General features: G+C 62.9%; 65 protein-coding genes and 1 pseudogene (2 of these 66 cut by a window edge). 30 read left to right on the forward strand and 36 right to left on the reverse strand.

The features are described from left to right. Positions 1–979: the 3' portion of an MFS transporter gene (locus tag KU884_RS06135; protein ID WP_167781816.1), read on the forward strand. It extends 260 nt beyond the left edge of the window; 979 of the gene's 1,239 nt are visible here — the last part of the coding sequence; its start codon lies off the left edge, out of view; it ends in the stop codon at positions 977–979. A gap of 10 nt (positions 980–989) precedes the next feature. On the opposite strand, the gene KU884_RS06140 is transcribed toward KU884_RS06135, so the two are convergent. Then, positions 990–1,184 carry a hypothetical protein gene (locus tag KU884_RS06140; protein ID WP_217351427.1) on the reverse strand — a complete coding sequence of 65 codons (195 nt, stop codon included), beginning with the start codon at positions 1,182–1,184 and terminating at the stop codon, positions 990–992. Positions 1,185–1,212: 28 nt separating this feature from the next. Then, positions 1,213–1,731, reverse strand: coding sequence for a tyrosine-type recombinase/integrase (locus tag KU884_RS06145; protein WP_371807958.1), 519 nt, complete (start codon positions 1,729–1,731; stop codon positions 1,213–1,215). Between the two features lie 312 nt (positions 1,732–2,043). Here KU884_RS06145 and KU884_RS06150 point away from each other — a divergent pair, with 312 nt between their 5' ends. Continuing rightward, entirely contained in the window at positions 2,044–2,229 is a 186-nt protein-coding gene (locus tag KU884_RS06150; RefSeq protein WP_167781818.1) for a hypothetical protein, read from the forward strand. A 495-nt stretch (positions 2,230–2,724) separates the two neighbouring features. Here the strand turns inward: KU884_RS06150 and brnA are convergent, their stop codons facing one another. From brnA to KU884_RS06175, 6 genes are all read right to left on the reverse strand, one after another. Further along, complete coding sequence (gene brnA, locus KU884_RS18930) at positions 2,725–2,976, reverse strand: type II toxin-antitoxin system BrnA family antitoxin (protein WP_167781819.1); 252 nt, start codon at positions 2,974–2,976, stop codon at positions 2,725–2,727. After that, a complete protein-coding gene (locus tag KU884_RS06155; RefSeq protein WP_167781821.1) occupies positions 2,966–3,223 on the reverse strand; it encodes a BrnT family toxin in 258 nt (85 codons plus the stop codon). The genes brnA and KU884_RS06155 overlap by 11 nt, the downstream gene beginning before the upstream one ends. A gap of 273 nt (positions 3,224–3,496) precedes the next feature. Continuing rightward, the gene (locus tag KU884_RS06160) at positions 3,497–4,408 is read right to left on the reverse strand and encodes a lyase (RefSeq protein WP_167781822.1); all 912 of its coding nucleotides are present in this window, start codon (positions 4,406–4,408) and stop codon (positions 3,497–3,499) included. 209 nt (positions 4,409–4,617) lie between these two features. Then, positions 4,618–5,712: an alpha/beta fold hydrolase gene (locus KU884_RS06165; protein ID WP_167781824.1), complete on the reverse strand. Its 1,095-nt coding sequence runs from the start codon at positions 5,710–5,712 to the stop codon at positions 4,618–4,620. A 342-nt stretch (positions 5,713–6,054) separates the two neighbouring features. Beyond that, positions 6,055–6,351: a type II toxin-antitoxin system RelE/ParE family toxin gene (locus KU884_RS06170; protein WP_167781825.1), complete on the reverse strand. Its 297-nt coding sequence runs from the start codon at positions 6,349–6,351 to the stop codon at positions 6,055–6,057. After that, complete coding sequence (locus KU884_RS06175; protein WP_167781827.1) at positions 6,339–6,524, reverse strand: hypothetical protein; 186 nt, start codon at positions 6,522–6,524, stop codon at positions 6,339–6,341. Before KU884_RS06175 ends, KU884_RS06170 begins: the two co-directional genes overlap by 13 nt. A 202-nt stretch (positions 6,525–6,726) precedes the next feature. Here KU884_RS06175 and KU884_RS06180 point away from each other — a divergent pair, with 202 nt between their 5' ends. Beyond that, complete coding sequence (locus KU884_RS06180) at positions 6,727–7,404, forward strand: MFS transporter (RefSeq protein ID WP_167781829.1); 678 nt, start codon at positions 6,727–6,729, stop codon at positions 7,402–7,404. Between the two features lie 43 nt (positions 7,405–7,447). On the opposite strand, the gene lgt is transcribed toward KU884_RS06180, so the two are convergent. After that, positions 7,448–8,239, reverse strand: a complete 792-nt coding sequence (gene lgt / locus KU884_RS06185) for a prolipoprotein diacylglyceryl transferase (protein ID WP_167781830.1) — start codon at positions 8,237–8,239, stop codon at positions 7,448–7,450. Between the two features lie 771 nt (positions 8,240–9,010). Here lgt and KU884_RS06190 point away from each other — a divergent pair. The 5 genes from KU884_RS06190 (at position 9,011) to KU884_RS06210 (ending at position 14,718) form a co-directional block, all read left to right on the forward strand. After that, positions 9,011–9,634, forward strand: a complete 624-nt coding sequence (locus tag KU884_RS06190) for an isoprenylcysteine carboxylmethyltransferase family protein (RefSeq protein WP_167781832.1) — start codon at positions 9,011–9,013, stop codon at positions 9,632–9,634. A gap of 183 nt (positions 9,635–9,817) precedes the next feature. Then, positions 9,818–10,774, forward strand: a complete 957-nt coding sequence (locus KU884_RS06195) for an HlyD family secretion protein (protein WP_167781833.1) — start codon at positions 9,818–9,820, stop codon at positions 10,772–10,774. A 10-nt stretch (positions 10,775–10,784) separates the two neighbouring features. Continuing rightward, a complete protein-coding gene (locus KU884_RS06200; RefSeq protein WP_167781834.1) occupies positions 10,785–12,521 on the forward strand; it encodes an ATP-binding cassette domain-containing protein in 1,737 nt (578 codons plus the stop codon). Next, positions 12,518–13,612: an ABC transporter permease gene (locus tag KU884_RS06205; protein ID WP_167781836.1), complete on the forward strand. Its 1,095-nt coding sequence runs from the start codon at positions 12,518–12,520 to the stop codon at positions 13,610–13,612. Before KU884_RS06200 ends, KU884_RS06205 begins: the two co-directional genes overlap by 4 nt. Further along, positions 13,612–14,718 carry an ABC transporter permease gene (locus tag KU884_RS06210; RefSeq protein ID WP_167781838.1) on the forward strand — a complete coding sequence of 369 codons (1,107 nt, stop codon included), beginning with the start codon at positions 13,612–13,614 and terminating at the stop codon, positions 14,716–14,718. Before KU884_RS06205 ends, KU884_RS06210 begins: the two co-directional genes overlap by 1 nt. A gap of 168 nt (positions 14,719–14,886) precedes the next feature. Here the strand turns inward: KU884_RS06210 and KU884_RS06215 are convergent, their stop codons facing one another. The 5 genes from KU884_RS06215 to KU884_RS06235 all read right to left on the reverse strand — a co-directional run bounded on the left by KU884_RS06215 (position 14,887) and on the right by KU884_RS06235 (position 19,408). After that, a complete protein-coding gene (locus tag KU884_RS06215; protein ID WP_167781839.1) occupies positions 14,887–17,403 on the reverse strand; it encodes a heavy metal translocating P-type ATPase in 2,517 nt (838 codons plus the stop codon). Positions 17,404–17,541: 138 nt separating this feature from the next. Beyond that, positions 17,542–17,742 carry a DUF2933 domain-containing protein gene (locus KU884_RS06220; protein ID WP_167781840.1) on the reverse strand — a complete coding sequence of 67 codons (201 nt, stop codon included), beginning with the start codon at positions 17,740–17,742 and terminating at the stop codon, positions 17,542–17,544. Positions 17,743–17,899: 157 nt separating this feature from the next. Then, on the reverse strand, positions 17,900–18,568 hold the full coding sequence (locus KU884_RS19100) for a Spy/CpxP family protein refolding chaperone (protein ID WP_167781842.1): 669 nt from the start codon (positions 18,566–18,568) through the stop codon (positions 17,900–17,902). A 119-nt stretch (positions 18,569–18,687) separates the two neighbouring features. Next, a complete protein-coding gene (locus KU884_RS06230; RefSeq protein WP_167781844.1) occupies positions 18,688–18,921 on the reverse strand; it encodes a hypothetical protein in 234 nt (77 codons plus the stop codon). Positions 18,922–18,988: 67 nt separating this feature from the next. Further along, positions 18,989–19,408, reverse strand: coding sequence for a hypothetical protein (locus tag KU884_RS06235; protein WP_167781846.1), 420 nt, complete (start codon positions 19,406–19,408; stop codon positions 18,989–18,991). Between the two features lie 604 nt (positions 19,409–20,012). On the opposite strand from KU884_RS06235, the gene KU884_RS06240 reads away from it, so the two are divergent. The 5 genes from KU884_RS06240 to KU884_RS06260 all read left to right on the forward strand — a co-directional run bounded on the left by KU884_RS06240 (position 20,013) and on the right by KU884_RS06260 (position 24,979). Next, complete coding sequence (locus KU884_RS06240; RefSeq protein WP_167781847.1) at positions 20,013–21,443, forward strand: multicopper oxidase family protein; 1,431 nt, start codon at positions 20,013–20,015, stop codon at positions 21,441–21,443. A 24-nt stretch (positions 21,444–21,467) separates the two neighbouring features. Further along, positions 21,468–21,908, forward strand: a complete 441-nt coding sequence (locus tag KU884_RS06245; protein ID WP_167781849.1) for a DUF411 domain-containing protein — start codon at positions 21,468–21,470, stop codon at positions 21,906–21,908. A gap of 159 nt (positions 21,909–22,067) precedes the next feature. Further along, the gene (locus tag KU884_RS19245) at positions 22,068–22,397 is read left to right on the forward strand and encodes a DUF2946 family protein (protein WP_167781850.1); all 330 of its coding nucleotides are present in this window, start codon (positions 22,068–22,070) and stop codon (positions 22,395–22,397) included. A gap of 69 nt (positions 22,398–22,466) precedes the next feature. Beyond that, a complete protein-coding gene (locus tag KU884_RS06255; RefSeq protein ID WP_167781852.1) occupies positions 22,467–23,750 on the forward strand; it encodes a multicopper oxidase family protein in 1,284 nt (427 codons plus the stop codon). Positions 23,751–23,761: 11 nt separating this feature from the next. After that, positions 23,762–24,979 (forward strand): hypothetical protein, encoded by a 1,218-nt coding sequence (locus KU884_RS06260; protein WP_167781853.1) that lies wholly within the window; start codon positions 23,762–23,764, stop codon positions 24,977–24,979. A gap of 53 nt (positions 24,980–25,032) precedes the next feature. Here the strand turns inward: KU884_RS06260 and KU884_RS06265 are convergent, their stop codons facing one another. Then, a complete protein-coding gene (locus KU884_RS06265; protein ID WP_174813717.1) occupies positions 25,033–25,329 on the reverse strand; it encodes a hypothetical protein in 297 nt (98 codons plus the stop codon). Between KU884_RS06265 and KU884_RS06270 the strand changes: the two genes are divergently transcribed. Genes KU884_RS06270 through KU884_RS06285 form a run of 4 tightly spaced genes read left to right on the forward strand, consistent with a single transcriptional unit; the run spans position 25,330 to position 27,403 of the window. Beyond that, positions 25,330–25,515 carry a hypothetical protein gene (locus KU884_RS06270; RefSeq protein ID WP_167780695.1) on the forward strand — a complete coding sequence of 62 codons (186 nt, stop codon included), beginning with the start codon at positions 25,330–25,332 and terminating at the stop codon, positions 25,513–25,515. 53 nt (positions 25,516–25,568) lie between these two features. Then, positions 25,569–26,174 (forward strand): DUF2231 domain-containing protein, encoded by a 606-nt coding sequence (locus KU884_RS06275; protein ID WP_167781855.1) that lies wholly within the window; start codon positions 25,569–25,571, stop codon positions 26,172–26,174. 45 nt (positions 26,175–26,219) lie between these two features. Continuing rightward, positions 26,220–27,200 (forward strand): cation diffusion facilitator family transporter, encoded by a 981-nt coding sequence (locus KU884_RS06280; RefSeq protein ID WP_167781856.1) that lies wholly within the window; start codon positions 26,220–26,222, stop codon positions 27,198–27,200. Continuing rightward, positions 27,197–27,403 carry a hypothetical protein gene (locus tag KU884_RS06285; protein ID WP_217351428.1) on the forward strand — a complete coding sequence of 69 codons (207 nt, stop codon included), beginning with the start codon at positions 27,197–27,199 and terminating at the stop codon, positions 27,401–27,403. Before KU884_RS06280 ends, KU884_RS06285 begins: the two co-directional genes overlap by 4 nt. 36 nt (positions 27,404–27,439) lie before the next feature. On the opposite strand, the gene KU884_RS06290 is transcribed toward KU884_RS06285, so the two are convergent. The 4 genes from KU884_RS06290 to KU884_RS06305 form a co-directional block, all read right to left on the reverse strand. Beyond that, positions 27,440–28,738 carry a circularly permuted type 2 ATP-grasp protein gene (locus KU884_RS06290; RefSeq protein ID WP_167781858.1) on the reverse strand — a complete coding sequence of 433 codons (1,299 nt, stop codon included), beginning with the start codon at positions 28,736–28,738 and terminating at the stop codon, positions 27,440–27,442. 193 nt (positions 28,739–28,931) lie between these two features. Then, positions 28,932–29,261 carry a hypothetical protein gene (locus KU884_RS06295; RefSeq protein ID WP_167781860.1) on the reverse strand — a complete coding sequence of 110 codons (330 nt, stop codon included), beginning with the start codon at positions 29,259–29,261 and terminating at the stop codon, positions 28,932–28,934. Between the two features lie 102 nt (positions 29,262–29,363). Then, positions 29,364–29,939 carry a ubiquinol-cytochrome c reductase iron-sulfur subunit gene (petA, locus tag KU884_RS06300; protein WP_167781861.1) on the reverse strand — a complete coding sequence of 192 codons (576 nt, stop codon included), beginning with the start codon at positions 29,937–29,939 and terminating at the stop codon, positions 29,364–29,366. Between the two features lie 167 nt (positions 29,940–30,106). Next, complete coding sequence (locus KU884_RS06305) at positions 30,107–30,499, reverse strand: hypothetical protein (protein ID WP_167781863.1); 393 nt, start codon at positions 30,497–30,499, stop codon at positions 30,107–30,109. A gap of 191 nt (positions 30,500–30,690) precedes the next feature. Between KU884_RS06305 and KU884_RS06310 the strand changes: the two genes are divergently transcribed. Then, a complete protein-coding gene (locus tag KU884_RS06310) occupies positions 30,691–31,155 on the forward strand; it encodes a hypothetical protein (RefSeq protein WP_254432195.1) in 465 nt (154 codons plus the stop codon). Between the two features lie 249 nt (positions 31,156–31,404). Beyond that, positions 31,405–31,530, forward strand: coding sequence for a hypothetical protein (locus KU884_RS19105; RefSeq protein ID WP_256368084.1), 126 nt, complete (start codon positions 31,405–31,407; stop codon positions 31,528–31,530). A gap of 557 nt (positions 31,531–32,087) precedes the next feature. Here the strand turns inward: KU884_RS19105 and KU884_RS06315 are convergent. Then, complete coding sequence (locus KU884_RS06315; protein WP_217351429.1) at positions 32,088–32,309, reverse strand: YgjV family protein; 222 nt, start codon at positions 32,307–32,309, stop codon at positions 32,088–32,090. Between the two features lie 95 nt (positions 32,310–32,404). Between KU884_RS06315 and KU884_RS06320 the strand changes: the two genes are divergently transcribed. Next, on the forward strand, positions 32,405–32,767 hold the full coding sequence (locus KU884_RS06320; protein ID WP_167781864.1) for a hypothetical protein: 363 nt from the start codon (positions 32,405–32,407) through the stop codon (positions 32,765–32,767). 21 nt (positions 32,768–32,788) lie between these two features. Here KU884_RS06320 and KU884_RS06325 read toward each other — a convergent pair whose 3' ends face one another. From KU884_RS06325 to KU884_RS06375, 11 genes and pseudogenes are all read right to left on the reverse strand, one after another. After that, positions 32,789–33,121: a helix-turn-helix domain-containing protein gene (locus tag KU884_RS06325; RefSeq protein WP_371807959.1), complete on the reverse strand. Its 333-nt coding sequence runs from the start codon at positions 33,119–33,121 to the stop codon at positions 32,789–32,791. Then, positions 33,120–33,437, reverse strand: a pseudogene (locus tag KU884_RS19250) (cyclic nucleotide-binding domain-containing protein); the annotation flags it as partial. The pseudogene KU884_RS19250 and the gene KU884_RS06325, both read right to left, overlap by 2 nt. Positions 33,438–33,699: 262 nt before the next feature. Continuing rightward, entirely contained in the window at positions 33,700–34,728 is a 1,029-nt protein-coding gene (locus KU884_RS06335) for an agmatinase family protein (RefSeq protein ID WP_167781868.1), read from the reverse strand. A gap of 44 nt (positions 34,729–34,772) precedes the next feature. Beyond that, positions 34,773–36,116: an aspartate aminotransferase family protein gene (locus KU884_RS06340; protein ID WP_217351430.1), complete on the reverse strand. Its 1,344-nt coding sequence runs from the start codon at positions 36,114–36,116 to the stop codon at positions 34,773–34,775. A 66-nt stretch (positions 36,117–36,182) separates the two neighbouring features. Beyond that, positions 36,183–37,145, reverse strand: coding sequence for an agmatinase (gene speB / locus KU884_RS06345; protein ID WP_167781870.1), 963 nt, complete (start codon positions 37,143–37,145; stop codon positions 36,183–36,185). Between the two features lie 11 nt (positions 37,146–37,156). After that, positions 37,157–38,419: a M20 family metallo-hydrolase gene (locus tag KU884_RS06350; RefSeq protein ID WP_217351431.1), complete on the reverse strand. Its 1,263-nt coding sequence runs from the start codon at positions 38,417–38,419 to the stop codon at positions 37,157–37,159. A gap of 25 nt (positions 38,420–38,444) precedes the next feature. Then, complete coding sequence (locus tag KU884_RS06355) at positions 38,445–39,155, reverse strand: DUF1989 domain-containing protein (RefSeq protein WP_167781873.1); 711 nt, start codon at positions 39,153–39,155, stop codon at positions 38,445–38,447. A 22-nt stretch (positions 39,156–39,177) separates the two neighbouring features. Beyond that, positions 39,178–39,987, reverse strand: coding sequence for an amino acid ABC transporter ATP-binding protein (locus KU884_RS06360; RefSeq protein ID WP_305793269.1), 810 nt, complete (start codon positions 39,985–39,987; stop codon positions 39,178–39,180). Then, entirely contained in the window at positions 39,974–40,654 is a 681-nt protein-coding gene (locus KU884_RS06365; RefSeq protein ID WP_167781875.1) for an amino acid ABC transporter permease, read from the reverse strand. The genes KU884_RS06360 and KU884_RS06365 overlap by 14 nt, the downstream gene beginning before the upstream one ends. A 9-nt stretch (positions 40,655–40,663) precedes the next feature. Continuing rightward, positions 40,664–41,320: an amino acid ABC transporter permease gene (locus KU884_RS06370; protein WP_167781876.1), complete on the reverse strand. Its 657-nt coding sequence runs from the start codon at positions 41,318–41,320 to the stop codon at positions 40,664–40,666. Between the two features lie 64 nt (positions 41,321–41,384). Beyond that, positions 41,385–42,233 carry a transporter substrate-binding domain-containing protein gene (locus tag KU884_RS06375; protein ID WP_167781878.1) on the reverse strand — a complete coding sequence of 283 codons (849 nt, stop codon included), beginning with the start codon at positions 42,231–42,233 and terminating at the stop codon, positions 41,385–41,387. A gap of 147 nt (positions 42,234–42,380) precedes the next feature. Here KU884_RS06375 and KU884_RS06380 point away from each other — a divergent pair, with 147 nt between their 5' ends. The 5 genes from KU884_RS06380 (at position 42,381) to KU884_RS06400 (ending at position 44,733) form a co-directional block, all read left to right on the forward strand. Continuing rightward, complete coding sequence (locus KU884_RS06380; RefSeq protein WP_167781880.1) at positions 42,381–43,307, forward strand: LysR family transcriptional regulator; 927 nt, start codon at positions 42,381–42,383, stop codon at positions 43,305–43,307. Positions 43,308–43,534: 227 nt separating this feature from the next. Further along, positions 43,535–43,813, forward strand: a complete 279-nt coding sequence (locus KU884_RS06385) for a type II toxin-antitoxin system RelE/ParE family toxin (RefSeq protein WP_167781881.1) — start codon at positions 43,535–43,537, stop codon at positions 43,811–43,813. Then, positions 43,813–44,106, forward strand: a complete 294-nt coding sequence (locus tag KU884_RS06390) for a HigA family addiction module antitoxin (RefSeq protein ID WP_167781882.1) — start codon at positions 43,813–43,815, stop codon at positions 44,104–44,106. The genes KU884_RS06385 and KU884_RS06390 overlap by 1 nt, the downstream gene beginning before the upstream one ends. 151 nt (positions 44,107–44,257) lie before the next feature. Further along, positions 44,258–44,446, forward strand: coding sequence for a hypothetical protein (locus tag KU884_RS06395; RefSeq protein ID WP_167781883.1), 189 nt, complete (start codon positions 44,258–44,260; stop codon positions 44,444–44,446). Further along, the gene (locus KU884_RS06400; RefSeq protein WP_167781884.1) at positions 44,431–44,733 is read left to right on the forward strand and encodes a type II toxin-antitoxin system RelE/ParE family toxin; all 303 of its coding nucleotides are present in this window, start codon (positions 44,431–44,433) and stop codon (positions 44,731–44,733) included. Before KU884_RS06395 ends, KU884_RS06400 begins: the two co-directional genes overlap by 16 nt. Before the next feature lie 153 nt (positions 44,734–44,886). Here the strand turns inward: KU884_RS06400 and KU884_RS06405 are convergent, their stop codons facing one another. Next, positions 44,887–45,522 carry a tyrosine-type recombinase/integrase gene (locus KU884_RS06405; protein ID WP_167781885.1) on the reverse strand — a complete coding sequence of 212 codons (636 nt, stop codon included), beginning with the start codon at positions 45,520–45,522 and terminating at the stop codon, positions 44,887–44,889. Positions 45,523–45,679: 157 nt separating this feature from the next. On the opposite strand from KU884_RS06405, the gene KU884_RS06410 reads away from it, so the two are divergent. Both KU884_RS06410 and KU884_RS06415 read left to right on the forward strand, forming a co-directional pair. Further along, complete coding sequence (locus KU884_RS06410) at positions 45,680–46,132, forward strand: helix-turn-helix domain-containing protein (protein WP_167781886.1); 453 nt, start codon at positions 45,680–45,682, stop codon at positions 46,130–46,132. Between the two features lies 1 nt (position 46,133). Next, entirely contained in the window at positions 46,134–46,841 is a 708-nt protein-coding gene (locus KU884_RS06415; RefSeq protein WP_254432196.1) for a PIN domain-containing protein, read from the forward strand. 9 nt (positions 46,842–46,850) lie between these two features. Here KU884_RS06415 and KU884_RS06420 read toward each other — a convergent pair whose 3' ends face one another. The 3 genes from KU884_RS06420 to KU884_RS06430 all read right to left on the reverse strand — a co-directional run bounded on the left by KU884_RS06420 (position 46,851) and on the right by KU884_RS06430 (position 49,535). Further along, entirely contained in the window at positions 46,851–47,957 is a 1,107-nt protein-coding gene (locus KU884_RS06420) for a linear amide C-N hydrolase (RefSeq protein ID WP_371807950.1), read from the reverse strand. 230 nt (positions 47,958–48,187) lie between these two features. Beyond that, entirely contained in the window at positions 48,188–48,748 is a 561-nt protein-coding gene (locus tag KU884_RS06425; RefSeq protein WP_254432197.1) for a histidine phosphatase family protein, read from the reverse strand. A gap of 55 nt (positions 48,749–48,803) precedes the next feature. Further along, positions 48,804–49,535, reverse strand: coding sequence for an SDR family NAD(P)-dependent oxidoreductase (locus tag KU884_RS06430; protein ID WP_167781889.1), 732 nt, complete (start codon positions 49,533–49,535; stop codon positions 48,804–48,806). Between the two features lie 156 nt (positions 49,536–49,691). On the opposite strand from KU884_RS06430, the gene KU884_RS06435 reads away from it, so the two are divergent. After that, entirely contained in the window at positions 49,692–49,922 is a 231-nt protein-coding gene (locus tag KU884_RS06435; RefSeq protein ID WP_167781890.1) for a hypothetical protein, read from the forward strand. A 178-nt stretch (positions 49,923–50,100) separates the two neighbouring features. Beyond that, complete coding sequence (locus KU884_RS06440) at positions 50,101–50,331, forward strand: hypothetical protein (RefSeq protein ID WP_167781891.1); 231 nt, start codon at positions 50,101–50,103, stop codon at positions 50,329–50,331. 307 nt (positions 50,332–50,638) lie between these two features. Here KU884_RS06440 and KU884_RS06445 read toward each other — a convergent pair whose 3' ends face one another. Further along, on the reverse strand, positions 50,639–52,285 hold the full coding sequence (locus KU884_RS06445; protein ID WP_167781892.1) for a PAS domain-containing methyl-accepting chemotaxis protein: 1,647 nt from the start codon (positions 52,283–52,285) through the stop codon (positions 50,639–50,641). A gap of 261 nt (positions 52,286–52,546) precedes the next feature. Between KU884_RS06445 and KU884_RS06450 the strand changes: the two genes are divergently transcribed. Further along, on the forward strand, positions 52,547–54,277 hold the beginning of the coding sequence (locus KU884_RS06450) for an EAL domain-containing protein (protein WP_167781893.1). The gene runs 1,980 nt beyond the window's last position; the window shows 1,731 of its 3,711 coding nt (coding positions 1–1,731); its start codon is at positions 52,547–52,549; its stop codon lies beyond the right edge, outside the window.

Below are 54,277 nucleotides of genomic sequence, written 5' to 3' on the forward strand. Positions count from 1 at the left end.
GGCCGAGTTCGCGGTGTTGTTGCTCGCCGCGGGCATGCTGGTTGCCGGCTATTTCCCCGGCCTCTTGCTGACGACCTTCCTAATGGGGTTGCAAAGCACATTCTTCAGCCCGGCGAAGTTCGGCATACTGCCTGAGATTGTGCGTTATGAGCAGCTCTCACGTGCCAATGGGCACATGCAGCTGTGGACATTCCTGGCGATCATCCTCGGCACGGCGTTGGCCGGGTTCGTGATGGAATGGGCTGGCGAGACGTTGTGGATACCCGCAGTCGTGGTCGTGGTCCTGTCGGTCATCGGGCTGGTGACCAGCTTCTTCGTCACGTTTACCCGCGCAGCGGAGAATCCGCCGTCTTTCCAGCTCAATGCGTTCGCGACGCTCGTGCAGTCGATCGCCGAGATCCGGCCGCAGCGGGTCCTGTTCCTGGTGATTCTCGGTATCGCATGGTTCTGGGCGCTGGGCACGCTGTACCAGCTCAATGTCCCACTGTTCGCTGAGCTTCACCTGGGTCTGGGCGAGCTGGCCACCGGCATCATCCTGACGTCCCTGGCTTTGGGCATTGGCGGTGGCAGCATCCTTGCTGGCTACCTTGCACGCGGCAGCATCGCCATGCATCACGCTGCGCCCGGCATGATCGCCGCAGCCGTGCTGAGCGCGATGCTCTCCTTCACCACTGACAGTTACCTTGCGACATTGGTGCTCACGGCCCTGCTCGGCATCGCCTCTGGCTTCTTCATCGTGCCCATCACCGCATACCTTCAGGGCCATAGTCCTGCGGAGCGGCGCGGGCGCTTCATTGCTGCAAGCAACTTCCTCTCGTTCGCCGCGATGCTGCTAGCGCCGGTGCTTTTCTGGGTGTTTACCGGCCCCGCGGGCGCCACGCCCGCGCATGTCTTCGTCATCGGCGGTGGGGCCTCGCTGGTGGTCGGGCTGATGGCCCTCCGTCTTTACCACCGCCACCGCGCCGAGGCGGAAGCCTGATGGACGCCAGTCACCGGCCAGAGGCATAGCGCACGAAGGCCTCGAAGCGCTTGCCCATGAACTCCCGGAACACCCGCACCTGCGCCGGCTCGTCGCGCCCCTTCAGCGTGATGGCGTAGAGCATGCCTTCGGAGACGTGCCACTCCGGGAGCACGGGCTCGATGGCCTCTGCAGCGAGGTGCACGGCAGCGATTAGGTCGGGCACCGGCCCGATGCCGGTCGCTCAAAAGGGGTCACTCGACCTGCCCGGATGGCTGACCGGTTTGGGTCGACCGCGCCCTTCCATGGACGCGGCCCGGGGAAGAAGGCCCATCTAGACTTCGGTTTGTTCCGACATCTCGAGAGCGTCGGCAGACCAGAGTCGCCTTCGCTCGGCGTAGAGAGTGGATGCCGTACTCGGCCGGGTCTAACCCGAGCTCAGCCACCCAGGACTTTAGGATTCTCGCGTACTGCTGGCTGGAGATGTGCGGGGAGGCGTGCACCCGATTCGGGAACAGGTAGTCTCCGGGTTGCAGGTGGGCCTTGCTCACCCACTTTTCCGCGGCCTGTCGCGTCTGCGGCGTAAGCTCGAACTGAACAGGCCGGTCGGTCTTCTTCTGGATGGCGGCGGCTCGTTTGACGGCCTGAGTGCGGTGAATGACATCGCGGACCTGGAGGCTGACAAGGTCACAGCCTCGGAGTTTGCTGTCGATCGCCAGGTTGAACAGGGCGAGCTGGCGCGTGTTGTGCTCGATCTGGAGGCGGATGCGAATGCCCCATAACCCCCGGGAGTTTCAGAGGTGGCTTCGGCCCGATCAGGTGCCATTTGTTCCACGGGCGATGGCCGGTGGTGTGGTGCGGGTTCGGGGTGGCGATGGCCATGGCTCGGTATCTCCGGTTCAGGTGGGGAGATTAAGCATTGACCACGATGATCTCGGCCGCTTGACCGACCAGGCGTCGTATCGGCATACCGGGCATCAGAACCAACTCTCGCCGGTGGTACCGCTCTGTAGCGACAACCAGCTTTTGCCGCCCTAACCCGCGGGACTAAACTGGAAAGGTCGATACTTTCCAAGGAGAGACTTGTGGCAACTCCGAAAGAGCAGATGGTTAAGATCATTGAAGCCCAGCCAGAGGGCAGCTCCTACGATGAGATCCTCCGCGAGCTGGCCTTCGCCAGGATGATCGACCGTGGTCTTGCCGATTCAGACGCTGGCCGCACGGTCAGCAATCAGGAGATGCAGGAGCGTATCCGTTCGTGGCAGAGCTGAACTGGACGGGGGAGGCACAGCGCTGGCTACAGGCCATCCACGACTACCTTGCCACGGATGCCCCCGGCGGCTGGCCGTGTAGTACAGGGCATCAATCGCAAAGCTCAGATGTTGAGCGACTTCCCGGAGATGGGGCACCGCTACGAATCGCTGTCAGACATCATCTACGTTGACAGATAGCGCAGGCGGCAAGATCCGCATTCTCCCTTGCGGTCCCTACCGCATCGCGCACTTGATCACGCGAAACGAGACCGTCGACATCCCCGGTGTGTTTCACCGCGCCATGGATATCGACCGATACCTCACGTGGCACTGGCCTTGAAACCGGTCCCATCATGGCCCGATACGACCCTAATCGGCCCTTGGCGCCATGGACCACACGTACCTGAATCGGGTCGATTCCCATAACCTTGCGCCACCGCCGGCGGAAGCGGCCATTGCCGTCGGACTGTCGATGACTGCTGTACTAGACCTGCGCCACCGAGCAATTCGTGCTTAACGCGTCGGAGGAAACCGGTTGTTTGAAGCCGCTTGCTCTAACCGCTCCGAGAGCCAGATCTTGATGATTGACTGTCGCGTGACCCCCAGGCGGCGAGCTTCCTTATCGAGCTGCTCAAGCATCCAATCCGGGAAATCGACATTTACGCGCTTCTGTGCCTGGCGAGGCCGACGTGCCCGGGAGAGGTCGAGCTCATTCGAGACGTCCTCCCCAGCATCAAACTTACGGTCAAATTGCTTAGCCTTCATAGAGCGCTACCTCCTCAACCCGGGCTCGCCGGACCGAGATAACACGGATGTTTGATCCACGGTATGTTATGACCGCTGACCAGTGTCTGCCCTCCAGCATACCGATGACGAGATAGCGAGGTTCATCCTCGGTCCTGGCCGGCACTTCCAAGAGATCCGGGTCACGCCACAGTTCCTGCGCTTCGGCGAAGTCGATGCCGTGCTTCGTCTTGTTCGCCTGGCTCTTGGCATCATCAAATTCAAACATGGTATAGAAAATATACCATTCGATCACTGCCGTGGTAAGAGATTATGCGCCTTGGATGCGGGGCTGTGTTTGTACTCATCATCGTCATAGCAGATATCGGTGAGCAGCGTGCATCCGTCTGCTCAGGGTCGAAGAGCGTCCTTTCGGTGGCCAGAAGATTTCCGGTTAAAGGATATATACATCGGCGAACTGGCGAAGCCTGTTCACTGTGAAGGCAGGCCCTGGATCAGCCCCTCGAAACCTGCAACGAAACAGCCGGCGTTCGTGTTCGTACTAGTCGCTCAACTGTGCGCGCCCGATGGTGTTCATGTCCGTGCCGAACCAGATGGCGTTGCTCTCCCGGTCGTACACCATATGCCGCACGTTGCTTCCGCCACTTGGCACCTCGAAGGCATCGGTCCAGGTCTCGCTGCGGGTATCGAATGCGACAAACCGGTTAGGCATGACCCCGGTCTCCACGATCCAGAAGCGGTCGTCGCTGTCCATGGCGACCGCGTAGGGACGGGAATCATCTGCCGATGGTGCACGCCACTCCTCCACCTCACCGGTGTCCGGATCGTAGTGGCCAATGTATCCAGTGGCGTAATCGCCATACCACACCAGCCCGTCGGATGAGACGGCCAGGCGGCGTGCGCGGGTGTCCTCGCGGGGCAGCTCGATCTCGATCAGTTCACCGGCCTCGACAGTCGCCAGCCGATTCGTGCCGAACAGCACGGCCCATGGCTGCTCGTCGTGCACCACGATGCCATAGGGGCGGGCCCGATCCGTGGCCACTTCGTGCATGGTGAACGTCTCGTTTTCCGTGTCGAACAGGCCGATGCGGTTGGCGTGCTGCTCGGTGAACCAGATGTTGCCCTCACTGGTGAAGGCCATGGTGTGGACGTCCCGGTCGCCGTCGCCCGGTGGCACGAACCGCTCAATATCGCCGCTGTCCGGATCGACCAACCCGATGTGTGCCGCCCGGTTGCCGGCATACCATGCGCCACGCTGGTCACTGATGACTGTGTGCGGCCCGGCGCCCTCTTCGAGGGGGTACTCATGGAACGCCCCTGTGGAGGCCGTCAGACGCCCGACGTAGTGGGTATCCTGGCCCACGAACCAGACGGTGTCGTCGCCGCCCACCCAGGGATCCCGTGAGCGAGTACCGTCGTACGGCACATCCCACTCCTCGATGTCCAGTTGCACACCGCGAGTCTCCTTTATTCATCCAGGCCCACACCGGGGCGGCCGCTCAGGCTTAGTGCCACTTGCAAGGATAGGCGAAAGAAACCATCCCGAATTGCGGGGCATGCAGCAGATCGATTCGATCGAGGAGGGAGAAGGCCGACAAGGTAAAGCACGAACGAAATACCTCGGGGCCGGCACCCGGTGCGCCGGGTGCCGGCGAGGCGCCATCAGTCACGCAGTTCGTTAAAGAAAGACGTCATCTCTTCATTGATCAGGTCGATATCGTCCTGGTCCACGCCGCCTCCACCGAGGTGACCATGGTCACTGTCGATCTCGACCAGGCGGGCGTTGGGCATCTGCTCCGCGGCCAGACGGGAGTCGTCCGGCGGATGGAGGATGTCCTTGGTGCCCGGCATGATCAGGGCGTGGACTTCCATGGAGGCCAACGCTTCCTCATAGCCCACTTCGCGCCCCGGTGCCTCCGAGATGTCGTGCCGGTCCTCCGCACGCGTCTGGTAGATGTAATTGTTGGCATCCCAGACCTCCATGAGCGCGTCCTCCTGCTCATGCAGCCACTCGACAGCATCCATGTTGTCGTCAGCGAACTCTTCATCCATCCAGTGCCAATGCCGCACCCATACCATCAGACTGCCGATCGCCGAGCGGAAGCCATCCGGTTGTTCGTCATAGTCACCACCCTGCCAGGCATCGTCCTGCATGATCGCCTGCCGCTGGGTTTCCCAGATGGCCGTCACCCATCCTGTGGTACGGGCCATGGTGATCAGGGGGACGATCGACTCCATCATGTCCGGATAGCTCGCTGCCCACTCATAGGCCTGCATGCCGCCCATGGAGAGGCCAACCACTGAAAAGAGCTCGTCGAGTTCGAATTCCTCCTCAATCAATTCGTGCTGTGCATTGACCATGTCCCGAATGGAGAACTGTGGAAACTCCATGCCCGGCTGGCTCTCGCTGTTGCTGGGCGATATCGCGTGTCCGTTCCCGAGGGTATTGGCGGCAATGATGAAGTACTCATCAGGATCGAGTGCCAGGCCTTCTCCGATCAGGAAGTCGTGCCGTGTGTGGTCCGCCATTAATGACGGCAGGACGAGAATTGCATTGTCCCGGGCGTCGTTGAGTTCCCCGTGGGTCACATAGGTGAGAAAGGCGTCCTCGATAACCTCGCCGGACTCGAGCTCGAAGTCACCGAGATCGAAACGCTCCGTCTCATCTGCCTGGATGCCGGTGGACCCAAGCACCAGGCATAAGCCTGCACTGGGCAGCCAAGCCCAGCGCCACGAATGCCGATACCGTTTCGTCATCGGTCTTCTCCTCCATTTCTATACTTGTGCGGATGAGCGTAGAACGCCCTCTAGTATGGCTAGTTACGGCTCTGACTCATGTCAAGCGGGTGCGCGGGAGCAGGACTTGAGGCGGACGCGCCGGTCCAGTCGGCCCTCCTCAAACATGCGGGCACGTCGCGAACCAGTGCCGTCACCCGGCATTGGAAGTGTTCTGGAAGCGTCACTCCGTATGACCTGTCGGCAATCGGCCAAGAGCGGACCTTGGAACTGCGGTGACTGAAAGCCCGCTATTGGCATGAATGTGGTTGAGAGTCCGTTCAGGGTCGATTTCCAGCCGTCGATCGGGTTCACGGGTACTCGTCACGTGAGGTAGCGGTCAATATCCATGGCCCCATGGAATACACCGAGGATGTCGATGCTCTCGTTTCCCCTGACCAAGTAGGCGATGCGGTAGTGTCCGTACTGAAGGATGCGAATCTCCCGACTAGGTAGGGATTCGTAGCGGTGCCCGATCTCCGGGAAATCGGTCAGGATCTGCGCTTTCCGGTAGATACCCTGAACAACGCGAGTAGCGGCGCTGGGATCATCTTGGGCGATGTAGTCATGAATGTCCTGGAGCCAACGCTGCGCTTCCCTCGTCCAATTCAGCTCTGCCACGACCGGATGCGCTCCTGCATCTCCAGATTGCTGATCGTGCGTCCAGTGTCTGAATCGGCAAGCCCGCGGTCGATCATCCTCGCGAACGCGAGCTCCCGAAGGATCTCATCGTAGGAGCTGTCCTCTGGCTGGGCTTCAATGACCTTAACCATCTGTTCTTTCGGCGTCGCCACGAGTCTCTTCCTCGCCAAGTATCCACCGCTTCAGTGTACCCCCGAGTCTTGGGGTCACCAAAGAGACGAGTCGTCGCCGTTATGCAGAGTTGCCGGCACTGGTCAGTCTCAGCACGTTGTATCCAGGTCCGGCATCTGCTCGATCAAGGCGGGAGAGCACATTCTGCTCGCGCTCAACATGGCGGTGGCCGCCGGGGGCGCCATGGCCCTGGTCAACACCGTTGTCTATGTGCGCGACGTGCTCGAATTCGGCGACATACATGTTGCTGTTGCCATGGTGGCTTTCGGGGCGGGCAGCATGCTGATTGCCCTGGTGTTACCGGCGGTGCTGTGGCACATCAGAGAGCGCTCGGCCATGCTCAGTGGCGCGTTGCTCCTTGGCACGGCCCTAGCGCTCGGGGTGCTGGGCCCTGGTTACTGTACACTGTTGTTTCTCTGGTTCCTGCTTGGTGCCGGTTCGTCTCTTATCCTCACGCCTTCGGGGCGTTTACTGAGACGCTCCGCCCGCGAGGAAGACCGGCCAACCGTATTTGCGGCGCAGTTCTCGCTATCACACGCCTGCTGGTTATTCACGTATCCGCTGGCAGGGTGGCTTGGCCTCCACTGGGGCGTCGAACCGCTGTTCGCCGGGTTCGCGGCGCTGTCTTTCGTAGTGGCAGCGGTCGCCTGGCGCCTCTGGCCGGTTCACGACGCTGTGGAACTGGAGCATGTGCATACCGACCTGCCGGCCGGCCACCACCACCTCACGGGCGCCATACCCGTGGGAGATGGTTTCAAACACTGCCATCCTTATACCGTCGATACGCACCACGGTCGCTGGCCCAGACCGGGAGGCCTTGTTCGGGCGATGCATCGCCCTTTCTCTGGCCATGATCAGTAACAAGACGAGCAAGCGCTCCAGGACGTTGTAATCGGAACCCGGATCATCCCTGTCTCGCTGTTTGCCGGTATGCGAGTACGATCAGGAAGACCCCCACGAGCACCATCGGGGTGGACAGCACCTGCCCCATGGTCACCCAGTCGAAGGCGAGATATCCGAGCTGTTCGTCGGGCAGGCGCACGAACTCGACGATGAAGCGGAAGCTTCCGTAGAGCACCAGGAACAGCCCGGAGGCGGCCATGGTGGGGCGCGGTTTGCGGGTGAACAGCCACAGGGCAATGAACAGCACCACGCCTTCGAGCAGGAACTGGTAGAGCTGGCTGGGGTGGCGCGGCTCGGGGCCCATGGGTGGGTAGACCATGGCCCAGGGAACGTCGCTGACCCGGCCCCAGAGTTCGCCGTTGATGAAGTTGCCGATGCGCCCGGCGCCGAGGCCGATGGGCACCAGCGGTGCGGCGAAGTCGGTCAGCCGCAGAAATCCGCAGCCGGTGCGCTTGGCGTACAGCCACAGACCGGCGAGGACGCCGAGCAGGCCGCCGTGGAAGCTCATGCCGCCTTCCCAGACGCGGATGATGGCCAGCGGGTCGGTGGTGAGCAGGGCGGACTCGTAGAACAGCACGTAGCCGATGCGCCCGCCGAGGATGGCGCCGATGGCACCGAAGACGAGGACGTCTTCCATCTGTAGCGGGCGGATGGGGCTGTCATCGCGTTGGGCGCGCCAGCGCCCGAGCAGCCAGGCGGCGGCGAAGCCGATCAGGTACATGAGGCCGTACCAGTGGATGGCAACGGGGCCGAGCTGGATGGCGACCGGGTCGATGTCGGGATAGGTCAGCATGAATGCATCCTTTTCCTTGTCTGGTCCATTGATCCGGGTGGTTGGGCTCCAACCGAGGAACAGCACCCGATGGACCTACATGCAGTGACGATTGGCCCGGTCACACGGGTGCCGGGACCATCGCTGGTATCAGTTCTTGGAGCAGGAGGTCGGTCTCAGAGTCGCAGTCGCTGGGTTACGCGGTAGAGCGCAATAGGGGTAGACGGTGCGGACAGGCGCGGCTGTACGTTGGTTGGCTTGGCACGGCGTGAAGGCGCGGTTCGGGGATTCGGTGAAAGAATCGCGCCGTCACTGGATTGGGGTGCGCCGTCGTCGCGTGCTCGCGAGGAGGGTGAGGCGAATTCCTCTCGCGTGTCGCTGTGTCGGCAAAGCGGATCATCTGGCTGGTGACTGATGGCGCCTTCCAGGCTCGTGCCCGAGGAATCACTCTGCGATAAAGCCGAAGCCAGCCCCGCCGGCAAGAGCAATAGAACGAGCAGCACCAACATCCACAGCGGCTGCCGTGGCGGGAACGTGCTCCCGGGATGCACCCCTGATGCTGTGAACGGTTGTGGCATGTGCTATTCCGACGGCCATCGGCGGGTTTCACGTTCTTCACACAGTAGCAGTTCGTGGGCCCATGCGTTTGACCCATATCAAGCTGCGAGCGTGGAGGAGCGTGCATCATTGAAAGTTACGTGGTCGCGGAAGTCTGCCGGTGGAAACAACCGGGAGGCAGCCCAAGGGGCTCTTCAGTACTGCCAGTGACGACGAAGCAGGGAGACGGTGCGAATGCACATGGGCATGTGGGGCCTGGCCATTATCGTTATTGTCATCGTCTCTTGGCTGATGTACCGCTACCTGGCGCCGGACAGTTGGAAGGAGTGGACACGTGCGGGTGCCCTGCAGGCCTTTATCATCGCGTTCTACGCGGAGATGTACGGGTTTCCCCTCACGATTTACTTTCTGGCCCGCTTCTTTGGTCTGGATGTCGCGTGGACCGACGGCGGCAATCTCTGGGAACAACTCTTTGGCACGCCAGCCGCGCACATCGTGGCCATGATCATCGGTTACACCCTGGTGTTCATTGGCGCAACGATGGTTGTTGAAGGCTGGCGACGGATCCATCGCGCACGTCGCGAGCAAGCACTCATGACCGACGGCATCTATGCGCGTGTGCGCCACCCCCAGTACACCGGGTTGTTTCTGATCGTCTTCGGAGAAGGCGTTGTGCACTGGCCGACCATCGTCTCCGTGATCGCGTTCCTGGTGATTGTCGTGGCGTACACGCTTCTGGCACGCAAGGAAGAGCAAACAATGCTGAATCAGTTCGGTGATGAATACCGGGCGTATCAGCAGCGTGTTCCCATGTTCATTCCGCGATCCGTCCGCGGGGTACAGCAGGAGGAGCCGTAAATGACTGCGGAAGTCGTGACCATCATGAGCGGAATGGCCCTCCTGGTCGTGTTCGCTCTCGTGGGGTGGAATGTGAGTCGCCGAGGGGGGCGTCCGCGGAAAAGAAAATCCGGGGAAAGCCGCCCCGGTGGGGACTGAGAAGCCGTAACGAACCGTCCGGGGACGGACATTGCGAGGTGGTGAATGCGCTCAGCCTGGGTTTGGACCGCGATTGTTCTGCTCGTGATCGCCGGCGGTTCGTACGGGTTGTATCTCTATCTCAAGCCGGCTCCGCTACCGGAGCAGGTGCTGTATGGCAACGGGCGCATCGAAGCCACCGAGGTCCGCGTTGCCGCCGAGGTCTCCGGGACGGTGTTGGAAAGCCATCTGGTCGAGGGTAAGACAGTTGCCAGAGGTGACCCGCTGCTCCGGCTCGACGATGCGGATCTACGGCTTGAGAAGGCCCGTGTGGAGTCCGAGATCGAGGCCCTGAACCTGGAGCGCGACCGCGCCCGGCGAAACCTGGAACTCTGGGAGCATCATCAGGAGACGGCGGAGCGGCAACTGACGCGACTGCGGCGCATGCTGGAGGACGACGCCGTGAGTCAAAGCGAGGTGGACCAGGCTGAGGATGGGTTCCGTGAGGCGCGGGCGCGTGTTGCCGAGGCCGACATCGCCGCGATCACTCAAAGGATCACGGCGACCGAGCACGAGCGCGAGCTGCGCGCCAACCGTCTTGCTCGAGCCCGAATAGCGGCGCCGATCAACGGCACGGTGCTGACCCGGTCGGTGGAAACCGGTGAGTTCCTGCAGCCAGGGCAACCGGTGGCCACTTTGGTGGATCTGACGCGTGTCGAACTCAGGGTCTTCATTCCGGGACGCGACCTCGGGCGCATCGATCTTGGCGGCCCGGTGCGTGTGCGCGTAGATGCCTTTCCCGAGCGCGTTTTCGAGGGTCGGATCGCACGTATCGACCAGACCGCGCAGTTCACGCCGCGGGATATCCACATGCCGGATGAACGCGTGCGCATGGTCTACGGCGTGACCATCGATCTCGATAATCCAGACGGGACGCTGAAACCGGGCATGCCGGCGGACGCCTGGATTCTCTGGCAGGACGGGGCGCAATGGCCGGATCGGCTTTTCGTTCCGGGGAGCTAGGGGCGGCGCGATGGCGGAAGAGGAGGCAGTCATCGTGGCCGAGGGTCTGGGGCGGCGATACCGCCGCTCCCGCGCTGTCGAGAATGTTGACCTGACCGTGCGCACCGGTGAAATCGTCGGTCTGGTCGGGCCGGACGGTGCCGGCAAGACCACGTTGCTGCAACTCCTCAGCGCAATCCTCGATCCCACCGAGGGCCATGCCCGCGTCCTGGGGTTCGACACGCTCCGTGAAGCAGCGCAGGTGACGTCGCGTATCGGCTACATGGCGCAGGGGTTCACGCTCTATGACCGCCTGAGCGTCGCGGAGAATCTGGCGTTCGCGGCGAGTGTACGTGACGTCCCGGCTGACGTATTCGCGGACCGGCGGCAGCGGTTACTGGCCATGGCCGGGCTCGCGCCGTTCACGGATCGACGTGAGGGTGCGCTGTCGGGTGGTATGCGCAAGAAGCTCGCCCTGTGCGCCAATCTCATCCACGAGCCTGCGTTGCTGCTACTCGATGAACCGGGGCTGGGTGTCGATCCCATGTCTCGGCGGGAGCTGTGGCGCATGCTCGAGGATCGCCGGGAGCAGGGGGTCACGGTTGTCTTTGCCACGTCGTACATGGACGAGGCGGAGCAATGCGATCGTGTGCTGTTTCTCGATGAAGGCCGTGTTCTTGCGGAAGGGGCACCATCGGATCTGCGTGCGTTGGCGCAGGGCAACGTTTACCGCGTCACTACGGAGAAACCCGCGACCGTCGAGGCTGGGCTGCGGAATGTGCCGGGCGTTCTGGGTGTGGACTGGTGGGCCGACCAGGTGCGCGTGGTCATGGAGGCGTCGGCCGCGGATGCGTCCGGGCTGGACGCCCATCTCCAGGGCACGGGCCGGGCAGAGGCGGCAAGGCCGAGCATGGATGACGTGTTCGTCTTTCTCCGTGGTGTCGCGCCGGGTGATGCCGGGCTCCAGGGCACTGCGGAGGTGAGCGCCCCCGCCGTGGCGGTATCGGAGGCCATCATCGCCCGCGAGGTGACACGGCGTTTCGGTGGTTTCGTGGCCGTGGATCGTGTCTCCCTGGAGGTCGTGGGTGGGGAGATTTTCGGTTTGCTCGGGGCCAACGGGGCCGGCAAGACCACGCTCATACGCATGCTCTGCGGCTTGCTCGCACCCACGGCCGGCATGGCGCGTGTTGCCGACGCGGACGTCCTGTCGGCAGCGCACGTGCTCCGGGGGCGCATTGGGTACATGTCCCAGCGTTTCTCGCTGTATCTGGACCTCACCGTGGCCCAGAACCTCGCCTTCTTCGCCAGCGCTTACGGGTTGTCGCGCCGCTCTGCGCGGCGAATAATCCCATGGGCGCTGGCGATCTGCGATATCGAGGCGTTCGAACAGGAACTGGTGGGACGCCTCTCAGGGGCCGTCCGACAGCGGGTGGCGCTTGCTTGCAGCATTCTGCACCAACCGTCGGTGCTGTTCCTCGACGAACCGACATCCGGAGTGGATCCCCTGGCGCGCTCGCGTTTCTGGCGCTTGATCCGGTTGCTTGCGGACGGCGGAATGACGGTGCTGGTGACCACCCATCACCTGGGCGAAGCTGCGTACTGCCACCGGCTGGGCCTGATGCACGAGGGACGGTTGATCGCCACGGGGGATCTCGACGCCCTGCGTGAGCAGTTCCCAGGGCGCGGCCTGGTGTCGGCAGAGGAGATTTTCGTCGCCTTCATTGAGCGGGAGCAGAGCGCCGCGGCGGCGACGGAGGCGGCACCATGAAGCGGTCCCGCATCGCCGCGGTCGTGGGCAAGGAAACCCGGGAAATCGTCCGTGACCGGGCGACCGTCGTGGTGGCGCTGCTGATGCCCCTGGTCATGCTGTTTCTGTTCGGCTACGGCATTTCCATGGAGGTGGATGATGTGCGCCTGGGCCTCGTGGATCAGGACCGTTCGCCCACGAGCAGAGCACTGGTGGAGCAGTTCGTGGGCAGTGGTTACTTCCGGCTCGAGAGCGATTACGCGACCCCGGAGCAGGGGGAGGCTGATCTGCGGCGCGGTGCGGTGAACCTGGTGGTATCCATTCCGCCACGGTTCGGGGAGCGGGTGGCACGCGGGGAGCACGCGCCGGTTCAGGTGCTGGTCGACGGCACATACTCATCCACGACCAATCTCGTGGCCCGGTACGCCGAAACCGTAATTGCCGGGTTCGGCCAGCCAGCGGAGGGGCCCGTGCGCGTGGAATCGCGTGTGTGGTACAACCCGGCGCTCGCCAGCACGGTCTACGTTATCCCCGGTCTTTTCGGCGTCATCCTCATGGCGCTGCCGCCGCTGCTCACAGCGTTGGCCCTGACCCGCGAGAAGCAGAGTGGCTCGATTCAGCAGATTTTCGCCTCCCCGCTTACCGCCGCCGAGTTCCTGGCGGGCAAGCTGATCCCGTACGGGGGCATTGCCTTCCTGCAACTGCTCCTGGTCATCGTCGTCGGTTTCGTCTGGTTCGACGTGCCGCTGCGCGGGAATCCGGGCTTGTTGCTTGCCGTGGGGCTTGTCTACGTTTTCTGTACTGTCGGCATTGGGCTGCTCATCTCGACGCTGACCAGTAGTCAGCTCGTGGCCATGCTGCTCGCACTCATTGTCACGCTTATGCCGGCCTTCCTGTTCTCGGGGTTTCTTTTCCCGATCTTCACGATGCCGGATGCCATGCAGATCTACACGCAGGTGTTCCCGGTCCAGTACTTCGTCGGCTTCTCCCGCGACCTGGTTCTCAAGGGGGCGATGCTACCGGAGCTGTGGCCGTCGGCGCTGCTACTGCTGGCCTACACGGTGGTCATCTTTGGCTTTGCCGTGTGGCGTTTCCGCAAGAAGGTGGCGTGATGGGAACACGGCTCAGGGGGTTGCTCGCCAAGGAGTTCGTGCAGCTTCTGCGGGATCGCATCATCCTGATTCTGATTCTCTGGCTGTACACCGTGGAAGTGGTGATCTGCGCCTATGCCCTGACCATGGATGTGGAAAACATGCCGTTCGCCGTGGTGGATGAAGATCGCACGCCGGCAAGCCGAAGCCTGGTGGAGCGGTTCACCACCACCGACGCTTTCGCGTATGTCGGCCAGGCCGCGGACGACCAGGCGATCGAGCAATGGCTGCAAGAGGGGCGAGCTCGTGTGGCGCTGGTGGTGCCGCGGGGGTTCCAACGCGATCTCAGTCGTGCCCAGCGACCCGCTGTTCAGTTGATGCTGGATGGCACTCACGCCAACCTCGCGGCGCAAGCGCGAGGCGATGCGCTCGAGATCATCAACCGGTTCGCCATGGAAGGAATGGACAGCGTCCCCGTGTCGGCTGGGGTCGAATCGATTCTGCGCGTGCGTTACAACCCCGATCAGACGTTTACCTCGTTCATGGTGTTGTCCATGATCGGCCTTGCAGCCCTCATGGTGGGCGTGATCTATCCGGCGGCGTCGATTGTCCGCGAGAAAGAGGCGGGAACCATTGAGCAGTTGCGCGTCACCCCGATTCGCATCACTGAGCTATTCATCGCCAAGGTTACGCCGACTCTGGTGATCGGTTTGCTGTCGGTATTCCCTAGCCTGCTGATCGTGTGGTGGTTCGGGGTTCCCATGCAGGGCAGCCTGATTCTTTTCCTGGCCTTGACCGGCTTGTTCCTCCTGAGCGCCATCGGGCTGGGTGTGTTGATTGCGACTGTCAGTCGCACCCAGCAGCAGGCGTTGCTGTTGGCATTTTTCGGCCTGTTCCCGATGATGATGTTGTCCGGAACCCTGGCGCCTGTGGAGAGCATGCCGGAGATTCTGCAGGCCGCGTCGCTGGTGAGCCCGCTACGCCACTACATGGACGTGATTCTCGGCGTATTCCTCAAGGGCGCGGGCTTGGACGTGTTGTTGCCCCAGGCGCTCGCTCTGCTAGTGTCGGGTACGGCGCTACTGGGGCTCGCTGCAGTGCTATTCCGGCGTACTTCCGCGTCTTGACACAGGGACAGTAAGTATCCCCCGGCTTTGCCGGGGGATACTTACTGTGTCCTTCTAGCCTCCTAAGCGGACACCTCGTGGTATTTGACGTTTTCCGTAACCCCGGCAAAGCCAGCGCCGAGTCCTCGTTGATGGCCGTTGCGAACCACACGCTGGTTTGACGTTGGTTCAGTTGACCTTGCCACCGAGTTTGGCCCGCTTGAGCAGCACCGAGTTGCCGATCACGGAGAGCGAGCTTGCTGTCATGGCGATGACGCCGATCATGGGGTGGAGCAGGCCGATGGCCGCGATGGGGATGGCGGCGACGTTGTAGCCCCACGCCCAAAACATGTTCTGCACGATCTTTCGGAAGGTCAGGCGTGAGAGCTCCACGGCCTCCACCACCTTGGTCAGCTCGCCACTGACCAGCGTGACGTCGGCGGCCTCGATGGCGACATCCGCGCCGGCGCCGATGGCAATCCCCACGTTGGCCTGCTTGAGCGCCGGGGCGTCGTTGATGCCGTCGCCCACCATGGCCACGTGCTCGCCGTAGCGCTGCTGGAGCTCGCGGATGGCGTCCACCTTGCCCTCGGGCAGCACCCCGGCCTGAACTTCGTCGAGGCCCACCTCCCGGGCCACGGCCTGGGCGGTACGCTCGTTGTCGCCGGTGACCATGATGCAGGCGATACCGAGGCGGTGCAGTTCCGCGATGGCCGCCGCGGAGTCGTCCTTGATGGTGTCGGCCACCGCCACGATGCCGGCGGGCTGGTCACCGATGGCCACCAGCATCGCCGTCTTGCCCGCGTGCTCGAGCTCGGTGAGTTGCTCTTCCAGGGCGGTGACGTCCATGCCGTGTTCGGTGAGCAGCCGGCGGCTGCCCACCAGCACCCGTTCGCCGTCGAGCTGCGCCTCCACGCCACGGGCGGTGTGAGACCGGAAGCCGGTGACGCTGCCAACACTCAGACCGCGCTCCTTCACGCCCTGGACGATGGCGTCGGCCAGCGGATGGGCGGAGCCGGCCTCCACGGCGGCTGCCGCGTTCAGCACCTGCTCGTCGGTAAAGCCCTCGGCGGGAGTCACGTCGGTGAGGCTCGGCTGCCCTTTGGTGATGGTGCCGGTCTTGTCGAGGACGATGGCCTTGATGTCCTTGAGGCTCTGGATGGCCTCGCCGGAGCGGATCAGTACACCGCGCTCGGCGCCCATGCCTGAGCCCACCATGAGCGCCGTCGGCGTTGCCAGCCCCAGAGCGCACGGGCAGGCGATGACCAGCACGGCAATGGCCGCGAGGATGGCGAGCACCAGCGGCGGCTGTGTGGCGTCCACCCAGGGCAGGAAGCCTTCGCCCCAGAGCAGGATGGGCTCAAGCGTTCCGCTGAAGGCGAGCCACGCGATAAAGGCCAGTGCCGCGATCACCAGCACCGCCGGCACGAACCGGGCGGTGATGCGGTCGGCCAGCTCCTGCACGGGCACCCGCGACCCCTGGGCCTCCTCCACCAGCCGGATGACCTGGGAGAGGAACGTGTCCTTGCCCACGCGGGTGGCGCGCACCTTGAGCAACCCGTGCTGGTTGATGGTGGCACCGAGCACGGTGGCGCCGACGGCCTTTTCCACGGGCACGGACTCACCCGTGGCGATGGACTCGTCCACGGTGCTCTCGCCCTTGATCACCTCGCCGTCGGTGGGGATCTTCTCGCCCGGGCGCACGATCATGACGGCGCCGGCCTGCAGTTCCTTGACCGGCACTTCCACTTCCTCGCCGTCGCGCTCCACGCGGGCGGTCTTGGCGCCCATGTCCAGCAGCTTGCGGATGGCCGAGGAGGCCTGCCCCTTGGCGCGGTGCTCCAGGTACCGTCCGAGCATGTGGAAGGCCATGATGGTGGCCGCCATCTCCATGAACGAGGTCATGGGGTAGACGAAGCCCACCAGGCCGATGAAGTACGGCGGCAGGCTGCCCATGGAGATAAGCACATCCATGTTCAGATGGCCGGACTTCAGCGACCGCCACGCCGAGCGGTGGGTGGCCGCGCCGCCGGCGAGGAACACCACCGGGAAGGCGAGCACGGCGATGATGGCGAGATACCCCGGGATGGGCTGCCAGAACATGTGGGGCATCATCAGCCCCATGATCGCCGCGGTGGGGATCATGGCAATCCACAGCCGCCGCCAGGCCTGCTTGACGTAGGCCTCGTCGATGGCGGCGTCGTCGGCGTGGTCGTCTTTGCCTTCGGTCTCCACGGCGGCGACATCGTAGCCGGCACCTTCCACGGTGGCGCGCAGCGTCTCGCCGTCGGGGCCACCGGCGGTGGTGGTGATGGTGACCCGATGGTCAGCGATATTGGTGCGGATCCCGTCGATGCCCTCGAGGCGCTCGATGGAGGCGCGCACGATGCCTGCGCAGTGATCCGAGCCCATGCCCGGGACCACGAGCTTGATGGTCGTGCCGTCGCCGCCCGCGTCCACCCGGGCCACGTCGTAGCCGGCGGCCTCCACGGCGTTGCGGAGCGCGTCGGCGCCGGCGGCGCCGGCGTCATACTGCACGGTGACCCGGTGGTTGGCGATGTTGGTGCTCACCGACGCCACCGCGTCCAGGCGTTCCAGTGCAGCCCGGACGATGCCGGCGCAGTGGTCGGAGCCCATGCCGGGAACGACAAGGACGCCCTCGGCGGTGGTCTGCGGAGAGGAGGTGCGTGCGACGTGCTCACTCATGAACTGGTTGTCCTTTAGCTGATGGCGTGTCAGGCCCTTGCGTAGGAGCGGCGCAAGCCGCGACGGTTCTGGCGATGACCGGCGCGCACACGGTCGCGGCTTGCGCCGCTCCTACAGGGTCGGTTGGCCGCAGAGAATCTACCGGTCATGTCCGTGCCCGCCGCCGTGGCGGTGCATGAACAAGTGCATGACCAGACAGCCGGCCAGCAGCAGGAACGGGGCGAAGCCAACGATGTGTTCCCAGTGATCGGCGGCCAGGCTCCCGCCGATGAGGGCGAGCCCGGCGATCAGGACCACCGTCAGCGGCGTTCCCAGGCGTTGGGTGAGGCGCGTCCACATGTGCGTGTCCTCCGTGCATGGAGCGGGTTACCGGGGCCGAGCCTCTCCAGTACGGCCCTGGATTCATGCCGTTGCAGGAGCGGCGCAAGCCGCGACGGATCCGGCGCTCAGCGCCGCACACGGTCGCGGCTAAAGCCGCTCCTACATGGCCGGTCGCTTACGAACCGCCACCGTGATGGCGTTGATGGTCACCCTCGCCACCACGCTCGCCACCCATGCCACCGCGGCGTTCCTGCATCCGCTCGCGTTGCTCGTCGGTGAGCATGTCCTGCATGTCGTTCCGCAGGCGGATGCGGTCGGCCATCATGTCGCCGTGGAGATCGGCCATGCGGCCGTGGATCTCGCGCACGGCATCCGGGTCGGGCCGGTCCGAGTGCATCTGGGCATGCATCTCCTCGCGCAGGTCCATCATCTCGGCCATGCGGCTGAAGTGCTGGTGGCGATGCTCACTGCGGCGCTCACGCAGTTGCTCGCGCTGGTCATCATCCAGATCCAGCCCCTGCATCATGCCCATACCGCCGTGCATGCCCTTGCCGGACATGCCCATGCCGCCGCCTTGCATCATGCCACCCTGAATGCCCATGCCACCCTGCATGCCCATGCCACCCTGGCCACCGCCATGCATACCGCCACCCATCATGCCCTGCATGCCGCCGGAGCCACTGCCCATCATCGGGCAGTCCTGCATCATGCCCCCCTGGCCGCCGCCGTGCATGCCACCGCCCATCATGCCCTGCATGCCCTGGGCGCCGACGACTCCAATGGTGCCTGCGCCCACGATGAGGGCCAGACCGAGTGCTGCCTTGTAGGTTCGATTCATCGTCATTCCGGAACCTCCAGAAGCGTGTGCTTCATTGAATGAAATCAATTAGATACCAGGGCCTGCATTGGGCGCTCGTTGCCGGTAATGCAGTCCAGAGCGTAAACCTTCCAATAACTGGAAGGTCAAGATGAATCATTTCGCCGAAGAGACTTCTCCCGGTCCATGTCGCCCTGGGCAGATCGCTCTGCCCGCGCCGGCACCGTCTCACCGCTGTCCGTTTCGCGCCCCTCCAGCAGGGCGGAGAGGAGCAGGTAGGCGCCGGTAAGCGCCAGGGCGAGGATGGCGATCATGAAGACCACCATCAGCGAGTGCCCGAGCCAGAAGCCCGCGCCGGTGTCATGAATCATTGAATGCATGGTGTTCAACCTCCCGAACAGGGAAAAACGGGCGCCGGATGGCGCAGCGTCACAGGAGGCGGAAGGATCAGACGCGCAGGCGGAGGGTCCGCAGGTAAACAGGGAGGGTAGGCCGGAGATTGTCAGCCGGGATTACGAAGGCCGCGTCTTCCGCGGTGGCAAGGCCATCCTGCGGCATCCCCAGGCTCGGGATCGCGGCGGCGCTTTCGGTCGGGGTCGGCAGCTCGTGTTCGCGGTTGTCAGTGACCAGGGCCGAAACGGGCGCGTGATGCTGAAGATGGTCGCACGTGGGCGTGTCTGACGGATGATGCGTGTGAACGTCCGTTTCGTGCTGAGCCACATTTGCACCGGGGAAGTGCCCCGGCTCCGGGCCGGCGAGGGCGACCGTGACCGGCACCAGCACCAGCAGAACGAGCAGCAGCAACCGCCAGGAGCGCACGGCCCGCGCGCTTTGTTGGGTGCTTCCGCGTGGTTGCTGCTTCAGCATCAGGTGTTTCCGTCGAGGTCATTCATAGTATATCGGCAGCATATCAGTTCGGGCACTCCACCAATTGATCAGGATCAAGGCATGGGCAGGTTGGCAATGTTCGGGAATTTGCCTTGCGTTCGCTGAATCGTCGGGGCGTCATTTACTTGCCGGTGCCCCGGTGCAATACTTCGACAATGATGCGCCGTTCATTAATCCATCTGTTGTGCACCCTGGCCGCCCTGGCCATGCTGCTTCACGGTGCGGCGGCCATGGCATGCCACTCCGCTCCGCCCGGCGACAGTGCGGCCATGGAGATGACGGATGAGATGATTGGCGACTGCCCCGCCTGCGGGCAGGCCGACACCTCCACCGTGGGAGCGGATTCCTGCAGTGTCGCATGCTCGTCCGTAACCGCCTGTGTCCACACCGTTGCTGTTGTGGCAACGGGTGAGACTGCATTTGTGCTTCCCGGATTGTCGCTTCGAACGGAACGGCCACTGGCCGTCGAACCCCCGCCGCCACGATCCATGCTTCTCGTCTGATCCGAACGTATCGGCTCTCTCAGAGAGCTCGGGATCTGTCGGCATTCCGCCGACCCTGCATTGACGAGGAGTAACAAACCATGTTCGAACATGACCGCCCCTGGCGGCTGTCACGCCGCGCGTTTCTGGCCGGCAGCGCCGGCGCACTCGGGCTCGCCGCCTTGCCTGCCTGGAGTCGCGGGCTGGTGACCACGGACGATGGCTTCGTGCGCCTGCGCACCGGGCCGGCGGCGTGGTCACTGAAACCCGTCGGCCCCGATGTCTCCGGCGCCTGGGGCTACAACGGTATTGTGCCCGGGCCGACCCTGCGCTACCGCCAGGGCGAGCAGCTCCGCATCCTGCTGGATAACGGCCTCGCCCAATCCACCAGCGTGCACTGGCACGGCATCCGGCTGCCCAACGCCATGGACGGCGTGCCCCATGTCACCCAGCCGCCGGTCGAGCCTGGCGAGACGTTCGAGTACGTCTTTGATCTCCCGGATGCCGGCACCTACTGGTATCACTCGCACCTCAACGGCCCGGAGCAGCTCGCCCGCGGGCTGGTGGGGGCGCTGATCGTCGAGGAGCCGGAGGCGTATCCCGTGGACCGGGATATCGCCTGGTTGCTGGACGACTGGCGGCTCGACCGCGAGGGGCAGGTGGTCGAGAACTTCCATGACATGCACGACGTCACCCATGCCGGCCGCATCGGCAACACCGTCACCATCAGCGGCCGGCTGCCGCACACCATGGATGTGCGCCCGGGGGAGCGGGTCCGGCTGCGTCTGATGAACGCTGCCAACGGCCGGATCTTCGGTCTGACCTTCGACGATCTGCCCGTGCACGTCATCGCCCTGGACGGGCAGCCCGTCGTCCCCCGCGAGCCCGAAGGCGGCCGGGTCGTTATCGGCCCGGGGATGCGGGCGGACCTGGTCATCGACTACCCGGCGGAAGCGGATCGGCCGCTGGTGGTGCGTGATGACTTCTACCAGGGCAGGGAGTACCAGCTCATGGCCTTCTCGGTCACCGGCGAGCCGGTGCGGGATGGTGCCAGCGAGATGCCGCCGGAGCTCCCGGCCAACCCGGTTCCCGAGCCGGATGTCGACGGCGCCGAAACCCACGAAGTGGTCTTCGGTGGCGGCATGATGGGCGGCATGGGCCGGGAGCAGATGATGGCGATGATGCGCGAGGGCATGGCGTGGACGGTCAACGGCGAGCCCGTCGCGTCGCCGAACGGGCACGACCACGAGCCGCTGTTCACCCTGACCCGGGGCCAGAGCTGCCGGATCATCTTCCGCAACAACACCCGCTGGCACCACCCGATCCACCTGCACGGCCACCACTTCCGGGTGCTCACGCGCAACGGTGAGAAAGAGCCCCATCAGCCCCTGCGCGACACCATGCTCATGGACCCGCAGGACACCGTCGAAGTGGCCTTCGTCGCCGAGGAGCCGGGTGACTGGATGCTCCACTGCCACGTGGCCGAGCACCAGGCCGGGGGCATGATGGGGATGTTCCGGGTGCGCGACTGAACACCACTATTCGGAGCTACAACCATGAGAAACCTGATGTTCTCAATTGTCGCCGCGAGCGGGCTCCTGGTCGGTGGTCTCGCCCATGCCGACCACGACCCGTTACACGCCACGCTGTACAAGAACCCGCAGTGCGGTTGCTGCGAGGCCCACGCGGATCACCTGCGCGGGCACGGATTCACGGTGGACACCGAGCCCACCCACGAGATCCCGGTGCTCAAGCACGAGCACGGCGTGACCCGGGAGATGGCGGGTTGCCACACAACCCTCGTGGACGGCTACGTGGTGGAAGGCTACGTCCATGCGGACCTGATCCACCGCCTGCTGGAGGAACGCCCGGAGATCACGGGTATTTCTCTGCCCGGTATGCCGACCGGCTCTCCGGGGATGCCCGGCCCGAAACCCGAGCCACTGGAGGTTCATGCCTTCGATGGCGAAGAAGTCACCGTCTTCGGTACGCAGTAATCGTCACAGCCCATGGCCACGACGTGGCCATGGGCTTGTCTCGTTATCTTGATGCCACCGGCATCGAGACACAGGAGGATGGGGTCACCAAAATCGCCGAGTGTTTGTCTGTCCGGTGGAAATTGCGCTGTACCCGTGTGAGGCGTACCTTATTTCACCATGCTGCGTCTTCGTTGGGCCGTCATCGTTATTCTGGTCGCGCAACTGCTCCTTGGTGGAGCTGTGCACGCGCACGTGCCGGATCTGCACGACGGCGCCGGTGAGGTGGCGGAGTCGTCGCATGGTCATGACCACCACGGCGATGACACCCACGATCACCACGACCACGCGGCCCAGTGCGGGCTCTGCGGGTCCTGCCTGGCAGCGGCACCTGCCGGCTCTGTCAGCCCCGAATTCAGCCCTCCGGGGGAGCACTTTGCTGGCGATCCGCCCGGTCATCCCCATCATCGAATCGACACGCTGCTGAGACCTCCCAGACACCTCGTTTGAACGCGCGCGTGTCCGTGCGGGCCACTGCCCCGCGGGCGCTTTCCCGATTCGTTCCAACGAGGTGGAAGCATGTCCAGCAATCACGATGATCGGCACGACGATGCCGGCGCGGCGACCGATCCCGTGCGTCGCCGCTTTCTCAAGACCGCAGGGGCGCTCGCGGGCGGCGCCGTAGCCGCCGCACCGTTTGCGGCCTCGGGCCGCTCGCCGGAGGAGTTCGGCGTGGCGCCCCGGCACCTGCACGAGCCGGGCAAGGGCTCCATGATGTTCATGGAGGACCACGCCCACGACCACGACCGTCATGTTCTTCCGGGCGCGCCCGAAGACGTGGACTACCGGGTGTTCGACATGACCTTCGATCTGATCGAGCACGAACTCCTGCCCGGCATGAAGTTTCCGGCGTTTGCCTTCAACAACCAGGTGCCCGGTCCGGTGTTCCGGGTCCAGGAGAACGACTGGATCCAGGTGAACGTCACCAACAACACCGAGGAGATGCACACCATCCACTGGCACGGGGTGGATCTCATCTACACCATGGATGGCGTACCCATGATGTCCCACGACCCGGTGCACCCGGGGGAGACATTCACCTACCGCTTTCAGGCCCGCCCCCACGGCACGCGCTTCTACCACTGCCACTGGGGCACGCCGCTGCACATGATGTCCGCCCTGCACGGGGCGTTCATCATCGACTCCCCCAACGACCCCATCCGCGAGCAGTTCCCCTACGAGCGGGACTACGTGCTGGTGCTGGAGAGCTTCGATCTCGAGTTCACCCGCGAGCACATCAACGAGGTGCTGGAAGGCATGGGGCAGGTGAACAAGCTCATGGGCGACGGGCGGCTGTCGCCGGCCACCCACGGCTTCTTCAAGCGCTACGAGGACTTCGTCAAGGCCATCGAGGAGGGCTGGCGGCCGCCGTACACCCGCGGCAACGCCCCCGGCGGCACCATCACGCCCAACTTCTTCGCCATCAACGGCAAGTCATACCCGTCCACCGTGGGCGAGCACGGCCACCTGCGCATCCGCCAGGGCGAGTACATCCGCATCCGGCTCATCAACGGCGGCATTGCGGATCACCACATGCACCTGCACGGGCACCAGTTCTGGAAGGTGGCCGAGGACGGCAACCCGCTGCCGTATCCCATCAAGCTCAACACGGTGCCGGTCACCCCGGGCAAGACCGTGGACATCATCGTCTACGGCAACAACCCGGGCTTCTGGGATTTCCACGATCACAAGGAGATCCACAGCCGCAACAACGGCATCTACCCCGGGGGCATGATCACCATGCTCGAGTACGAGGACATGGGCGATCCGCCCTACGTGCCGTCTACCACCATCAACCAGTGAGGAGGTGCCGCATGAAACAGCATGCCCTGATGATGACCGGTGCGCTCCTCACGGTGGCGCTGCCGGCCAGTGCGTTCGAGATCGACCCCCATGTGCCCCCCGAGATCGTCATCGGCGGGCGCGGCCTGGCGACCGTGGACTTGGAGCAGATGGAGCGCCCGGACGATGGCAGCACGTCCGACGAGACGGTGAATGTCGAGGACTCCAGTCTGCTCTTCGGCTTCGCCAAGCACCTGCATGACGACAACCACTACGGCTTCGGTGCCTTCGGCTTCAAGGCCCTGGGCGATACCGATATGAACGAGAGCGTGTTCCTGCACCAGGCCTACGCCGGTGTCGGCGGGCGGCAGTGGGAGGCACGGGTCGGGCGCACTGGCCTGCCGAACAGCCTGCTGCGTTTCCCGACGGTGCGGGATGACGATCTGCTTGACTACACCCACGTGCCCAACGCCCGCCTGGCGGGCGACAGCGACACCCTGACCCTGTACGGCGAACAGGCGGCGGCCGACTGGTGGTTCACGCCACACGTCAGGATGACCGCTGCCGCCCTGGCCCGGCCGGAGGGGGCATCGGGGGATCCGGACTACGGCAGCTTCAACAGCGGCTCCCTCGGTCTGCACTACTACGTGCCGGAGACCATGGATACCGACCGCGGGCTGACCTTTGCGGGCCTCTCGGTGGACGTCCAGCCCTTCGATGAGCGGGATGATCTGGACGACGGCGACCTGGTCACCGTCCAGCTCGGGGCGGGGTTCAACGTCAGCGGCCACCCGGAGCGGCTGCTGCACCTGGACACCCAGCTCATGTGGAGTCAGGGGGAGGACTACGGTTCGCTCGAGAGTGGCCTCCAGCGGGCCCGCAGTGACGCTGCGACAGCCGTGGCCTCCCTGCGTTACCGCCATCGTCCCTATCTCCAGCAGCGCTGGCAGGCGGCGTTGACCGTGGCCGGGCAGGACTACGGCGATTTCGACAACGCCCGCCGCTACGCGGTGGTGCCGAGCTTCGCCTGGCGACTGGGTAACGGCATCGATGCGGTGGCCCAGGTGGCTCACGAGCGCTACGAAGGCGATCTGCGCCAGGGGGTCGGCCTGGAGCACGAAACCACCGTGCAGTTCGGCATCAGCATGCAGTTCGACCACACGCTCAACCAGTCCGTCGGTCGGCGTGACGACATCATCCACCTGGAGCACGACATGCTGCTGCCGGGCCCGAGTTTCGGAGGACACTGATCATGGATCGGCAAATACTGGCAACACTGCTGTTCGCTCTCGCGCTAGCGGCCTCACCGCTGGCCCTGGCCGGGAATGACCATGACCACGATCATGGTGGAGACCACGGAGACCACGGAGACCACGGAGACCACGGAGACCACGGAGACCACGGAGACCACGGAGACCACGGAGACCACGGAGACCACGGAGACCACGGGGATCATCATCACGACGACCATGATGACCATGCCCATGATCACGGGGCGGAGGAAGGCGAGGGCGCCTGGTCCTACCTGGAGCGGGACAACCCGGAGCCCTACGCCGCCGATGAACGCCACGAGATGCTGCCGGTCCCACAATTCGGTCACATGTACGTTCAGGCCGACCGCGTGGATGCGGACACCCGCTGTGACGCCCTGCTGGAGGCATCGCACGTGATGGTGGACCGGCAGACCCGGGAGGCCTGTGGTGAGACCGTGGACGCTGATCATGATGATCACGACGACCACGATGACCACGATGACCGTGGCGGCCACGACCATCACGACCACTGAGAGGCCCGTCACCCTGGCCGCCCCTCGCGGCGGCCGGGGCCAAGGAGGAAGCAATGCTGCAATCACTGCCCAACTGGCACCCGATTTTCGTTCACTTCACGGTGGCGTTGTTCTCCGTCGCCGTGTTGCTCTACATCGTTGCCCATTTCAGCCCGCCCGGGGCGTTCGGCCGCACGGTCCGCATCGCCGCCCGGGTCAATCTCGCCGTGGGGGTGCTGTTCACCGTTGGGACGTTGCTCAGCGGCTGGTACGCCTACAACACCGTTCCCCACGATGCGGCCTCCCACGCCGTCATGACCACCCATCGCAACTGGGCACTGATCGCCGCTGCGGCGTTCGGGCTGCTGACGGTGTGGGCGGCACGCCATTGGCTGCGTAACCAGCGCGAGGGGCGCGGTTTTGTCCTGGCGGCAGCCATCGCGGCGGTGCCACTGGTGGTGGCCGGCCACTACGGCGGCGAACTGGTCTATGGTCACGGGGTTGGTGTCCAGTCCCTGCCGGATGCCGATGATCATGCCCATAACGGGGATGACCACGATCACGGTGACGGTCATGAGGATGATCATGCCCATGACGACGACGCCCATAACGACGATGACCACGGGCATGACGACGATGACGGCCACGCCCGGGACGAGAGCGGAGGCCATACCCATTGATGCCTGGAAGCAATCGGCTCATCGCTGTTACCCACGGAGTGCTTAATGACTGGACATGATCATGCGGTGCACGCGCCAGGGAGTAAACGCGGGCTGAAGATTGCCGCCTGGGTGACGGGTGCCTATTTCGTCTTCGAGATGGCGGTGGGCCTCTACACCGGATCGGTGATGGTTATCGTCGATGCGGCACATACCTTCTCTGCCGTCGGTGGGGTGGTCCTGGCGCTTGTCGCCATGAAGATCGCACGCAAACCGCCGACCGCTCGCCAGACGTTCGGCGGGCAGCGCGCCGAGATCATCGGCGCACTGATGAATGGCGCGGCCCTGCTGGTGATGGCGCTCGTGGCGCTGACCATGGGAGCGATGCGCCTGCAGTCGCCCATCGAGTTGCCGACCACGCCGATGTTCGTCGTTGCCGCCGTCGGGTTGATGACCGAGGTCTGGCTCATTGCGCTCATGTACAAGGATCAGAAGGAGGACATCAACACACGCGGCGCCTTCTGGCACGTGGTGCAAACGTTCCTGGGCAGCTTCGGGATCATCGCCGCCGCCCTGGTCATCCATTTCACCGGGTTCCTGCTGATCGACCCCATTCTCGGCATGGCCTTCGGCGTCATGGTGCTGGTGGCATCCTGGGGCATCCTGCGTGATTCCATATCCATCCTGATGGAGCATGCGCCGGCGGACATTGACGTCGACGAGGTCTGCGCCTCGCTCCAGGCGATCGACGGCGTGCGGGATGTCCATCACCCCCATGCCTGGACGCTCACTTCCGGCAAGCATATTTTCTCGGGGCATCTGCGAATCGACGACGACAGCTCTGCGGAGCAACACGCCAGAATACTTGATGAGGCCCAGTCACTCTTGGTCAACAGCTTCGGCTTCTACTTTGCGACGCTGCAACTTGAGACGTTCACGCCGGATGAAGCAGGTGCCCACGGTCTGGATCTGGCCCGTGGCCAGGAGCACGGGGAACACCAGGACCATGGGCCGGGTAACACGGGAAGCCGGGAGACCGAGCAATGATGATGAACGAAGGAATGGTTGGGTTTCACCTCATCTGGATGCTGGTGATGGCGGCCATCGTCGTCATCCCGTTCTGGCGGATCTGCAGCAAGGCCGGGTATCCGGGCTGGCTCGGCCTGTTGATCGTGATCCCGCTGGTGAACCTCCTGTTTCTCTATTTTCTCGCGTTTTCCGCGTGGCCATCGCATCGCAAATTCCGGTGAGAGCGGGGCCGGAATTCGAGGTCTTCGTCAGTTTCCCTAGACGAATACGGATGCGAAGCCGCCCCCTGGCGTGCGGAAGTTCGTGGTCTGCCCCTGGTACAGCCGGGCCGCGATGAGCTGAACGTCGCCGGCGTAGACGTAGTTACGCAGGTCGACCTTGAGTGTGGTTTGTTCACCGTCCACCAGGACACCGCGCTCGCTTGGGGAAATGCGGGACTGGGCGACATAGGGGTTCTCGAGAATCTCTCCCCAGACACGCTTGGTCAGCTTGTCGCCGCGATAGGTGGCTTTGCTTCCGTACCCGCTGGCCGGTTTGAAGAACAAATGCCGCCGCTGTTGCCACAAGGTGTCCGCGTTCTCGGCTGTCACTGCGACGGTGCGCGGGATGCCGCTCAGCAGCGTGGTGATGGTGTGCTCCGGGATCTGCCACTGGCGCAGTAGCTCCTGGTCCGTCAGTACAGTCAGATTGCGCTTGTCAGCATACAAGGCGTAGGTGTGCGGGCTGGGGGTCATCACGACCGCATCCGCCTCATAGGCATGTCGCAGAGCCGTGTGCTCGTTTGATTCCAGCGTGAAATCGGTCAGGCGGTTGTAGACGAGGTCGATGGCGGTGCCTTCATGCCATAACCTGCCCTCGGCATACCGCAGTGAGCCGGCATCCGCGATCACGGCTCTGACCCCGTGTCGCCGGAACATCCGGGCGGCCAGGCCGAACTCCGGATACAGGTACTGCTCGGTCGGGGAGTCATCGACGATTGCCACGGTTTCGAGTGGCGCGTCCCCCCGTTGCAGGGCCCATTCGTCGCGAAACATGGCGAACAAGCGGTCCTCGAGGGCGGAAGGAGGTGGCGTTGCGGTGGAATCCTCCATTAGCTTGGAACAGCAGGGCGTCTGGGCTCGCGCCAGGGCGGCATTGAGCCAGGCACCGCCGGCGTTCGTGTTGATTTCGATGAGTTGCGGCCCGTCCGGGCCCAGATGGAAGTCGTATCCCATGCATGCGCCCAGTGGTCCGAATCGCTGCCGGGCGATGGGTCGTGCCCAGCCCATGACGTGTTGCTGATACGCCGGTGTGGCCACGAGCTGTTCCACTGCCTCGATCAGCGCACTCATTGCATCGGCATGTTGCTGGCTCAGGAACACGGCAGTCCTGGAGAACAGATGCGGGCGGGTCGCCAGAATTTCCTCGTGGAGGTCCGCATCCTGCTGCTCCGACAGGAGCTGCTCGCGCAGCAGATGCTGATCGACAGTGCGGCAGAAGCAGAAGCGATTCAACGTCTCCGTGGCGCTGCCGCACGCAGCGCCGCAAGGCGGTGTTTCAGGCGAATCGGTTGCCATGCGCAGGCTCCCCCCTCAGATGCAGTGGCATGTTCTAGTGGCTGCAACGACAGCGAACGCAGGTGCAGATCCTGTGACAGCATCGTGGATCTTTCTGCGGCATAGATCGGCCGGTTGCTGATGCTCAGGAGGATCGCGCATGTCGGGCCCGCAGGGCCAGCGCCGAATTTGATTGTTGGGTCATCCTGGTTTGTCATCGCAGCAATCCCCAGCGCGCCGCGTAGTCTACGGCGTCGCGGACGTCCTGCGGGTCGAGCTCGGGGAGCCGCCGGAACAGTGCGTCCGCACCGCCATCGGCTTGCAGGATCTCGACGAGCTGGCTGACCGTCACGGGCGTCTGGCCGACCCGCTTGTTCGCTGCCCTGTCGGCTACGTCGTAACCGCCGTCATTGCCCGCGTCGGGGAGGGGAAGAATCCGTACTTCAGTGCCCGAGGAGGCGGACGAATCCTCGGTAAAGGGGCCGTTGCACCCCCCGATCAGGACGCTGACAGGGGACCCTTGATCCATGTAAGAGACTCTCATGACGTTCCTCCTGACTGTCGCTTTAGCGCACAGCCCGTTCTTGTGATGACTGACAGCGGTTCCGTTTGCGTTTGCCAGCGAGCCAGTCAGCATCCGTGCGCGTTACTCGGGGTCAACACCGATCTCGATCCGGGACTCGGACAGGTAGCGGTGTGGTGGAATCACCAGATTCGTGCTCGCCGGCACGCCGCGAAACACGCGCCCGGCGAAGTCGAACCGGGACGCGTGGCATGGGCAGAAGTAGCCCCCTGGCCAGTCCGCGGTGATCGAGCCCGGTTCAGGACGAAACGAAGGGACGCAGCCAAGGTGCGTGCAGATCGCGACCACGACCAGGTACTCGTCTTGTACGGAGCGCTGAGCGCCGCTGATGTATGACGGTTGCTGTGTTGCGACCTCGGCGTACGGGTCTCGCAACTCACCGGAATCGGTCAGGGCGTCCAGGCGCTGGAGCATCTCCGGGGTCCGTCGCAGTATCCAGACCGGCTGACCGCGCCAGTCGACGCTGATCTGCTGCCCGGGTTCCAGCCCCTCGAGGTTGACCTCCACCGGGGCTGCAATGGCCCTGGCACGCGCACTGGGCGTCCAGTAGCTGATGAATGGCACCGTTGCAGCCAACACGCCCGCACCACCGACCACCGTGGTTGAGGCGACCAGAAAACGCCGTCGGTTCATAGTCATTGTCTTGTCTCCCTGGGGATTGCCCCGGTGGTCCGGGACATCCGATGGGCCTCCAGCGGGTCGGGTGCGTCTGGCGCGCAGGTCGCTGGCGTTCAGCGCAAGGTTAACGACCCGGCATGAGGCGGTACGCCGCAGACGTGCGGCAGGCTCATGGCCAGGGGAGACACTCAGAGTCGCAGGCGCGCCGTGGCGAGATAGACGGGCTGCGACCCCGCGGACATACGCTGCCGGGAGGCCACGAGGGAAGCGACGCTCGGTGCACCGTAGGCCGAGCGGCGAAGCACCCCGTATGAAGAGGCACCATCGACATCAAGGCCATTGGCATCGTCGGCCAGTGGTTTGCTCACGCTGCCCTGGGTGTCGGGCGGGTGCTCGCTACAGGCATCGGGTGCCGATTGGGAGGGGGTGGTGGCATTTCCGCTGTCGGCCAGCAGAGGCGATCCGGCATCGAGCAGTGGCGCACAGGCGTACCCAGCCGCCACCGACAGCGAGATCGCCCAGAGCAGGAATGCCCCGGTGATCCTGGTCAACAGCCAACTGCGAAAGTCTTGCACCGTCATGGCGCCACCACTCTTACTTGCCGGAGTGGTAAGTACTGTGACTATCCACGCTAGACCTGTGGGGTCGCCGGCGCATTGACCCGGATCAAGTGTTGAGTGGTCCGGACATGTGATGCTTGGGAGGTCGAGAACGCACGCGTTCAAGGCATCCGCCGCACGCCGATGAGACCGCCCGAACGGGGAGAGACAGCATGGTAACCGCCGGCATGCGGAACGCACGCAGCATTCTGGACTTGCCCGAGTTTAACGTGCTGTTGTTCGCGTTCCTGGTCAATTACCCGTGGGAGTTTCTGCAGGTTCCGTTCTTCGCGGGGATGCCCACAGCCGGCCACTGGGATGCCATCCTGTTCTGCACGCGGGCCACCGGCGGGGATGCACTGATCGCACTTGCCGGCTATTGGGTGGTCGCGTTTTTCTGGGGCAACCGGTACTGGATACTGCAGCCGAGGTTGCCACACCTCGGTGTGTTTATCGCGGTGGGTATTGCCATCACCATCGTGTTCGAATGGCATGCCACGGAAATCGCGCAGCGCTGGATCTACGCCGAGCATATGCCGGTATTGCCCGTTCTAGGGACCGGGTTACTGCCGCTGCTGCAGTGGGCCCTGTTGCCGCCGTTGATTGCCTGGCTTGTGAGCCGGCAGATCGGTAGATAGTCGGCGCTGTGCCGTGCTCCGTGATCCGGGGAACGTCTATGGCACCATCCGGATCGGCGTCGGTTTGTTGAGTGTCTGCGCCGATCGGGACGTCAACGTGTTCGACAGCGACTACGTGTCGGTTCGCGGGGAGGTCTCGTTCCGGGCGAGGTCGTGTTCCGCTCTGGCGTATAGAGCTAGTTCCTCCAGAACCAGCAGCAGGCAGCCAAGGAGCTAGGCGAGCGCGTCAAGGGTGACGTCGAGAAGGTCGTGTCCCTGAACCAGGCCTTCGCCCAGAACGCGCAGAAGGTCACCCAAGACAGCGCCCAGAACGTGTCCAAGGCTGCGCAGGAAAGCACCAAGAAGGTGACTCAGGCGGCTGCCAAGAACCAGTAAATTCCGAGCCAGCGATTTGTTGCACGGCAACCGCCATTCCGGATTCGTCCGGGTGGCGGCTTGATAAGGTAGTGTGGAACTCTGATTCAATATCCGTGAGGTCGTTGGCCACACGTGTTCGAGTATTCGCTGACGCGCCTAGTTGACGGATCGTGTTCTGCCTTGCCGTGGATGGTCCCTCGGTTTGGACGGCGTAGCGAGCCGGCATTCAGCCTCGGATGAGCTGCCCGTTGGTCAGGTAGCGCCGAGCTTCACGCAGGAGTCGCTCCTCCAGCGCAGCAAGGTACTCTGGCTCTTCTGCGGACTCTGATGCCCCAGGTTCCGTACCCTGGGCCTGGTTGCGTCGTTCAAGTTCCTCGTCGATGCGTGTCAGAAGCTGTCGCAGGGCCGAGTCAGGTCACTCTTCCCCGTTTCTGATTGCGTCGCCGGTGCTGTTTGCTATATCACTCCTTCACAATTGCCGGTGCTGTGTGACCCTGATCAAACGGGCTGAGTCCTCGCCGCTTTCAACAGCCGGTTCGCCCCGTGAATTCGGTAGATGGTGATCATGTTTGTGATCAGCACCAGCGCCTCTGCCAGCAGCTCGCGCCGATCAGGGCGTGACTGGCGATCCAGCCCAGTGCCGCCAGGCCGAGGAACACGCGCATGGGGATGCCCCTCAACATGAACATTCCCACTGTGCCCAGGACCATAGCAACGACAGCGGGCAGGTCCGCCCAGCTCTGGAAAAACAAGAACTGCAGTGCGAAAGCCACATTGGCCGCGATGAGCAGCATCATCAGCCGCTGGTCCTTAGCCTATTCGCCGCGCAGTTCCGGTGGCGCCCATCAATGAGTGCACGCGACGTGGCCGATAAAGTGGGAGGGTATCGGTTATGAAGCAAGCAGGCCCGAAACTGCCGAGGGCGTTGCCCCTCGGTCCGACAGTGGTCCTGATCGCCGATATGCATTGGGACGCCGGAGATGACACGATGGGCTTGTTCATCGCGTTTCAGCGCACCGATGGCGACTCGGCCGGCTCGCTATTCTTCTCCGTGGACGGAAGGAGGATCGGCTTCGATGCCGACCACCCTGCATCAACTGACGGGCTGGAGCGACTGCGCGCACATCTGCTGCGAGACTGCCGCGTGAACGCGGATGTTGCGCAGGATGCTCTGGATGAACTGCTCGCGACGTTGCGCGATATTCTGGGTGATGTACCGGTGCCGCCCGATCTTAGTGACCGCCTGGACGAGTAGTGCCTCGGGCAACCGATGCGCCTACATGCTTTGCTGCTGTACCGCCCGAGAGGAACTACGGGTCAGAAGACGCAGCGCCCCCGCGTAGTCCAGACCGATGGAGTGCCCCTCGACGCTTATCCAGCCATAGTCCACGAACCGGCGGAAGAGCCGGCTGACGGTCTCCGGCACGAGCCCGAAATAGTTGCCGAGTTCGTGCCGGGACATGCGCAAGCGAATCGGCGTGGCGGCAAGGCCGCGTTGGGCGTATCGGTCCGACAGGCTGATCAAGAATGTGGCGAGGCGCCAACTCCCCGAACGGGATTTTGCACACGCGGGTCGTTTCCAGGGCCGCGGCCGTGGACGGATGGGCATCGAAACCGATGGCGTCCAGCCCCAACAGTTCGCCGGGAAGGTGGAATGCGGTGATCTGCTCTTCGCCGTCCTCGGTAACGGTCACGCTTTTCATTGCGCCGACACGGATGGCGTAAACTGAGTGAAACCGCTGACCCGAACGATAGACGATCTCCCGCCGCGCCAAGGCGTGTCTCCGTTCGACGATGCCGTCGAGGGCGTCGATGCCGGCGGTATCCAGTGCGACCGGCAGGCACAGGTCATTCAGGCTGCAGCTCGTGCAGCTCTCTCGGAGGTTGCGGGTACGCGGTTCGGTGCCGGGCTGGCGTTCGGCCATCGCGAGGTCTCCTCCAACCTCTTCGTGTTCCGTGTGTCACCGCGGGCGCCGGGGCACCCGTTCCGACAGGCTGTGCTCTCCTTCGCGTCAGTGGGGCAGGCTGTTTCCGATATGGTGCGACCGTAGGCTTCCCTCATGCGTAGACACCTCCTCGCCCGAGCCTACAACCGTTTTCGGCGGTAAAGCAGACGCTGAACAATTGCGCGGGAAGGACCGCTGCGGGTCGCCAATCGCCTGTTGACCGTATTCGGAAGGGCTTGGTTTAGCGCCAACAGCCCGTACGCTCGGCCTTGTTTGCCGAAACGGCTGCCATGGCTTCGACCAGAAGACGCGCGGCGAGAATGGATGTTGTACCACTAGCCGTATCGAAATCCGGTGAGACCTCTACGACGTCGAAACCGCAAAAGCCCCTTTCTGCAGCGAGACGCACGCCACGAATGATCTCACGGCTAGTTAGACCTCCAGGCTCGGGGCTGTTGGTGCCCGGGGCGAAGGCCGGATCCACGCCGTCGATGTCCACGGAAATATAGATCGGCCGAGTCCCACCCATGGAGGCGATCGCGCGTGCGCGCTCGGTGACGGCATGAATTCCGTCGCGCTCAACCGCTTCCATGGTGAACACACTGATCCCAAGCTCCTGGGCCAAGATCGGCCACTCCGGGAGGTTGCGAGGGCCACGTGCGCCAATGACCACGATTTGCTGCGGGTTCAACGCATTCAACTCGGCAATTCGCTTAAGCGGTGAGGCACGGGTCAGACGGTCTCCGGCCAGGGCCTCGCTAAGATCAAGGTGGGTGTCGAAGACGATCAGGCCAGCTGTACTGCTCTCCAGGTCTGCCGTCGCGGCACGGACGGCCGGATAGGTCACGCCGTGGTCGCCACCGATGGTCAAGGGCGCTGCTCCGGCGGTGCGGATATCGGCGATGCGCTGCTCCAGGCGGAGGTAGCTCTCGGCCGTATTCGGCGGGCAGACGTCCACGTCACCGGCGTCGGCAAGGTGCAAATGGGCAAACATGTCGAGATCCCAGTCCAGATGGTACTCACCGAACAGAAGGGAGTACTTCCGGATTTCCTGCGGCGCGCGTCGGGTAGCGCCGCCGCGAAACGTCGCGATGCCATCGTAGGGCATGCCGACCACGGCCAGGTCGAGCCCCTGTGGCAAGGCTCCGCTGTAGTGCGACACCCCCATGAAGGGCGGCACGTCGGAATAGATGCAGGGTACGTCCCGGGGCCGGAGACTGTCCGGTGCTGATTTCCCAGAACTGCTGTCGTCATGAGGGGCGCGGGGCATGGGTCGGACTCCTTGGGAGTTGTTCAGTGTTTCCCTTGGGGGTGTCAGAGCAACTCGTGAATGGCATCGCCGACCGCATTGACAAGCCGTTCGATTTCTTCGGCGGTGCTGATGAAGGGTGGGCCGAGCTGAATGGTGTCGCCCCCGGAACGGACGTAGAACCCCATATCCCAGCATTTCATGGCGATCTCGAAGGGGCGTCGTGCGGGTTCACCCGGGTAGCTCTCGATCTGCAGCGCGCCGGCAAACCCGCAGTTGCGTATGTCGCTGACGTAAGGTGCACCGCGCAGGCTGTGCAGGGCCTGCTCGAAGTTGGGACTCATGTCCCTGACCCGATCTGCAAGGCACTCCTGTTCCAGGATGTCGAGGCAGGCCAGCGCGGCCGCACACGCCACGGGATGGGCGGAGTAGGTGTAGCCATGGGGGAACTCCACCATGTACTCGGGGCCACCCTCTTTCATGAAGGTGTCATAGATGTCACTGCCAACCGCCACACCACCCATGGGAATAGCGCCGTTAGTGATCTGTTTGGCAAAGTTCAGCATATCCGGCACGACGCCGAATACCTCCGCCCCCGTGTTGGCACCCATGCGTCCGAAACCGGTGATGACCTCATCGAAGATGAGCAGAATGTCATGGGCGTCACAGATCTCCCGCAGGCGCTGGAGATATCCCTTGGGCGGGGGGAGTACACCCACCGATCCGGCCATCGGCTCAACAATCACGGCAGCAATGTTGGAGGCGTCGTGGAGGGCGATCAGTTCCAGAAGGTCATCGGCCCGTTCTGCGCCTGTTTCCGGGAGGCCGCGTGTGAAGGCATTCTCGGGCATCAGTGTGTGAGGCAGATGGTCCGCGTTCAGGCCCTCACCGAACGGGGTGCGGTTAGCGCCGATACCACCGACGCTGATGCCGCCGAAGTTGACCCCATGGTAGCTCTTGGCGCGACCGATCAACTTGGTCTTCGCCGGTTTTCCCTTCTTTCGCCAGTAGGCTCGGGCGATCTTCAGCGACGTGTCGGCGCTCTCCGAGCCTGAGCCCGTGAAGAACACATGATTCAGACCGGTGGGTAAATAATCCCGGAGGCGGTGAGCCAGCTCAAAGGCCTTGGGGTGCCCGAACTGGAATGCCGGCGCGTAGTCCAGCTGGTTCATTTGCCCGGTAACCGCCTCGTTGATCTCCTTGCGGTTGTGGCCGGCCCCGCACGTCCACAACCCCGAGACGCCGTCGAAGACACGACGTCCGTTGCTGTCGGTGAAATATGCGCCATCCGCGCTGACGATCATACGCGGCTCGGACTTGAACCGGCGATTGCCCGTAAACGGCATCCAGTAGGCGTCAAGCTGTTCGGCGGATAGGCCGCAGCCGGTCTGATTCTGAAAGTTGGTCAAAACGTCACCGTGGTTGGTATTGGGATTTCCAGCCTTGCCAAAACAACAAAGGCACAGGATCGAACATTATCTTCTGCGAGCTACTGCATCAGCGAGCACGCAAAGGAGTTCGAACATCATGGTTGCGCCTGTGAGCGCTGTAAGCCCAGAACTGTCGAATGGCGGGGACACTTCCATGACATCGCCGCCTATCAGGTTCAGTCCGCGCAGACCGCGCAGCATCGTCTGCGCGTCCACGGTAGAGAAGCCGCCGATCTCGGGGGTGCCCGTGCCCGGTGCGTAGACGGGGTCGAGGCAGTCCACGTCGAAGGTCACGTAGGTTGGCGCATCGCCGACGATCTCATGAATTTCGTCGAGAACGCCTCTCGGACCGAGTTCGAAGAACTCCTCCATCTCGATCACGCGGACGCCCTGTTCCAGCGCCCAGTCCAGATCGCTAGCGGCGTACATGGAGCCACGAATCCCGATCTGTATGACCCGGTTCGGTTCCAGCAACCCCTCCTCGATGGCACGCCGGAACGGTGTGCCATGGGTATAGGGATTGTTGCCGAAATAGGTGTCGTTGGTGTCGGAGTGGGCATCGAACTGCACCATGGCCACCGGCCGTTCCCGGGCGATGCCGCGCAGGATCGGGAGTGAGCCCAGATGGTCTCCACCCGCAGTGAGTGGCACGGCGCCCGCCTCATGGATGCGGCGGAAGTGGTTCGTTACCCATTCAAGGGTCTGCTGCAGGTCGATGGGGTTGACCGGGGCGTCACCCAGGTCGGCCACACGGCAAAGATCGTAGGGGGACACGCGGCTGGCCTGATGAACGGCGCGCATGAGTGTGGACTGGCTGCGTATCTCCCGTGGCCCATGCCGCTGGCCCACGCGGTTGGTGGAACCGCTGTCCCACGGCAGGCCCAGTAAGGCGATGTCGACCCGAGTTGGATCCTCGATCTGCGGCAGGCGCATGAACGTTGAGCGGCCGGCATAACGGGGCACTTCGCTGCCGCCCAGGGGGCGAAACTCGTTCTCATCGGAGTGCATGGAGTCGTTACTCACTGGTTGGCAAGCCGCAGGGCCGTGGCGGCGATGAGGCGCGCGCCGGCCAGCGCATCCCGGGGCGTGATGTTCTCCGCCGGGTGATGACTGACCCCGTTCTCGCAGGGGATGAACACCATGCCTGTGGGGCAGTGTCCCGCCAAGTGAATTGCGTCATGGAACGCGCCGGAGACCAGCCGCGGCGCGTCGATGTTCAACTCGCTGGCGGCGGCCTCCATGGTCTCCACCACGGACGACGGGAAATCCACCGGGTCGATGCGGGAGAGGTGCTCAAGCGTCACGTGACAACCCGCCCACTGCTCAGCCGCCAGCCCCTTGAAACGCGCGTCTAGGGCATCCAGGGTCGCGCCCTCGGGATGGCGTAGGTCGACAGTGAATACCACCTGATCGGGAATCGTGTTCACCGAGCCCGGATGCACCTGAAACCGACCCACCGTGAAGCGGACGCGGTCGTCTGGATCGCGACAAAGCTCCCGCAGGGCCATGGTCAGCGCGCAGGCGGCCTCCAGCGCATCAGCGCGGGCAGCCCGAGGCGTGGTTCCGGCGTGATCGGCACGGCCGTTCACAGTCATGCGGTACCAGCTCACCCCCTGGATGCCGGTGACCACCCCGGCGGAATGGCCCCCGCGCTCCAGTACCGGCCCCTGCTCGATATGGGCCTCCAAGAACGCGTGGACCGGGGTGCCGAACCCGACACGCGGCACGTCCATGGTGTCCAGCCGTGCCAGACAGGCGTCTACGGCGTCACCAAAGGTGACGCCCTGATCGTCTTCGAGCGCGCGTGTGGCCTCGAGGGTGCGCGTGCCGCTGAAGCATGCCGAACCTGAGGTACCGGGTGCGAAGCGCACCCCCTCTTCGTTGGTCCACGACACCACTTCGACAGGCCGTCGCGTGGAGGCGTCGCACTGGTGCAGCGCCTTCAACAGCTGCAGGCCGGCGAGCACGCCGAAGGCACCGTCGTAGACACCCCCCGCGGGCTGGCTATCCAGATGGCTCCCCACCAGCACCGGATCAAGGTCGGGCTCCAGACCCGGCCGGTGCAGAAAGACGTTGGCGGCGCCATCCACCCGCGCAGTGCAACCAAGGTGTTTGCCCTGCTCAATGAGCCAGATGCGCGCCTCCACGTCGTTTGCGTCCAGCGTAAGCCTGCCGACTCCACCGTCATCGCGCCGGCCATAGACGGCGAGGTCGTGCAGATCCCGCCACAGATCGTCACCGTCCATCGCCTCGATGACGGAGTGTGTCGTGTTATTGCTCATCGCGGGTCCCATTCATGAACAGGCGTTAGCCGTCATGCACTTCGAAATGGACTTCCACCGGTACGCACTCGCGCCCATTGATAGGAATAATGTCCTGGGGACAGGCGGACATGGCGACAATACAGTCCATCTCCGCTTTCAGATCCACGTAGTCTCCGGGGTTGGCCACCGGGGCTTCCCACTCGATGCCCATGCGTTGGTTCACGGGAATGTTCATCCAGATATTGAAGGGCTGGGGAACCTCGTTGACCGGCGTCTTTATGGCCTGCATGGCCAGACGCAGGTTATCCGAGCAGTTGTCGTGATAATCCTCCACACCCAAGGTCATGTAACGGTACAGGTCGCAGGCGGCGATCAGCGTGTCGTGCACGCCCGGGGACGTGTCCGCCGTGAGCGTCATCATTGGACGGCGCCGATTGCTGAGCAGCGGATCACCGACTTTCGGAATGAGCCCGTCGATCCAGGCGCGGGCATGCTCCATGGAAATGAACTCATTGATGTTGGCGGTGCTGAACGCCCACGTGTCGCACACCTGGGTGCCATGGGTGTTGATGATGCGGATTGTCTGTCCGGCCTTCACCCGCACGGCCCGACCGCAGCGGGCCGGCACAGTGTAACGCTCACCCAGGCTGGGGGTGCCGTCAGGGGAAATCGGATTGTGCAGGGAAGCGTTCTCCCCGCATGGTTGGCCGTTGTTCGTGGGGTGTGTGGCAATACGCGCGTGATCGAAAGTCATGGGCTTCTCCTTGTCAGTCAATTTAGATGCTGCGCTCTCGCCAGGTCGTCAGGAACTGCTGCAACCTGGGACTTTGCGGCTGTTGGAACAGGGATTTCGGTTCTCCGGATTCGACGATGTGACCGGCATCCATGAACACGACGCGGTCGGCGACATGCGCCGCGAAACCCATTTCGTGGGTGACGATCACCATGGTCATGCCCTCGTTGGCGAGTTGTTTCATGACCTCAAGCACTTCACCCACCAGTTCCGGGTCAAGTGCGGACGTGGGCTCGTCGAAGAACATCACCTGAGGCTTCATGGCCAGTGCTCGGGCAATGGCCACTCGCTGTTTCTGGCCCCCGGAGAGCTGCTCTGGGTACTGGTTTGCTTGAGCCGAAAGACCCACGCGCTCAAGCATGGCAAGACCTTCTTTCTGCGCTTGCTTACGGCTCAAACCGCTCACCTGACGGGGCGCTTCGGTGACGTTGCCGAGTGCGGTGAGGTGCGGCCACAGGTGAAAATGCTGGAAAACCATGCCCACCGGCCGGCGAACTCGGTCCACGGCCCGACTGCTGGCGCGCACGCGTTTGCCGCCGCCATCCACGTAGCCCAGGAGCTCACCGTTGATACGCACGTCTCCGTGATCGTAGGGCTCGAGAAACGCCAGACAGCGGAGCAGCGTTGATTTTCCGGAACCGGATGGGCCGATTACACAGACGACCTCTGACTCGGCCACTTGAAAATCGATGTCCGTCAGCACATGCGTGTCGCCGAATGCCTTGCTGAGACCGGTCGCCTCGACCACGTGACCTTGTTCTGCCTGCGCGCCCTTGCTTTTAGCCGCTCGCATGATTGGTACCTCGTTGGGGAACAGTTGTCAGGCGGCGCTCCAGGAAATAGCCACCGCGTGCGATGAGCTCGATGATCAGCCAGTACAGCAGCGCCACGGCCATGTAGGGCTCGATCACCACAAAGGTCTGGTTGACGATATCTGTGGCGTTCTTGGTGAGATCATTCACCGATATCACGGAGAGCAGAGCGGATTCCTTCACGAGGATGACGAGTTGGTTCGTGCCGGGAGGCACGATCAGCCGGAGCATTTGCGGGATCTCGATGCGGATGAGACTTCTGAGTCGGGGAATACCCAGCATCCGTGCCGCCTCCAACTGCCCGGCCGACACGGATTGGAAACCGCTGCGGAAAATCTCCGCGAAATACCCTGCGCCATAGAAGCCAATCCCTAGCACCCCGGCTGTTGCTGCATCCAGGCGCAAGCCAAAGCTCGGGCCGCCGTAGTAGAGCAAGAACAGGATCACCAACAGAGGTACACCACGTGCCACCTCTACGTAAGCGGCGACGAACCAGCCAAACAGCCTCGGTAGGGCGAGGCGCAAGGTGGCGAGGACAAGGCCGAGGGACAGCGCGAGCACGCACCCCAGGAAACAGATCCAAACGGTATTCCACAGCCCCTCGAGAATCAGGTCGTGGTAGTCGATGAGCAGCTGAAAATCGATCATCCCTGACTCCTAATACGCTGCAAGGCCACCGCGCTGGCGACGCTCAAGTTGCCGGCCGACCTGTGCGAGTACCAGGTTCACCGCGAGGTAAATCGCCCCAGCCGCCAGATAGGTCTCCAGCGGATCAAAAGTCCTCGCTGCGATCTGCTGGCTGACCCGCATGAGTTCGGTTACCGCGATCACTGATACCAAAGAAGAGTTCTTGAGAATCGTGATCATCTCGTTGGTCAGAGGTGGCAGAATCAAACGGAACATCTGCGGTACGAGAATCCGTCGGCGCATCGTCCAGCCGTTCATGCCCAGCATCCGCGCGGCCTCAGTTTGCCCTGGAGGGATGTGCGCCAGACCACTGCGAAAGATCTCTGCCTGGAAAGCTGTCGTATTCATCGTCAGGGCGATGATGGCGGCGAGCACGGGGGCGACTTCCAGACCGACTTCCGGTAGCAGGTAATAGACCAGTAGCAGCTGAAGGAGTATGGGTGTGCCACGCCAGAAGCTGCGATACACGCCGCAAGGCCATCGCACGATGCGGTATCGGCTCATCAGACCGAAGGCCAGCAGTAACCCCGTGAACAGACCGATACCGATCGCTGACAGCGACACGATGAGCGTTGTGAGTAGCCCCTGGAGTAAAACACCGTGGTAACCGAGAAGTATGTCCAGCATGGAATGACTCGCGCGGGCGGGTTGGGCCGGTCATCGCGCAGCGGATGACCGGCCGGCCTGGTGCTTACTCCGGAGGTTCCGGCAGTTCCATTGGTAGATCCATCTCGCCGCCGAACCACTCCTCTTGGAGCTCTGCCAGCGTGCCGTCTTCGTTCAGACGCCGAATCTGCTCATCCATGAATGCGTTCAGGCTCTCACTCGCTTCGTCACGCCTGCCCGCCCAAGTAAAGTACATGGGGTCACCAAAAGTGTCGGCGACTGCGAAGACATCCGGCCGGGTCCGTTCGGCTTCCAGCAGATTGGGAAGACTGTTCACCACAGCGTCCAGGCGGCCTGCACCAAGGTCAGCATAGGCCTCATCGAAATCGGTATAAGTATTGATGTCGGCCACCGGCGTACCTTCGGCGTCCAGCTTTTCCGCTTGGATTTCCAGGGCTTCCAATTGAGCGGAACCGGACTGCGTGCCAACGACCTTACCGCCCAGATCGTCCGCGGACTGAATGCTGTCGTCGTCGGCGCGCCGCAAGACAGCCATGGTTGCATCTGCGATCGGGGGGCTCAGGTGGTACTGCTCCGCACGCTCTTTGGTCGCCGTTACCGAAGTAACCACGTAATCGAAACGCTCGCGCTGCAGGCCGGGAAGAATGCCCTGCCAGGGCAGGTCCATGCGGATCAGCTCGACGTCTGGCAGCTCTTGCATGATGTGCGCCATCATGTCGGCTGAGTAACCCACGATCTCGCCATCTTCCACGAACTCGAAGGGCGGGAAACGCGCTTCCGTGCCAACCGTAAACTGACCGTCCGCCTTGATCTGCTCGAGCAACTCAGCGTGTGAAGTAGAAATTGCGAACGTGGTAGCCATCGCCACTGCCGTGACGGTCGCTGTGACTCGTTTTTGGTGGTTAAGCACCATGATCTGCACCTCCGGTTGAATGCGGGCCGCCTTGATCGCTGAACCCGTTGCACATCAGGTAACCACTTTCATCTCGACGATAAAACTGATATTTACTTATGCTTACTGCAATTTATTTGAAGTAAGGCGCACCATTAAGGAGCATGCATGAAGCCGTCAGCCGCGGATCTGAAGAATCTGGCGGTATTCAGAGCGGTCGCCGAGCACCATGGCTACCCCGGTGCCCAGACCGCTCTGAATATGAGTCAGTCGGCGATCAGCTTTCACATCAAAGCGCTTGAGGAAAGGGTCGGATTCCAGATCTGCCGCCGAGGCCGTCAGGGTTTCGAGCTCACCGACCGGGGCCGGGTGGTTTACGACCGAGCCAAGGCCCTGCTGGCACAGGTGGAAGATTTCGACAGCGAAATGGGCGAGTTGCGCAGAACGGCCACAGGTACTTTGAGGCTCGGACTGGTGGACAACATGATATCCGACCGTCACCTGCGCATGGACGAAGTGGTAAGAGAGTTCCTGCGCAAAAATCACCGTGCTCGTCTGGACATCCGCGTCAATAGTCCAGACGAGTTGGCGTTGGACATCGCCAACGGCGAGTTGCAACTGGGCATTCTTCCAGAAATGAGCCAGATGGAAGGCCTACAGTACAGACGCATTTACACCGAGCTTCACAGCCTTTACTGCGCCGACCGACATCCACTCTTCCAAGTGCCGGATACTGAGCTAACAATCGATGAGATCGCTCGACACACCTTCGTAGTCCGCCCCTATGCAAACCTGCGCGAGCTCCAGCAGTTCCCGGACGCCCGGGTCGGCGCTCATGCCTCGAACATGGAAGCGCAGGCCCTATTTATCCTCACTGGATATTTTATTGGCACCATGCCGGATCACTTCGCGAAGCAATGGGTGAAGGAGAGGCGGATGCGTGCGCTCTTGGCCGAGACGGTGGGCATCCAGTCTCCGTTCTGTGTGGTCACTCGAAGTGAGCGGCGACCGTCACTGATCGCCCGAAACTTTATCCAGGAGTTGGTAGCCAATTCCTGGGCCCAGCTCCATGACGATCATGATTCGAAGGCGTAAGGAGGAGTTCGCTGGGACCGCTCGTCGAGCTATGGATGCGTTGCATGTCGTGCCGGCGGTGACCCTTATGCCGGTTCCGACCCAATGCCGATGAACTGACCCGTTGCCGCCGATCACAAGCTCGGTGATGAACGGCTGTTCTGTAGGTGGGTGCTCCTCTGTGTTCCCGGCGGCTTGAGTTCATACGCGTAGTTGTTGCGTGATGCGCAACATGCTACCGTCCGCCTATGATCAAATCGTTCCGTCACAAGGGATTGAAGCGGTTCTATGAGTCCGGCAGCACGGCAGGAATCCAGCCGCAGCATGCGAAACGCTTGCGCATGCTGCTGGCTGCGCTGGAGACCGCTGCAATGATCGAGGATATGAACGTGCCCGGGTTCCGTCTGCATCGGCTCCGCGGGCGTCATAAGAACCGCTGGTCCGTTTGGGTTAACGGGAGTTGGCGGCTGACATTCGAATTCCGTGACGGAAATGCATATGTACTCGACTACGAGGATTATCACTGATGACGATGCACAACCCGCCGCATCCAGGGGTGTTCATTCGCGAGGTCTATCTTGAGCCTTTCGGACTCAGTGCGCGGCAATTGGCCAGCAGCATGGGTGTTTCGCCGTCAACCTTGTCGCGTGTGTTAAAGGGGACGAGTGGAATCAGTCCGGAAATGGCGCTTAGGCTTTCCAAGACGCTGGGGCGCTCCCCGGAGAGTTGGCTTGCCATGCAGGATATGCACGACCTCTGGGAAGCGAAACAGCGTGTCGACCTTGGCAATGTCCGAGCCATACCGTTCAACGCCGCCTGATAGCGTCGGCTGATCCGTTATCGACCCGAAGGCGTTATTGGACTGCAGTCGCCGAACGGCCGCTATCGCTGACCGCAACTCCGACCAAGACTAATAATCCCGGGATTCTGATAACCTAAGGGAGTCACGTCAGCGGCCTCAGGTGCGGTCCATGCAGACAGCCAAACAGGAAGTCCAGGAACTCCTCCGGAACCTTCCGGACGACAGCAGTTATGAGGATATCCAGTACCACCTTTATGTTCTGGAGAAAGTCAGGCGTGGCGAGGCCCGTGCCGAGACAGAGGGCACCGTATCTCATCAAGAGGCCGTGGACCGTCTCTCGAAATGGCGTACGAAGTAAAATGGTCACCGGAGGCGGTTGAGGACGTCGAAGCCATTGCTGCGTGGATAGGCAGAGATTCGCCGCAGCACGCCGAGGCCCTCGTTGATCGACTGCTGCAGGTGGTTGCCGCCCTTGACCACAATCCCTTTCGCGGCAGAGTGGTTCCGGAGTTCGAGGACTCCTCTTATCGTGAGACTTTCGTTTTCAGCTACCGGGTGATCTACCGAGTCGATCCAGCCGCTGTCGTTGTGATCGCGATCGTTCATGGCAAGCGCTTACTGGAGAACATTCCACGCAGGGAATAAATCCGGTCCGACGAGCGACAACCCCGCCACAAGTGAACACTCCGATCCCTCCTTTACCGCGAGCCATATGCGGTCGGTCAGAGGCAACACACAGATGACCGCTCCGGGTCGGGACAGCGCCCCTCCGTGGACGCGGCCCGACGACTTATCCCGCTAGACTTCCGTCTGTTCCGACATCTCAAGTGCGTCGTCCACCTCGATTCCGAGGTACCGGACGGTACTTTCGAGTTTGGTATGGCCAAGAAGGAGCTGCACGGCGCGGAGATTCCGTGTGCGCCGGTACACCAAGGTCGCCTTGGTTCGGCGAAGCGAATGGGTGCCGTACTCGGCAGGGTCGAGCCCGAGTTGGGTAACCCAGGATTTTACGATTCTTGCGTACTGCCGGGTGGAGATTTGCGGCGAACCGTGGATGCGGCTCGGGAACAGGTACCCGTCGGATCTCAAGCCGGCCTCGTCGACCCACTCCTCGACCGCTCGTCGGGTATTGGGTGTGAGTTCAAACTGGACAGGTCGCCCAGTCTTTTGCTGGATGACGGCGGCCCGCGTTACTGCTTTTCCGCCGTGAACGACATCTCGGACCTGGAGGCTGACGAGATCACAGCCTCGGAGTTTGCTGTCTATCGCGAGGTTGAACAGAGCGAGCTGCCGTGTGTTCTGGTCGAGCTGAAGCCGGATGCGAATGCCCCAGACTTCGGGGAGTTTCAGCGGGGGCTTCGGGCCGATCAGGTGGCCCTTGTTCCAAGGGGCGCGTTCGGTTGCCTGCTGGCGGGGCGGGTTGGGGGTGGTCATGGCTCAATATCTCCGCAGAGAGTGGGATGTTAAGCATCGACCGTGACGGGCTCGTCCGCTCTCTCGACGTCTGGCGTTGCAAGCCGTGTTTCGTTTGTTGCGTTTTACGGTTATTGCGATTAATGTCGGGGGAGCACACAAGCACTCCGGAGTACCCATGCAGACACCCAGTGGCGACAACCAGCTCCCCGATCATGAGGCTGCTGCCCTGGCCCGCGCCAGCGCGACGGAGCTGAGCAGACTTCTGGCTCAGCAGCCGGACTCCGACCGGGCCCGGGTTCAGCTCGACGGCACCGATCTGGTGCTGCCGCGCCAGGCGCTTGCGCTGCTGCGTGACCTGCTTGGCGAGATGGCCCAGGGCAATGCGGTGACGATCGTCCCGACCCATGCAGAGCTCACGACGCAGGAAGCGGCAGACATCCTCAATGTCTCTCGCCCCCATCTCGTCACACTTCTCGAGCGAGGCGAGCTTCCTTTCTCGAAGGTAGGTACCCATCGCCGGATTCGATACCAGGATCTGCTGGCGTACAAGGCGGAACGTGACCGCACCAGCCAGGAAGCCCTGGATGCACTGACCGAGCAGGCGCAGGACCTGGACATGGGGTACTGACGTGCGCTTCGTGGTGGTGTTTGACGCGTGCGTGCTGTACCCGGCACCCATGCGGGATTTCCTGATCCGGCTGGCAACCGCCGGGCTGTTCGCGGCCAAATGGACTGACCGGATTCATGACGAGTGGACACGAAGCCTGTTGGCAACGCGTCCTGATCTGGCTAACGCGCTTAAGAGAACACGCTCGCTGATGGATCAAGCGGTCCCCGACTGCCTTGTGGAAGGCTATGAGCCGTTGATTGAGGGTCTATCGCTGCCGGACCCCGATGACCGACACGTTCTTGCTGCAGCAATCCGCGCCGGTGCGCAGACAATCGTGACCATCAACCTGAGAGACTTTCCGGCACCGTCGCTCGCGCCCTTCGGCATTGAGGCCGTTCACCCGGATACTTTCGTGGAACAGCAGCTCGATCTGCATGAGGGGGCCGTTGTGACAACCGCAAACGCCACCGCGCTGCTCTCCGCAACCCTCCGAAACCTGTCGATGCCTACCTCGATACCCTCGCGGCGCAGGGGCTTGTCGTCACGGCGGAAAGGCTACGGGAATTCGCAGACGTCCTCTGACCAAACGCGATCCCGTGACCAAGGGGCGCTGTTCGACCCTGAGCGGCCGGTCGCCCAGTCTCTGCCAGAGTCCGCTTTCAGATACTGTCCACGACACCCGGATAAATCCAACGCCCCAACCAATCCTTCCGTGGGAACGGGGTAGAACCCTCTATCAATCAGCGGGCTGAAAAGTGAAAGCTGTCGCGGGCTCGAATTTGCTCGAGACGTCACCAGACAGCACGCGCTCCATGTCGAGGCCGAGATCGAGCTGTCGCACCGGGGCACCTTCCGATAAATCGAGCTTGTTGAGCTCGACCTGGAACACGCTCGGTGAGATCACGGACTCCACGTAGTAGCGCCGGTCCTTGTGATCGGCGACGACCCGCCAGCGCGTGGTGGAGAGGTTCGGCTGGTCGGCGATGGAGATCCCCCAGGGCACTGACGTATGCCGGATTACGCTGAATACGGAGGCAGCGGCGGTCCGCGGATCAGGACTCTGGACCACCGAGTTAACGTAGAAGTGGGCCCGTACGAACCGGTCTGAGGCGCGCACGGTCCCGGGCAGGAATTCTCGAGGGTTTACGGCTTGCCAGTATTCGAGGACCGCCAACTGGCGCTCGAAAGTCGGCTCGTTGGTCATGACCTGATAGGCGCGGTCGTGCCAGATCACCATCTCGCCATCAACGAATTCAATGATTGCACTGTCACCGGTGGCATCAGACAGGGACAGATGCACCGTCGCTGAACGCCCGGGGGGACCGACCGGTACCTCGCCTGTGGCCACCTGCACTGGGTTCTCACGCAGGTCGGTCACGGCCTCTTCAACCGTAGCGAAGCGATCCAGTAGGTATTGCGGAAACACGGAGAGTGAAACCCGCGGGGTCACTCCGTCATCTTCAGGGTAAGTCGCTTCGACTTCCCACAACAAATTCACCACCAGGCCGAGCTCGTTCATGCCGTCGGCAGTGGCCATGTCATAACCGCTGATGATCACACTGCCGTGGGTGGCGGTCCATTCGGCCGAGCGTGGTCCGGCCGCACCGTCGCGCTCCATCCCGCGAGGGAAAGCCCACATGTTGCTGACCATGGGCAGCTTCCAATCCATGCTGCGCCCAGTCAGAACTCGGTCTTCGGGGCCGAGATATACAACGCGTGTGCAAGCACTCGAGGCATCTGCGGCCACCAAGCCTACCGCGAGGCAGGCAATAGTCAGTGAATGGAGAAGATAGCGCATCGCCGGTTTTCTCTCTGTCACGTATTCACGCGCTCGGTGGCGCATTGTGGCCCCATCGCGCAAAAGCGGTGGCGCCCCCTCAAGCTTTGTCCTCCGGCGTAAAACCCGCGCCGCGGTTGCGACAATCGGGTGGGTTGACGGCGGTGCATGAAGGACCGAATGACCGCCTCCTCCATCTTATAGACCAGGACGCGTCGCAACGCTGCGCCAAGGGGGCTGGGCATCCACCAGTGAGGACGTCCTCGAGCATTACATGATGAACCCTCGGGCCCTTCTTATTGGGTATCGGGGCTGACTCTGGCCAGGACACCTTGTCCCCGGGAAAGCGGCAAACGCACAACGACACCTTCGTTGGATCTGACAGACGTGCCTGTAAGGGCCCTTGTGTTGACCTGGTGGGAGACTAGGATAATGGGGTCGCCAGCACCCATGGCATTGACGTGCGCGATCGTCTCGCGGGTCTGTCGCTCACGATCACCCCGGCCGGCGAAGAACGAGTTCAGCGGCGGAAACTCCGCAACCTCGCCCACATCTATCACCTCGGCCGTGTCCATGCTGCGGCACCACTGGCTGGATAGGACGCGTGCCCGCTCGATACCGTGATCCCGCAGAAACGGCTTCCAGGCTCCTGCCTGCTCCCGTCCGCGATCATTGAGGTTCCGCTGGGTCGAACAGTCACCTATGTCGAAGCCAGGCGGGTCACCGGTGCCCGGCGCGAGGGCGTGCCGCAGAATCAATACCGCCTCCCCCTCGCGGAGGAGTGTCAGGGCCTCGTCGTTGTCCACGGCGAGCACGGCGGGAGGCAGCCACGCCAGTATCGCGGCCAGTAGAACCACCGGTGCCGTCCGGCTCCAGCGGCTACGGATAGCGGATGCCCAGGACGCCATGCCGCTATTGGCCCCGCGTGCGCAAGGCACCGCGCCCGCCGTCCACCGGGAACACCTGCCCCGTGATCCAACTGGACTCGCCACCCAGCAGAAAGGCCGCCATAGCCGCTGAATCCGCAGCTTCCCCGACGCGTTTCAAAGGGTGACTCGCGGCAAGGCTTTCGGCCATCTTTTCATTGGACAGCAGTTGCTCCGCAAGCGCGGTGCGCGAGAGGCTTGGCGCGATACAGTTGACCCGAATATCCGGCGCCAGGTCCGTCGCCAGGGAGCGGGTCAGGGCCTCCACGCCGCCCTTGGCAGCCGCGATGACCGTGTGGTTGCCGAAGCCCTGTCCCGCGGCCACCGTCGAGAACAGGACGACGCTCCCCTGGGCCTTGCGAAGCGCAGGGGCTGCAGCCTGCACGGCGAGCGCTGCGCCGACGGTATTGAGGCGGTAGGCGTCGATGAAATCCGACTCGGTGGCACTCCTGAATGGCTTCAGCACAATGCTGCCGATGCAGTAAGCGAGCCCCGCCAGACCGTTGTCGGCTGCCGCGGTCTCCACGGCGCTGCGAATGGAGTGCGCGTCCAGTGCGTCGCAGGCGACGGTCGAGGCGCCGGTCTCGGTCGCGAGTCCGCGGATGCCATCGGGATCCCGTGCAGAAAGGACCAGGGGCTGCTGGTGGGCTGCAAGCTTCCGGGTGAGCGCCTCGCCGATCCCGCCCCGTGCTCCCATGATCAAGACTGGCGCATTCATTTCCTTCTCCTGGCAATACCGATACAACAGGTATACATCCACGCTGCAAAGACGTCCATCATCCCCGTGGCTGATCACTGACCCGGTAAACTTATGCGGCGTGTACCCACGGCGAAGCAGGCGACGCCACATGAGAGAGTCACCAAGAGCATCGCAATGACGAATGTGTTGCGCAGTGCCATCAAGGACCGTGAAGTCTGGCCTGATGAAGCCCTGGTCGATCTGATGAGGCGCATCGACCAGGAGATCGAACGCCGGAGCGTACAGGGCCGAGGCGCCTCTGAGGAGCAACAACGGGACGAAGGCGAAGCGCTTGAGGCGCTGGAGCGGGGACTGCTTGGGGAGGTTCGGCGCTATCTCCGGAATGGTCACGTCATCCGCGGGTGAAATCACATGCTGCGTCTCGCTAAACCTGCGATCTGGCGGTTCGATCCCTGAAATACATGCACAGCTCTACATGTCCCGTCGAAGCTGACACCAAACGCCGGCCACCAGGGGCGACCGGGCAAGCAGCCTTTTGATCGCGGCCTCGCATCGGGCCGACCAACATGACGTGGAGGTCGCCATGTCAGCACGACTTCGCAGCCGCAATGTCTGGTTTGGACTCCTCCTCGGTGCGCTGGGCGCTGTCTATGTATGGATCATGGCTGCTACGGGTGTCGCCGAGCTGCCCCACACCCTGGCTGCGCTGACGGTCCTGATCCCTCTCGTCCTATTCGGCGTTGTGCTACGAAGTCCCTGGCCTGCCGCGGCCGCCCTGGTGCTCGTGGCCGTCATTGACCTTACCTTGTCTTGACGGTTCTCAGTGCTGCAGACCCGACCCACGCGGGACCTCGTACCGGTGCCAAGTGGCGACCCTGAACGGTCCTCCGTTGCTTTCGCTTGAGAGTCCGCTTCCCGGTCTGACGGTCCGTTGAAAAGAGAGGGTCAGCACTCAGCGGGTATTTGCTGTAGCGGCTGGAGATAGGCGACTAGGCACCATGGTATCCCTGAGCCCATTGACTTCATCTTCGAGAATCGAACATCTCTGATCACGGATTGATCTCAACTCTTGCGCCTCGCGACAGTTGACGACTAATCAAGCCCCAAAGCTGGCGGTTTGGCTACCGAGGACCATGGCGCTCGCTCATCGGCCCTGTCCGCGAATGCGCAGGAGCACCATCGTCTCTGGCTTCTGAGCCCAGCACTGCGAACTGCTGAATGATGCCTTTCAGTTGTTCAGCGAGGTGGGCGAGGTGTTCACTTGCTCGGCGGGTACGCTTTGCGGCTGTTTCCGTGGTTTCGAAGCCGTCGTTGACCCGGGTGATGTTTTCATTGATCTCCTCGGCCACCTGGCTTTGCTCCTCGGCGGCGGAAGCGATCCGGGTGTTCATGTCGTTGATCGCGGCGACTGCCTGCTGAATCTGGTGCGTCGCCTCGGAGGCCGTTTGCGCGCTGGTGCCCACTTCATCGGCAGATGCATTGCTGCGGTCCATTACTTCGGCGGCCCCGTTCACCCCGCGCTCCAGCCGTGCGACCGCTTTTGCGATGTCGTCGGTTGCCTCATTGACTCGCGCGGACAGCACTCTCACTTCTTCTGCAACGACGGAGAACCCGCGCCCGGAGTCGCCGGCACGCGCCGCTTCGATGGCAGCGTTGAGTGCAAGCAGATTGGTCTTCTCGGAAATGGAGTTGATGACGCCGAGCACGGCACGAATCTCGGCGGTGTCATCCTGGAGGCGGCGAACAGCCTCCGCGGACTCCTGCACTTCGGTGGCCAGCCGTTGCATGGCGCCGTTGGCCTCATCCATCACCCGTCCACCGCGGTCTGCCTGTTGGGAGGCTTCCTCGGCGGCAACCGCCGCCTCATTGGCGTTGCGCGAGACGTCCAGAACGGTGGTCGCCATCTCGTGCATCGCCGAAGCGACACTGTCGGTCTGTTCACGTTGATGCCGCAGTGCCTCCTGACTACTCTGAGCCGCATCTTCGGTATCGGCGACAGCGGCCGCCAGGTCCTCGGTCAGTCGGTTGACCCGTGTTTGCAAGGCATCCATCTGGGAGCGCTGCATCGCCATGGCGAGATCCACCTGGGCTGCGATGTCATGCCCGCCGCCATACGTGTACTCACCGACGGGGTTGCGAAACACCCGCTTTGCCATTGCATCGAGCTGGCGCCAGCGCCGGGTACTGGCATGGACGATCCCACCGCCCACAACCGCGGCCGCGCCCGCCACCAACGCGGTGGAGCCAGGATCAGTCGCGAGGACATGCCCGAGCCCAACCGAGGCGGCGGCGATCACGCCGGCCAAGCCCGCCAGGACAAGGCGGTCGTCAACCCGTTCCCAGAACCGGACAACGGAACCTCCGCGTCGCATGCGGGCGTAGAGGCGCTCGGCACGGCGTTTCTGCGCGTCCGTCGCCTGGGTGCGCACTGACTGGAAACCGATGTGCTGATCCCCCTCGTAAACGGGGGAGACGAATCCGCTGACCCAGTAATGGTCGCCGTTTTTGCAGCGATTCTTGATAATACCCATCCACGGTTTGCCGGCTTTGAGCGTGTCCCAGAAGTCGGTATAGACCGCCTCGGGCATATCCGGATGGCGCACGATATTATGGGCTTTGCCGGTGAGTTCTTGCTCCGAGAATCCAGCGACGCGACAAAATGCTTCGTTAGCGCTTTCAATAACCCCTTTCAGGTTGGTTGTGCTGATGAGTCGGTCTTCTTTTTCGACCGGTTCTTCGCGATTCGTTATCGGTGTGTTGATGCGCATTGATGGGGATCTCCGGGCTCAGGAGCGGATCGCGCTCCTCGGCGTTGAGTATCGGCAGGCGGCACTCAAGCTTGATTGACCTGGATCAACAAATGCGGAACAGGTGGTCCATACAATCACGTCTGCGTTAAGGGCTCTTGAGGCCGGAGAGAGTGGTGTGTCCGGGATGCCGTGCGCCAGTTCTCATTGCATCCGTGCCGGGTGGCTTTCAGGATCGAGGGAGTCGTCCGGACATTTCCGCGTTGTCCGACCAGAGGGTCTATGACACAGAACCATGAGCGGCCCGTTCTGGACTGGGATCGCTCGCTTTTCGAACCTGCCATGGAATCCGCCCCCGATGCGGTGATTGTCACGACCGCAGACCTGACCTACCCCGGTCCCGTTATCGTGTACGCGAATCCGGCCTTTTCCCGCATGACCGGCTACGGGCGGGATGAGCTCATCGGCGCCACGCCGCGCATGCTCCAGGGGCCGGACACTGACCCGGACGTCCTGCGAAAACTGCGTGCAGCGGTCGAGCGCCGGGAGCTGTTCATGGGCTCGGCGGTCAACTACCGCAAGGACGGCACGCCCTACCGCGTGGAGTGGAGCATCACGCCCGTGCGTGACCAGCGCCAGCAGCGGGATTACTTCGTCTCGATTCAACGCCCGGTCAGCCAGCAGGAGGCTCATCTCGAACACCTCGATGCCGTCCTGGAGTCCGCGTCGCTGGGTTTCCTTGTCGTCCATCTGGACGGCCGGATTGCCACCGCTAATCCGCTGGCGGAGCAGATGTTCGGGTACTCAGCGGGGGAACTCCAGAGCACGACTGTGGAGGCGCTGGTTCCCGAGGAGGCGCGCGGCGCACACATCGCATTGCGTGCGGCGTTCCATAGTGCCGCCGAAGCCCGTCCCATGGGGGAGGGGCGGGAGCTGCAGGCCGTGAGGAAGGACGGAAGCCGGTTTCCCGTGGAGATCGGCCTGAGCCCGGTGCATGTCGGCGGCGTTCCGCACACGCTGGTGTCAGTGGCCGACACAACGACGCGCCAGGAGGCGGAATGCCAGGTGCGCCGCCACTCCGAGGAGCACGCGGCTCTGGTGTCTTTCGCCCAGTGGGCGCTGGAGGATCCCGGGCTCGACCAGTTGAATGCCCGGGCAGCCGGTGTAACCGCTTCCACGTTCGGCTTCGACGGAGCGATGGTTCTGGAGCTCCCTGCCTCCGGTTCCCAGATTAATGTTGTGGCGAGCGCCGGCCATGTGTCGCAGGCCATCCCCTCTACAGTCGAGCTTTCGGCAGAGCTGCGTGAACGGATCGCCGGCGCGGGTGATCTTTCGGATCAGCCCGTGACGCCCTCTCATGTAGTGAGTCAAACCGAGGCCTTCGGCCTGCCGGAGGAGTCCGGGGCGTTGATCTGCGTTCCCATCACGGACGGCGCACAGTCCTTCGGCTTCCTGTGTGGGCTCGTCCGTGAACCCTCTTCCGTCGACGCGCACAACCTTCAGCCACTGCAGACGCTGACGCATTTGCTGGCCTCGGCCAAACGACGGGCTCGCGACAGGGAGCGGATGGCGAAGTCCGACTACTTGCAGGTGATTACCGGGCGTGTGGCACACATCGGTGGATGGACGGTTGATCTGACCGAGGGCGCCTTGACCTGGTCCGATGAAGTCGCGGCCATCCACGATCTCCCTCCCGGAACGACGATCACCGTAGATGAGGCCATTACGTTTTATGCGCCCGAGGATCGCCCCCGAATTCGTGCGGCGGTCGAAGAGTGCATCAAAAGCGGAAGGCCTTATGACGAAGTCCTGGAAATTATAACGGCGGCGGGTCGTCGCCGGACCGTGCGCACCACCGGGGAGGCTGTCATCGGTGAAGACGGCGCGGTCACTGAGATCCGCGGAGCGTTCCAGGACATCACTGAGCAGCGACGTGTAGAACAGCGGCTGCATGAGACCGAGGAGTACTTCGAGCATCTGGCCGAGGCCATGCCGGGCATTATCTGGAGTGCA

Source organism: Aquisalimonas sp. 2447, assembly GCF_012044895.1.
GTDB lineage: Bacteria > Pseudomonadota > Gammaproteobacteria > Nitrococcales > Aquisalimonadaceae > Aquisalimonas.

Excerpts from the sequence above, each read along its gene's own strand:
- brnA (WP_167781819.1), bottom strand. The coding sequence starts at position 2,976 with ATGAAGGCTAAGCAATTTGACCGTAAGTTTGATGCTGGGGAGGACGTC.
- KU884_RS06155 (WP_167781821.1), bottom strand. The coding sequence starts at position 3,223 with ATGTTTGAATTTGATGATGCCAAGAGCCAGGCGAACAAGACGAAGCAC.
- KU884_RS06165 (WP_167781824.1), bottom strand. The coding sequence starts at position 5,712 with ATGACGAAACGGTATCGGCATTCGTGGCGCTGGGCTTGGCTGCCCAGT.
- KU884_RS06180 (WP_167781829.1), top strand. The coding sequence starts at position 6,727 with ATGGCCCTGGTCAACACCGTTGTCTATGTGCGCGACGTGCTCGAATTC.
- lgt (WP_167781830.1), bottom strand. The coding sequence starts at position 8,239 with ATGCTGACCTATCCCGACATCGACCCGGTCGCCATCCAGCTCGGCCCC.
- KU884_RS06190 (WP_167781832.1), top strand. The coding sequence starts at position 9,011 with ATGCACATGGGCATGTGGGGCCTGGCCATTATCGTTATTGTCATCGTC.
- KU884_RS06195 (WP_167781833.1), top strand. The coding sequence starts at position 9,818 with ATGCGCTCAGCCTGGGTTTGGACCGCGATTGTTCTGCTCGTGATCGCC.
- KU884_RS06200 (WP_167781834.1), top strand. The coding sequence starts at position 10,785 with ATGGCGGAAGAGGAGGCAGTCATCGTGGCCGAGGGTCTGGGGCGGCGA.
- KU884_RS06205 (WP_167781836.1), top strand. The coding sequence starts at position 12,518 with ATGAAGCGGTCCCGCATCGCCGCGGTCGTGGGCAAGGAAACCCGGGAA.
- KU884_RS06210 (WP_167781838.1), top strand. The coding sequence starts at position 13,612 with ATGGGAACACGGCTCAGGGGGTTGCTCGCCAAGGAGTTCGTGCAGCTT.
- KU884_RS06215 (WP_167781839.1), bottom strand. The coding sequence starts at position 17,403 with ATGAGTGAGCACGTCGCACGCACCTCCTCTCCGCAGACCACCGCCGAG.
- KU884_RS06220 (WP_167781840.1), bottom strand. The coding sequence starts at position 17,742 with ATGTGGACGCGCCTCACCCAACGCCTGGGAACGCCGCTGACGGTGGTC.
- KU884_RS19100 (WP_167781842.1), bottom strand. The coding sequence starts at position 18,568 with ATGACGATGAATCGAACCTACAAGGCAGCACTCGGTCTGGCCCTCATC.
- KU884_RS06230 (WP_167781844.1), bottom strand. The coding sequence starts at position 18,921 with ATGCATTCAATGATTCATGACACCGGCGCGGGCTTCTGGCTCGGGCAC.
- KU884_RS06235 (WP_167781846.1), bottom strand. The coding sequence starts at position 19,408 with ATGCTGAAGCAGCAACCACGCGGAAGCACCCAACAAAGCGCGCGGGCC.
- KU884_RS06240 (WP_167781847.1), top strand. The coding sequence starts at position 20,013 with ATGTTCGAACATGACCGCCCCTGGCGGCTGTCACGCCGCGCGTTTCTG.
- KU884_RS06245 (WP_167781849.1), top strand. The coding sequence starts at position 21,468 with ATGAGAAACCTGATGTTCTCAATTGTCGCCGCGAGCGGGCTCCTGGTC.
- KU884_RS19245 (WP_167781850.1), top strand. The coding sequence starts at position 22,068 with ATGCTGCGTCTTCGTTGGGCCGTCATCGTTATTCTGGTCGCGCAACTG.
- KU884_RS06255 (WP_167781852.1), top strand. The coding sequence starts at position 22,467 with ATGTCCAGCAATCACGATGATCGGCACGACGATGCCGGCGCGGCGACC.
- KU884_RS06260 (WP_167781853.1), top strand. The coding sequence starts at position 23,762 with ATGAAACAGCATGCCCTGATGATGACCGGTGCGCTCCTCACGGTGGCG.
- KU884_RS06270 (WP_167780695.1), top strand. The coding sequence starts at position 25,330 with ATGTACGTTCAGGCCGACCGCGTGGATGCGGACACCCGCTGTGACGCC.
- KU884_RS06275 (WP_167781855.1), top strand. The coding sequence starts at position 25,569 with ATGCTGCAATCACTGCCCAACTGGCACCCGATTTTCGTTCACTTCACG.
- KU884_RS06280 (WP_167781856.1), top strand. The coding sequence starts at position 26,220 with ATGACTGGACATGATCATGCGGTGCACGCGCCAGGGAGTAAACGCGGG.
- KU884_RS06285 (WP_217351428.1), top strand. The coding sequence starts at position 27,197 with ATGATGATGAACGAAGGAATGGTTGGGTTTCACCTCATCTGGATGCTG.
- KU884_RS06290 (WP_167781858.1), bottom strand. The coding sequence starts at position 28,738 with ATGGCAACCGATTCGCCTGAAACACCGCCTTGCGGCGCTGCGTGCGGC.
- KU884_RS06295 (WP_167781860.1), bottom strand. The coding sequence starts at position 29,261 with ATGAGAGTCTCTTACATGGATCAAGGGTCCCCTGTCAGCGTCCTGATC.
- petA (WP_167781861.1), bottom strand. The coding sequence starts at position 29,939 with ATGACTATGAACCGACGGCGTTTTCTGGTCGCCTCAACCACGGTGGTC.
- KU884_RS06305 (WP_167781863.1), bottom strand. The coding sequence starts at position 30,499 with ATGACGGTGCAAGACTTTCGCAGTTGGCTGTTGACCAGGATCACCGGG.
- KU884_RS06310 (WP_254432195.1), top strand. The coding sequence starts at position 30,691 with ATGGTAACCGCCGGCATGCGGAACGCACGCAGCATTCTGGACTTGCCC.
- KU884_RS06315 (WP_217351429.1), bottom strand. The coding sequence starts at position 32,309 with ATGATGCTGCTCATCGCGGCCAATGTGGCTTTCGCACTGCAGTTCTTG.
- KU884_RS06320 (WP_167781864.1), top strand. The coding sequence starts at position 32,405 with ATGAAGCAAGCAGGCCCGAAACTGCCGAGGGCGTTGCCCCTCGGTCCG.
- KU884_RS06325 (WP_371807959.1), bottom strand. The coding sequence starts at position 33,121 with ATGCCCATCCGTCCACGGCCGCGGCCCTGGAAACGACCCGCGTGTGCA.
- KU884_RS06335 (WP_167781868.1), bottom strand. The coding sequence starts at position 34,728 with ATGCCCCGCGCCCCTCATGACGACAGCAGTTCTGGGAAATCAGCACCG.
- speB (WP_167781870.1), bottom strand. The coding sequence starts at position 37,145 with ATGCACTCCGATGAGAACGAGTTTCGCCCCCTGGGCGGCAGCGAAGTG.
- KU884_RS06350 (WP_217351431.1), bottom strand. The coding sequence starts at position 38,419 with ATGAGCAATAACACGACACACTCCGTCATCGAGGCGATGGACGGTGAC.
- KU884_RS06355 (WP_167781873.1), bottom strand. The coding sequence starts at position 39,155 with ATGACTTTCGATCACGCGCGTATTGCCACACACCCCACGAACAACGGC.
- KU884_RS06360 (WP_305793269.1), bottom strand. The coding sequence starts at position 39,987 with ATGCGAGCGGCTAAAAGCAAGGGCGCGCAGGCAGAACAAGGTCACGTG.
- KU884_RS06365 (WP_167781875.1), bottom strand. The coding sequence starts at position 40,654 with ATGATCGATTTTCAGCTGCTCATCGACTACCACGACCTGATTCTCGAG.
- KU884_RS06370 (WP_167781876.1), bottom strand. The coding sequence starts at position 41,320 with ATGCTGGACATACTTCTCGGTTACCACGGTGTTTTACTCCAGGGGCTA.
- KU884_RS06375 (WP_167781878.1), bottom strand. The coding sequence starts at position 42,233 with ATGGTGCTTAACCACCAAAAACGAGTCACAGCGACCGTCACGGCAGTG.
- KU884_RS06380 (WP_167781880.1), top strand. The coding sequence starts at position 42,381 with ATGAAGCCGTCAGCCGCGGATCTGAAGAATCTGGCGGTATTCAGAGCG.
- KU884_RS06385 (WP_167781881.1), top strand. The coding sequence starts at position 43,535 with ATGATCAAATCGTTCCGTCACAAGGGATTGAAGCGGTTCTATGAGTCC.
- KU884_RS06390 (WP_167781882.1), top strand. The coding sequence starts at position 43,813 with ATGACGATGCACAACCCGCCGCATCCAGGGGTGTTCATTCGCGAGGTC.
- KU884_RS06395 (WP_167781883.1), top strand. The coding sequence starts at position 44,258 with ATGCAGACAGCCAAACAGGAAGTCCAGGAACTCCTCCGGAACCTTCCG.
- KU884_RS06400 (WP_167781884.1), top strand. The coding sequence starts at position 44,431 with ATGGCGTACGAAGTAAAATGGTCACCGGAGGCGGTTGAGGACGTCGAA.
- KU884_RS06405 (WP_167781885.1), bottom strand. The coding sequence starts at position 45,522 with ATGACCACCCCCAACCCGCCCCGCCAGCAGGCAACCGAACGCGCCCCT.
- KU884_RS06410 (WP_167781886.1), top strand. The coding sequence starts at position 45,680 with ATGCAGACACCCAGTGGCGACAACCAGCTCCCCGATCATGAGGCTGCT.
- KU884_RS06420 (WP_371807950.1), bottom strand. The coding sequence starts at position 47,957 with ATGCGCCACCGAGCGCGTGAATACGTGACAGAGAGAAAACCGGCGATG.
- KU884_RS06430 (WP_167781889.1), bottom strand. The coding sequence starts at position 49,535 with ATGAATGCGCCAGTCTTGATCATGGGAGCACGGGGCGGGATCGGCGAG.
- KU884_RS06435 (WP_167781890.1), top strand. The coding sequence starts at position 49,692 with ATGACGAATGTGTTGCGCAGTGCCATCAAGGACCGTGAAGTCTGGCCT.
- KU884_RS06440 (WP_167781891.1), top strand. The coding sequence starts at position 50,101 with ATGTCAGCACGACTTCGCAGCCGCAATGTCTGGTTTGGACTCCTCCTC.
- KU884_RS06445 (WP_167781892.1), bottom strand. The coding sequence starts at position 52,285 with ATGCGCATCAACACACCGATAACGAATCGCGAAGAACCGGTCGAAAAA.